56 protein-coding genes (2 of these 56 cut by a window edge) are annotated in these 57,671 nt (G+C 42.4%); 23 read left to right on the forward strand and 33 right to left on the reverse strand.

Annotation, left to right across the window (positions count from 1 at the left end; all coding sequences use genetic code 11):
• From mreC to panB, 8 genes are all read right to left on the reverse strand, one after another.
• Nucleotides 1–183, reverse strand: the beginning of a protein-coding gene (gene mreC, locus DJ568_RS13040) for a rod shape-determining protein MreC (RefSeq protein ID WP_114005730.1). 657 nt of this gene lie to the left of the window's left edge; 183 of the gene's 840 nt are visible here — the first part of the coding sequence; the start codon lies at nucleotides 181–183; its stop codon lies off the left edge, out of view.
• An 81-nt stretch (nucleotides 184–264) separates the two neighbouring features.
• Nucleotides 265–1,284 carry a rod shape-determining protein gene (locus DJ568_RS13045; RefSeq protein WP_114005731.1) on the reverse strand — a complete coding sequence of 340 codons (1,020 nt, stop codon included), beginning with the start codon at nucleotides 1,282–1,284 and terminating at the stop codon, nucleotides 265–267.
• A gap of 103 nt (nucleotides 1,285–1,387) precedes the next feature.
• The gene (purH, locus tag DJ568_RS13050; RefSeq protein WP_114005732.1) at nucleotides 1,388–2,914 is read right to left on the reverse strand and encodes a bifunctional phosphoribosylaminoimidazolecarboxamide formyltransferase/IMP cyclohydrolase; all 1,527 of its coding nucleotides are present in this window, start codon (nucleotides 2,912–2,914) and stop codon (nucleotides 1,388–1,390) included.
• 397 nt (nucleotides 2,915–3,311) lie between these two features.
• The gene (locus DJ568_RS13055; RefSeq protein ID WP_114005733.1) at nucleotides 3,312–4,463 is read right to left on the reverse strand and encodes a hypothetical protein; all 1,152 of its coding nucleotides are present in this window, start codon (nucleotides 4,461–4,463) and stop codon (nucleotides 3,312–3,314) included.
• A 75-nt stretch (nucleotides 4,464–4,538) separates the two neighbouring features.
• Nucleotides 4,539–5,117, reverse strand: a complete 579-nt coding sequence (purN, locus tag DJ568_RS13060; RefSeq protein WP_114005734.1) for a phosphoribosylglycinamide formyltransferase — start codon at nucleotides 5,115–5,117, stop codon at nucleotides 4,539–4,541.
• A 50-nt stretch (nucleotides 5,118–5,167) separates the two neighbouring features.
• Nucleotides 5,168–5,677, reverse strand: a complete 510-nt coding sequence (locus DJ568_RS13065) for a hypothetical protein (protein WP_114005735.1) — start codon at nucleotides 5,675–5,677, stop codon at nucleotides 5,168–5,170.
• A gap of 47 nt (nucleotides 5,678–5,724) precedes the next feature.
• Complete coding sequence (locus tag DJ568_RS13070) at nucleotides 5,725–6,417, reverse strand: RluA family pseudouridine synthase (RefSeq protein WP_114005736.1); 693 nt, start codon at nucleotides 6,415–6,417, stop codon at nucleotides 5,725–5,727.
• An 82-nt stretch (nucleotides 6,418–6,499) separates the two neighbouring features.
• A complete protein-coding gene (panB, locus tag DJ568_RS13075; protein WP_114005737.1) occupies nucleotides 6,500–7,315 on the reverse strand; it encodes a 3-methyl-2-oxobutanoate hydroxymethyltransferase in 816 nt (271 codons plus the stop codon).
• Between the two features lie 292 nt (nucleotides 7,316–7,607).
• On the opposite strand from panB, the gene carA reads away from it, so the two are divergent.
• Nucleotides 7,608–8,708, forward strand: a complete 1,101-nt coding sequence (carA, locus tag DJ568_RS13085; RefSeq protein WP_114005739.1) for a glutamine-hydrolyzing carbamoyl-phosphate synthase small subunit — start codon at nucleotides 7,608–7,610, stop codon at nucleotides 8,706–8,708.
• Nucleotides 8,709–8,806: 98 nt separating this feature from the next.
• On the opposite strand, the gene DJ568_RS13090 is transcribed toward carA, so the two are convergent.
• The 5 genes from DJ568_RS13090 to gcvH form a co-directional block, all read right to left on the reverse strand.
• Nucleotides 8,807–9,424, reverse strand: a complete 618-nt coding sequence (locus tag DJ568_RS13090) for a SprT-like domain-containing protein (protein WP_233496690.1) — start codon at nucleotides 9,422–9,424, stop codon at nucleotides 8,807–8,809.
• Between the two features lie 35 nt (nucleotides 9,425–9,459).
• Nucleotides 9,460–11,574 carry a ferrous iron transport protein B gene (feoB, locus tag DJ568_RS13095; RefSeq protein ID WP_114005740.1) on the reverse strand — a complete coding sequence of 705 codons (2,115 nt, stop codon included), beginning with the start codon at nucleotides 11,572–11,574 and terminating at the stop codon, nucleotides 9,460–9,462.
• 6 nt (nucleotides 11,575–11,580) lie between these two features.
• Nucleotides 11,581–11,796, reverse strand: coding sequence for a FeoA family protein (locus DJ568_RS13100; protein ID WP_114005741.1), 216 nt, complete (start codon nucleotides 11,794–11,796; stop codon nucleotides 11,581–11,583).
• 186 nt (nucleotides 11,797–11,982) lie between these two features.
• Nucleotides 11,983–12,309 (reverse strand): VanZ family protein, encoded by a 327-nt coding sequence (locus tag DJ568_RS13105; protein WP_147238758.1) that lies wholly within the window; start codon nucleotides 12,307–12,309, stop codon nucleotides 11,983–11,985.
• Between the two features lie 68 nt (nucleotides 12,310–12,377).
• The gene (gene gcvH, locus DJ568_RS13110) at nucleotides 12,378–12,758 is read right to left on the reverse strand and encodes a glycine cleavage system protein GcvH (protein ID WP_114005743.1); all 381 of its coding nucleotides are present in this window, start codon (nucleotides 12,756–12,758) and stop codon (nucleotides 12,378–12,380) included.
• A 145-nt stretch (nucleotides 12,759–12,903) separates the two neighbouring features.
• On the opposite strand from gcvH, the gene DJ568_RS13115 reads away from it, so the two are divergent.
• From DJ568_RS13115 to DJ568_RS13125, 3 genes are all read left to right on the forward strand, one after another.
• Nucleotides 12,904–13,494: a DUF4142 domain-containing protein gene (locus DJ568_RS13115; RefSeq protein WP_114005744.1), complete on the forward strand. Its 591-nt coding sequence runs from the start codon at nucleotides 12,904–12,906 to the stop codon at nucleotides 13,492–13,494.
• Nucleotides 13,495–13,633: 139 nt separating this feature from the next.
• Nucleotides 13,634–14,650 (forward strand): Gfo/Idh/MocA family oxidoreductase, encoded by a 1,017-nt coding sequence (locus tag DJ568_RS13120; protein ID WP_114005745.1) that lies wholly within the window; start codon nucleotides 13,634–13,636, stop codon nucleotides 14,648–14,650.
• A 4-nt stretch (nucleotides 14,651–14,654) separates the two neighbouring features.
• Nucleotides 14,655–15,221: a TlpA family protein disulfide reductase gene (locus DJ568_RS13125; protein WP_114005746.1), complete on the forward strand. Its 567-nt coding sequence runs from the start codon at nucleotides 14,655–14,657 to the stop codon at nucleotides 15,219–15,221.
• On the opposite strand, the gene DJ568_RS13130 is transcribed toward DJ568_RS13125, so the two are convergent.
• From DJ568_RS13130 to DJ568_RS13160, 7 genes are all read right to left on the reverse strand, one after another.
• The gene (locus DJ568_RS13130; RefSeq protein WP_114005747.1) at nucleotides 15,222–16,190 is read right to left on the reverse strand and encodes a transglutaminase family protein; all 969 of its coding nucleotides are present in this window, start codon (nucleotides 16,188–16,190) and stop codon (nucleotides 15,222–15,224) included.
• Between the two features lie 10 nt (nucleotides 16,191–16,200).
• Nucleotides 16,201–17,136: an alpha-E domain-containing protein gene (locus tag DJ568_RS13135; RefSeq protein ID WP_114005748.1), complete on the reverse strand. Its 936-nt coding sequence runs from the start codon at nucleotides 17,134–17,136 to the stop codon at nucleotides 16,201–16,203.
• Between the two features lie 60 nt (nucleotides 17,137–17,196).
• Entirely contained in the window at nucleotides 17,197–18,654 is a 1,458-nt protein-coding gene (locus DJ568_RS13140) for a circularly permuted type 2 ATP-grasp protein (RefSeq protein WP_114005749.1), read from the reverse strand.
• A 265-nt stretch (nucleotides 18,655–18,919) separates the two neighbouring features.
• Nucleotides 18,920–19,606, reverse strand: coding sequence for a DUF4397 domain-containing protein (locus DJ568_RS13145; RefSeq protein WP_114005750.1), 687 nt, complete (start codon nucleotides 19,604–19,606; stop codon nucleotides 18,920–18,922).
• Nucleotides 19,607–19,817: 211 nt separating this feature from the next.
• Nucleotides 19,818–20,603 (reverse strand): succinate dehydrogenase/fumarate reductase iron-sulfur subunit, encoded by a 786-nt coding sequence (locus tag DJ568_RS13150; RefSeq protein WP_114005751.1) that lies wholly within the window; start codon nucleotides 20,601–20,603, stop codon nucleotides 19,818–19,820.
• A 76-nt stretch (nucleotides 20,604–20,679) separates the two neighbouring features.
• Nucleotides 20,680–22,614, reverse strand: a complete 1,935-nt coding sequence (locus DJ568_RS13155; protein WP_114005752.1) for a fumarate reductase/succinate dehydrogenase flavoprotein subunit — start codon at nucleotides 22,612–22,614, stop codon at nucleotides 20,680–20,682.
• 53 nt (nucleotides 22,615–22,667) lie between these two features.
• A complete protein-coding gene (locus DJ568_RS13160; RefSeq protein ID WP_114005753.1) occupies nucleotides 22,668–23,462 on the reverse strand; it encodes a succinate dehydrogenase cytochrome b subunit in 795 nt (264 codons plus the stop codon).
• Nucleotides 23,463–23,622: 160 nt separating this feature from the next.
• Between DJ568_RS13160 and DJ568_RS13165 the strand changes: the two genes are divergently transcribed.
• Entirely contained in the window at nucleotides 23,623–24,768 is a 1,146-nt protein-coding gene (locus DJ568_RS13165; protein WP_114005754.1) for a TlpA family protein disulfide reductase, read from the forward strand.
• A gap of 66 nt (nucleotides 24,769–24,834) precedes the next feature.
• On the opposite strand, the gene pdeM is transcribed toward DJ568_RS13165, so the two are convergent.
• The gene (pdeM, locus tag DJ568_RS13170; protein ID WP_114005755.1) at nucleotides 24,835–25,500 is read right to left on the reverse strand and encodes a ligase-associated DNA damage response endonuclease PdeM; all 666 of its coding nucleotides are present in this window, start codon (nucleotides 25,498–25,500) and stop codon (nucleotides 24,835–24,837) included.
• A gap of 96 nt (nucleotides 25,501–25,596) precedes the next feature.
• Here pdeM and ftcD point away from each other — a divergent pair, with 96 nt between their 5' ends.
• The 5 genes from ftcD to DJ568_RS13195 all read left to right on the forward strand — a co-directional run bounded on the left by ftcD (nucleotide 25,597) and on the right by DJ568_RS13195 (nucleotide 30,889).
• Nucleotides 25,597–26,583, forward strand: coding sequence for a glutamate formimidoyltransferase (ftcD, locus tag DJ568_RS13175; RefSeq protein WP_114005756.1), 987 nt, complete (start codon nucleotides 25,597–25,599; stop codon nucleotides 26,581–26,583).
• A gap of 23 nt (nucleotides 26,584–26,606) precedes the next feature.
• Nucleotides 26,607–27,371 (forward strand): type I methionyl aminopeptidase, encoded by a 765-nt coding sequence (map, locus tag DJ568_RS13180; protein ID WP_114005757.1) that lies wholly within the window; start codon nucleotides 26,607–26,609, stop codon nucleotides 27,369–27,371.
• Nucleotides 27,372–27,517: 146 nt separating this feature from the next.
• Entirely contained in the window at nucleotides 27,518–28,201 is a 684-nt protein-coding gene (locus DJ568_RS13185) for a hypothetical protein (RefSeq protein ID WP_114005758.1), read from the forward strand.
• 78 nt (nucleotides 28,202–28,279) lie between these two features.
• Complete coding sequence (locus DJ568_RS13190; protein ID WP_114005759.1) at nucleotides 28,280–30,163, forward strand: DNA topoisomerase IV subunit B; 1,884 nt, start codon at nucleotides 28,280–28,282, stop codon at nucleotides 30,161–30,163.
• 66 nt (nucleotides 30,164–30,229) lie between these two features.
• Nucleotides 30,230–30,889, forward strand: coding sequence for a GDSL-type esterase/lipase family protein (locus DJ568_RS13195; protein WP_114005760.1), 660 nt, complete (start codon nucleotides 30,230–30,232; stop codon nucleotides 30,887–30,889).
• Between the two features lie 57 nt (nucleotides 30,890–30,946).
• Here the strand turns inward: DJ568_RS13195 and DJ568_RS13200 are convergent, their stop codons facing one another.
• Nucleotides 30,947–31,366: a nuclear transport factor 2 family protein gene (locus DJ568_RS13200; RefSeq protein WP_114005906.1), complete on the reverse strand. Its 420-nt coding sequence runs from the start codon at nucleotides 31,364–31,366 to the stop codon at nucleotides 30,947–30,949.
• A 156-nt stretch (nucleotides 31,367–31,522) separates the two neighbouring features.
• On the opposite strand from DJ568_RS13200, the gene DJ568_RS13205 reads away from it, so the two are divergent.
• Nucleotides 31,523–32,032, forward strand: a complete 510-nt coding sequence (locus DJ568_RS13205; RefSeq protein ID WP_114005907.1) for a YdeI/OmpD-associated family protein — start codon at nucleotides 31,523–31,525, stop codon at nucleotides 32,030–32,032.
• A gap of 159 nt (nucleotides 32,033–32,191) precedes the next feature.
• On the opposite strand, the gene DJ568_RS13210 is transcribed toward DJ568_RS13205, so the two are convergent.
• The gene (locus tag DJ568_RS13210) at nucleotides 32,192–32,617 is read right to left on the reverse strand and encodes a nuclear transport factor 2 family protein (RefSeq protein ID WP_114005761.1); all 426 of its coding nucleotides are present in this window, start codon (nucleotides 32,615–32,617) and stop codon (nucleotides 32,192–32,194) included.
• Between the two features lie 467 nt (nucleotides 32,618–33,084).
• On the opposite strand from DJ568_RS13210, the gene DJ568_RS13215 reads away from it, so the two are divergent.
• Nucleotides 33,085–35,952, forward strand: a complete 2,868-nt coding sequence (locus tag DJ568_RS13215) for a DNA gyrase/topoisomerase IV subunit A (RefSeq protein ID WP_114005762.1) — start codon at nucleotides 33,085–33,087, stop codon at nucleotides 35,950–35,952.
• 76 nt (nucleotides 35,953–36,028) lie between these two features.
• On the opposite strand, the gene DJ568_RS13220 is transcribed toward DJ568_RS13215, so the two are convergent.
• From DJ568_RS13220 to msrA, 3 genes are all read right to left on the reverse strand, one after another.
• The gene (locus tag DJ568_RS13220; protein WP_114005763.1) at nucleotides 36,029–36,373 is read right to left on the reverse strand and encodes a hypothetical protein; all 345 of its coding nucleotides are present in this window, start codon (nucleotides 36,371–36,373) and stop codon (nucleotides 36,029–36,031) included.
• An 87-nt stretch (nucleotides 36,374–36,460) separates the two neighbouring features.
• Entirely contained in the window at nucleotides 36,461–37,327 is an 867-nt protein-coding gene (locus DJ568_RS13225) for an aldose 1-epimerase family protein (protein ID WP_114005764.1), read from the reverse strand.
• Nucleotides 37,328–37,435: 108 nt separating this feature from the next.
• The gene (gene msrA, locus DJ568_RS13230) at nucleotides 37,436–37,981 is read right to left on the reverse strand and encodes a peptide-methionine (S)-S-oxide reductase MsrA (RefSeq protein WP_114005765.1); all 546 of its coding nucleotides are present in this window, start codon (nucleotides 37,979–37,981) and stop codon (nucleotides 37,436–37,438) included.
• Between the two features lie 351 nt (nucleotides 37,982–38,332).
• On the opposite strand from msrA, the gene DJ568_RS13235 reads away from it, so the two are divergent.
• From DJ568_RS13235 to DJ568_RS13260, 6 genes are all read left to right on the forward strand, one after another.
• Entirely contained in the window at nucleotides 38,333–39,334 is a 1,002-nt protein-coding gene (locus tag DJ568_RS13235) for a GntR family transcriptional regulator (RefSeq protein ID WP_114005766.1), read from the forward strand.
• 16 nt (nucleotides 39,335–39,350) lie between these two features.
• On the forward strand, nucleotides 39,351–39,938 hold the full coding sequence (locus DJ568_RS13240) for a glucose-6-phosphate isomerase family protein (RefSeq protein ID WP_199560973.1): 588 nt from the start codon (nucleotides 39,351–39,353) through the stop codon (nucleotides 39,936–39,938).
• Between the two features lies 1 nt (nucleotide 39,939).
• On the forward strand, nucleotides 39,940–40,722 hold the full coding sequence (locus tag DJ568_RS13245; protein WP_114005767.1) for a glucose-6-phosphate isomerase family protein: 783 nt from the start codon (nucleotides 39,940–39,942) through the stop codon (nucleotides 40,720–40,722).
• Between the two features lie 235 nt (nucleotides 40,723–40,957).
• A complete protein-coding gene (locus tag DJ568_RS13250; RefSeq protein ID WP_114005768.1) occupies nucleotides 40,958–42,706 on the forward strand; it encodes a class I mannose-6-phosphate isomerase in 1,749 nt (582 codons plus the stop codon).
• Between the two features lie 22 nt (nucleotides 42,707–42,728).
• Nucleotides 42,729–44,120: a sugar porter family MFS transporter gene (locus DJ568_RS13255; protein ID WP_114005769.1), complete on the forward strand. Its 1,392-nt coding sequence runs from the start codon at nucleotides 42,729–42,731 to the stop codon at nucleotides 44,118–44,120.
• Between the two features lie 271 nt (nucleotides 44,121–44,391).
• Entirely contained in the window at nucleotides 44,392–46,374 is a 1,983-nt protein-coding gene (locus tag DJ568_RS13260; RefSeq protein WP_114005770.1) for a beta-L-arabinofuranosidase domain-containing protein, read from the forward strand.
• A gap of 125 nt (nucleotides 46,375–46,499) precedes the next feature.
• On the opposite strand, the gene DJ568_RS13265 is transcribed toward DJ568_RS13260, so the two are convergent.
• From DJ568_RS13265 to DJ568_RS13290, 6 genes are all read right to left on the reverse strand, one after another.
• The gene (locus DJ568_RS13265; RefSeq protein ID WP_147238759.1) at nucleotides 46,500–47,444 is read right to left on the reverse strand and encodes a hypothetical protein; all 945 of its coding nucleotides are present in this window, start codon (nucleotides 47,442–47,444) and stop codon (nucleotides 46,500–46,502) included.
• Nucleotides 47,445–47,540: 96 nt separating this feature from the next.
• On the reverse strand, nucleotides 47,541–48,020 hold the full coding sequence (locus tag DJ568_RS13270; protein WP_114005772.1) for a nuclear transport factor 2 family protein: 480 nt from the start codon (nucleotides 48,018–48,020) through the stop codon (nucleotides 47,541–47,543).
• A gap of 50 nt (nucleotides 48,021–48,070) precedes the next feature.
• A complete protein-coding gene (locus DJ568_RS13275; RefSeq protein ID WP_114005773.1) occupies nucleotides 48,071–49,033 on the reverse strand; it encodes a LiaI-LiaF-like domain-containing protein in 963 nt (320 codons plus the stop codon).
• A gap of 2 nt (nucleotides 49,034–49,035) precedes the next feature.
• Nucleotides 49,036–49,626, reverse strand: a complete 591-nt coding sequence (locus tag DJ568_RS13280) for a PspC domain-containing protein (RefSeq protein ID WP_114005774.1) — start codon at nucleotides 49,624–49,626, stop codon at nucleotides 49,036–49,038.
• Between the two features lie 23 nt (nucleotides 49,627–49,649).
• Complete coding sequence (locus tag DJ568_RS13285; protein ID WP_114005775.1) at nucleotides 49,650–50,354, reverse strand: SDR family oxidoreductase; 705 nt, start codon at nucleotides 50,352–50,354, stop codon at nucleotides 49,650–49,652.
• A 204-nt stretch (nucleotides 50,355–50,558) separates the two neighbouring features.
• Entirely contained in the window at nucleotides 50,559–52,670 is a 2,112-nt protein-coding gene (locus DJ568_RS13290) for a glycoside hydrolase family 97 protein (protein WP_114005776.1), read from the reverse strand.
• Nucleotides 52,671–52,926: 256 nt separating this feature from the next.
• Here DJ568_RS13290 and DJ568_RS13295 point away from each other — a divergent pair, with 256 nt between their 5' ends.
• The 5 genes from DJ568_RS13295 to DJ568_RS13315 all read left to right on the forward strand — a co-directional run bounded on the left by DJ568_RS13295 (nucleotide 52,927) and on the right by DJ568_RS13315 (nucleotide 57,559).
• Nucleotides 52,927–53,805, forward strand: a complete 879-nt coding sequence (locus DJ568_RS13295; RefSeq protein WP_114005777.1) for a PfkB family carbohydrate kinase — start codon at nucleotides 52,927–52,929, stop codon at nucleotides 53,803–53,805.
• A 141-nt stretch (nucleotides 53,806–53,946) separates the two neighbouring features.
• A complete protein-coding gene (locus DJ568_RS13300) occupies nucleotides 53,947–54,681 on the forward strand; it encodes an MlaE family ABC transporter permease (RefSeq protein ID WP_114005778.1) in 735 nt (244 codons plus the stop codon).
• Nucleotides 54,678–55,430, forward strand: a complete 753-nt coding sequence (locus DJ568_RS13305) for an ABC transporter ATP-binding protein (RefSeq protein WP_114005779.1) — start codon at nucleotides 54,678–54,680, stop codon at nucleotides 55,428–55,430. The genes DJ568_RS13300 and DJ568_RS13305 overlap by 4 nt, the downstream gene beginning before the upstream one ends.
• Before the next feature lie 135 nt (nucleotides 55,431–55,565).
• On the forward strand, nucleotides 55,566–56,456 hold the full coding sequence (locus DJ568_RS13310) for a class I SAM-dependent methyltransferase (protein ID WP_114005780.1): 891 nt from the start codon (nucleotides 55,566–55,568) through the stop codon (nucleotides 56,454–56,456).
• A 59-nt stretch (nucleotides 56,457–56,515) separates the two neighbouring features.
• Nucleotides 56,516–57,559: a hypothetical protein gene (locus DJ568_RS13315; RefSeq protein ID WP_114005781.1), complete on the forward strand. Its 1,044-nt coding sequence runs from the start codon at nucleotides 56,516–56,518 to the stop codon at nucleotides 57,557–57,559.
• A gap of 108 nt (nucleotides 57,560–57,667) precedes the next feature.
• On the opposite strand, the gene DJ568_RS13320 is transcribed toward DJ568_RS13315, so the two are convergent.
• Nucleotides 57,668–57,671, reverse strand: partial view of an RDD family protein gene (locus DJ568_RS13320; RefSeq protein ID WP_158534934.1) — the end only. 323 nt of this gene lie beyond the right edge of the window; the window shows 4 of its 327 coding nt (coding positions 324–327); its start codon lies beyond the right edge, outside the window; its stop codon occupies nucleotides 57,668–57,670.

Genomic DNA, 57,671 nt, shown 5'->3' on the forward strand with positions numbered 1-57,671 from the left:
AAGGTAGTCATTCAAATTGTTAACGTGGTTGTATAAATTACCGGTTATTTCATTGCTGGTATTAATAAAAGAAGCCTTCTGAAAGTCGTTGTAATTAACAAAGATGTATAATGAGAAACCCTCAAATATGAGGAACAAAAAAAATGCGCTGTACTTTGTGATGAATATCAGTAGGTGACGCATGGTGGTGAGTGGTGGATAGTGAGCGGTAAATAGTGATAGAAGTTATTAACTTATCAGTCACTACCCACCATTCACTAAAAATTATTGCAGTAAAAATTTAAAATTGCCAATATTTTTTAAGGCAGTTCCAGTACCGCGTACTACGGCGCGCAGCGGGTCTTCGGCTACGTGCACGGGCAGCTTGGTTTTAGCGGCTACGCGTTTATCCAGCCCACGCAATAATGCGCCGCCGCCTGTTAAATATATACCTGTTTGATAAATATCAGCAGAAAGCTCAGGAGGTGTTATCTCCAGCGCCTTTAGTATCGCCTCCTCAATTTTTGAAATCGACTTATCAAGGCAATGCGCTATTTCCGTGTATGATACCATTATTTGTTTTGGCACACCGGTCATAAGGTCCCGGCCCTGTACAGCAAAGTCAGCTGGCGGGTCAGTCAATTCGGGCAAGGCAGCGCCAACTTCTATCTTTATTTTTTCTGCAGTACGCTCCCCAATCATAATGTTATGCTGGCGGCGGATGTACTGTACAATGTCAGCATCAAAATTGTCACCTGCAACGCGTATAGATTGATCGCAAACAATACCTGACAAGGCAATAACCGCTATCTCGGTAGTGCCACCACCAATATCAATTATCATGTTGCCCATCGGTTCTTCCACGTCTATGCCAATACCTACTGCAGCAGCCATAGGCTCATGTATAAGGTAAACCTCTTTGGCTCCTGCCCGTTCGGCCGACTGGTTTACAGCGCGTTTTTCTACTTCGGTAATGCCCGAAGGGATGCAAATAACCATACGTAGTGATGGGAAAAACCAACCCTTTGAGTTGATCATTTTTATCATCCCGCGTATCATATATTCAGCCGCTTCAAAATCAGCTATTACACCATCTTTAAGCGGGCGTATGGTGCGTATATTATCGTGGGTTTTTCCTTCCATTTGCATGGCCTGGCGCCCAATGGCGATAACTTTATTGGTTTTTCGATCAAAAGCCACTATGGAAGGCTCGTCAACAACCACTTTATCGTTATGTATTATTAGTGTATTTGCCGTCCCTAAATCGATGGCAATTTCCTGTGTGAAAAAGTTAAAAAGCCCCATGTGGTGTGTGTCGGATTATATGTAGATGCTAAAAATACACTTAATATTTAATTAGTTGTATGTTTAAAAGCGTCAAAATATAAGGATTATTGTGTTGGGTTAATTAATGTTTAAAATGACGAACTCCGGTTGTCACCATGGAGATATTTTTCTCGTTGCTTTTGTTTATTGAATCCTGATCCTTAATTGAGCCTCCGGGTTGCAAAACCGCGGTTATGCCCGCCTCGGCAGCCAGCTCAACGCAATCCGGAAACGGGAAGAAGGCATCCGAAGCCATCACTGCGCCGTTAAGGTCAAATCCAAAACTATGCGCCTTAATTACCGCTTGTTTTAATGAATCAACGCGTGAAGTTTGTCCGACGCCGCTGGCCATCAGCTGTTGATTTTTAGCAAAAACTATAGTATTTGATTTGGTGTGCTTTACCACTTTATTGGCAAAATGCAGATCTTTTAACTCAGCATCAGTAGGTTTACGATTGGTAACCGCAATCATTTGATCAGGTCCTTCAATTACTGAATCAAAATCCTGTTCAATTACGCCGTTCAGCAATGTTTTAAATTGTTTAACAGGCAGCTCGGTTTTTTGACGTACAAGTATAATGCGGTTCTTTTTTTCCTGCAGTATGCGTACCGCTTCGTCGGTAAATGCAGGGGCAATAAGTACCTCGTAAAATATTTTGCTTATTTCGGCAGCGGTTTCAGCATCTATCTCGTCATTGGCGATTATTACACCCCCAAAAGCCGAAACCGGATCACACGCTAAAGCATCTATCCACGCTTCTTTGATGAATGACCGCGTAGCAATGCCACAGGCATTGGTGTGTTTTAGTATAGCTATGGTAGGTTCAGCAAACTCATCAATCAGCGCAACTGCGGCATCAACGTCAACCAGGTTATTGTAAGATAACTCTTTACCATGCAGCTTTGTAAACATGTCGTCCAAATTGCCGTAGAAAATACCTTTCTGATGCGGGTTTTCACCGTAACGCAGTACCTGGCTTTTTTGTATGCTTTGTTTAAATACCGGCAATGGCTCTTCTGTGTTGAAATACTGGAAAATTGCCGAGTCATAGTGCGATGTAATATTAAAAGCTTTATGAGCAAATTTCTTGCGTTGATCTATGGTCGTTTCGCCATTTTGTGTCTTAAGGATGTCTTCAAGTGTACCGTAATCATCTTTTGAAGCTACAATTACCACATCCTTAAAGTTTTTTGCGCCGGCGCGTATCAACGAGATGCCGCCGATGTCAATTTTTTCAATCACGTCTTCCTGCCCTGCACCTGAGCGTACTGTTTCCTCAAAAGGATACAGGTCTACAATAACCAAATCAATTTCGGGTATTTCGTACTGTGCAAGCTGCTGCTCGTCGCTGTCAAAACTTCTGCGCGCCAAAATGCCGCCAAATACTTTTGGATGAAGTGTTTTTACACGTCCGCCCAGTATGGAAGGGTACGATGTAAGGTCTTCAACAGCCACTACATTTACGCCCAGGTTGCGGATAAAAGTTTCGGTGCCGCCGGTGGAATAAATGGTTACACCCAGGCGATTAAGTTCGTGGATGATTGGCTCAAGATTGTCTTTGTAATAAACAGAAATTAAAGCGTTTTTGATGCGAACGGGATTGCTCATGTACTTGCGAAATTTTAAGGCGCAAAGGTAGTGATTTTGAGGCGTGAAAATACTAAGTGATGGCAATAAAAATTCAACCGTTTTTTCTTTTTGTTATAACCCACCTGATTGAAAGATAGGCGAGCAGCCCACCTGCTAAGACAGTAAGAATAAAATTAAATATTGTAGGTTCAGGGTGCCCGTTTGATGCCGGAGTTGTACTACATAATAATCTAAATGACGGGTTCAAGGTATGCGAATGATGATAGCAAGGATCAGGCATTACTAATCGATCAACATTTATAATGTTGAATGTTAACATCGGAATTATTACGATTAGATATCAAATGAATTTAATTGCAGATATAGAAGTCACAAATCTTTTCATTGCCTTAGAGGGACAAAGTTGTTTTAGTTGTTAGTAGTTGTGCTTATCATTCCAATCCAATTTAGTTATCTTGTTGTCCTTTATTAAGATAATGGCTATTTCCCTATCAAGACCTGTTCCGTAATGGTCTAAATTTATCAGCGTATAATCACCGTATTTGCTGGTAACAGGGTTATGCGTATACAAATTATTAAAAAATAAAGGATGGACGATCTCAATGTTATCGCCTTTTATCTCTGCGATAAAAGTCAGTTCGGAAAAATGGACTAAATACAATACCTTGTCGTGATACTTGAAAGAAGAAAATACCTGCAAACCGTAAAAGTCCATCTCTTTTTTAAAAGCATTTGATTTATCTGTATAACCCAAAGCTTGTCCGTTAACGGTTTTACCAATTTGATTTGATTTTGCTAAAGTCAACTTTGTCGGATCTGCTATAACTTTTGCTTCAGTTGAACCAAAACCATGTCCTAAATTCGCTAACACGATATATCCTTTATTGGCCTTAATTACCGAGTTGGCGCAAGTTGATTCAGTAAAGAATGTTTTTGAAGTTGCTTTTTCAAAAAAATAAACTGTTCCACCCCACTCGCCGTGACAATCTCTGTAAACTAGAAATTTTTCGTCCTCAAATAATTTAGGATCATGTTTCAATGGAAATTTATTTGCTAATTTGATCCATTTCTCACCATTCCACAAGTGCACGACGCCGCCTGATAACCCCGCTAATCGATCGCCGCTTATCCAATGATAGTCAAATAGCTTTGTGTTTAATTTATTCTCAAGGCCTTTATCGCGTTCGAGATTATTGAGTTTAAAACATGCAAATTTGCCATTCTCAAAAAGTGAAACTAATGCGTTGTTGTATAATACAGAAAATGATCTGGGAAAATTTTTTTGATAAATTTTTTCGTCTTCTGATTCCTTAAATTTTTGAGAAAAATATGGATTTATAATCCAGGACTGAATAGTGTCAAAGTCGATAAGGCTTTCGCTGACAGAAATGTTGATGTTTTTGTTGACGCTACCGGCATTCAGTTTTTCTTTTGTTACTACGACGTGATTGCCTACCTTTTGCTGAAAATATTTAATAAGCCTTTTCTCAACTTCGGCGTGTTTGTTTTGAGCACCTGCCGAAATAGTAAGGATTGTGAGCAATAATGTATAAAGTGTATTTTGCATCAACGCTTACAGGCATCTTCAATGAATAAAAATTGATAATTATTTCTCAACCTCAGGTCGGCCAATATCAATCCCTTAACTCTTCATTTTCTTCAACAAACCCTCCACCACCCGCGGAAAATGGGTATGTTCTAACTGTTGGCCTTTAAATTTCACCATCTCCAGGTTATCTCCCGGCTCAATTTTAAAGCGTGACTGATGGATTATCTCTCCTTCGTCGAAATGTTCATTAACAAAGTGTATGGTTATGCCCGATTCTTCCTCGCCGGCTTCTAATATAGCTTTGTGAACGTTATCGCCATACATGCCTTTGCCACCGTATTTTGGCAACAGGGCAGGGTGGAGGTTAATTATTTTATTAGGGAAGGCTTGTAATAACGATTGGGGCACAAGCCATAAAAAACCTGCCAGTACTATAAGGTCGATATTAAGGTTTTTTAACAAGCGGATTACTTCATCGCCATCATAAAATTCTTTGCGGCCAAATATATGCGAGGGTATTTCAAAATTATCAGCCCGCTGTAACACGTAAGCCTGAGGGTTATTTGTTAAAATAATGGCAACTTCGGCATCGTTATGGCGTTTAAAATGCTCCATTATTTTTTGTGCATTTGAACCCGAACCTGAAGCAAAAATCGCTATTCGTTTTTTCAATGTGGCAGATCAATTATGGTTAATCACATCAAATATAAAATTTTGCTGATTTAATTACTACTTGGCGTCCTTTTTTGACGAATAAATCCATATTGGGTAATGCGCCGTCGTTGATTAGGGAAATAATTCGATTGCAGATCGCCCGTTTGAAGTACCATGGAGTACTGACCCAGGTTAACTATTTTGCTGTTTTCAAATGGTTTGGAGCTGCCGGTATCGCTGGTGTCTTTGCAAACTATGTCTGATATCAGAAATAACCGATCGCGGGATAAAGACCAACTTCCGTTAGCGGCCTGCTCTTCGCAATGGAAGTTGTTGTAAGTACAACTGCCGTCAGGCCTGAAGCTGAATAGCTGCTTTATATCGCAGTCGGTATTCAATGTATCGGTAGGGAGCTGAGTGTCGCCTACATAATTGAAAACGTAAATTGACGCTACCTCCCATGGTCCGCTTGACAGAAATTCCCGTATGGAATCCTGGTTGCCTTTTTTACAGGAATTAAACGTTGCAATTATAGCTAACGCTGATATGAATACAATGGCTGGTAATTTACGCCTCATCAATAGTAATTTATCAAATATACGATTCAATAACAGGGTTTATTATGTCAGTCCATTAAATGTGCGAACTTCTCCCAAAAACCATCTTTGGGCAAGGGCGCTTTTATCTCTACAGGCTCTTTTTTTATAGGATGTACGAACTGCAGTTTTCGTGCATGTAAGCTAATGCTTTTGTGCAGGCTACCACGCGGGTAACCATATTTGTTGTCGCCAACAATCGGGCAATTAAGGCTAGCAAGTTGTACCCTTATCTGGTGTGGTCTGCCCGTTACCGGGTTAACTTGTATCAGGTAGTACCCGTTTTGCTCACCTACCAGCCGGTAATGCAATTCGGCCCGCTGACTGCCGGGTACCTCGTGCCCATGGACTTTAGTTACATTTTTTTGGGGATTTTTCACCAGCCAGTGAATCATGTCGCCAAATTCGGGTTCCGGCTTATTGCGAACTACAGCGTAATAGGTTTTACGTATCTGGCGCGTTTTAAATAGTTCATTCATCCGCTCAAGCCCCTTGCTGGTTTTGGCAAAAAGAATAACGCCGCTCACAGGCCTGTCTAACCGGTGCACAACCCCTAAAAAAGCACCATTGGGCTTGTTGTATTTACGTGCCACATATTTTTTAACTTTCTCGTCAAGCGGTTCATCACCGGTGTCATCCACCTGCACAATGTCACCCGCGCGCTTATTTATTGCTATAAGATGATTGTCCTCGTAAAGTACATCGTTATCGGTAATATCCATGAGTAAGTAAATGGTTGATTGTGTTGAAGGAGTGAGCAGTTCAGGTTAAATACAATCAGCTACTCACGCCATTAACTGTTCACTAGTATTGTTCTGTATCATTCGGAAAATCCTGCGCCTTCACATCACTTACATAATTTTTAACAGCCCCATTTATCACGTCGTTCAAATTGGCGTATTGCCGTAAAAAACGCGGTTTAAAGCCCTTGTTTATGCCAAGCATATCATGTATCACTAAAACCTGACCATTGCAGTGCTGCCCTCCGCCTATGCCGATTGTTGGTATAGTAAGCATTTCTGAAACTTCTTTAGCCAATTGCGCGGGTATTTTTTCAAGCACAATGGCAAAGCACCCCAATTCCTGCAACTTCATCGCATCCTCGCGCAATTTTTCAGCTTCGGCTTGTTCCCTGGCTCTAACTGTATAGGTGCCAAATTTATATATGGACTGAGGTGTAAGGCCCAGGTGGCCCATAACAGGTATGCCAGCCGTTAAAATACGCGTTACAGATTCAGAGATTTCAATGCCGCCCTCTATTTTTACAGCATGTGCACCCGCTTCTTTCATTATGCGGATAGCTGAATTCAGCGCTTCTTTTGAATTACCCTGGTATGAACCAAACGGCAGATCGACGGTTACCAATGCACGCTTTGCCGCCCGTACTACTGATGATGCATGATAAATCATCTGGTCAAGCGTAATAGGCAGCGTAGTTTCGTGGCCCGCCATAACGTTTGATGCGGAGTCGCCAACAAGTATGATATCTATGCCGGCTTCATCTACAATCGCGGCCATTGAATAATCGTAGGCGGTAAGCATGGCTATTTTTTCGCCGCGATTTTTCATCTCCTGCAAAGTATGCGTGGTAACTCTTTTAATTTCTTTGTTTACTGACATCAGATGTTATAGTTTAAAGGCATACAAAGGTAGTTTTTTTGTTGATTGGCTGAGCAGTTGGATTAGTTGATAAAGTGCGTTGAGATAATTAGCCTGATTTATAGTTTTGCAACGCACACCGCCCGCCTAAATCCTCAGTTATTATTTAAAAATACATTCATAAAATACCAAATAAAGCCCTATCTTTGCGGCGTGAATAAGGCGTTGCTTTACTTCAATTCTACCAATAGTTTTTACGGTGCGCCGTATTCGGCAAACCGCTTCTTTCAATCATTTAAATTAATTTTCAGGAATGACTAACTACACCAAATTACCGGCTGTATTACTACTTGCTGACGGCACAGTTTTTCATGGCAAAGCAGCCGGAAAAATAGGAACCACTACAGGCGAAATATGTTTTAATACCGGGATGACGGGCTACCAGGAGATTTTTACCGACCCATCATACTACGGCCAAATCATGGTGACTACCAATTCGCACATTGGTAACTACGGTATCAGCAATGAAGAAGTGGAGTCGGGGCGCATACAAATAGCCGGCCTGGTTTGTAAAGATTACAATATAGCCTACAGCCGTAAACAGGCTGATGGTTCTATACAGGATTATTTTCAGCAACAAAATATTGTAGGTATATCTGATATTGATACGCGCCAGCTGGTTCGCCATATTCGCGACAAAGGAGCCATGAACGCTATTATATCTTCGGAGATATTGGACGTGGAGGAACTGAAAGCTAAATTGTCTGAAGTGCCGTCAATGGATGGACTTGAACTTTCATCTCAGGTATCAACTACTGAAACTTACACATTTGGCGATGAAAAAGCTCCATACCGCGTGGCTGTACTTGACCTGGGCGTAAAAAAGAATATCCTGCGTAATTTTGATGACCGCGAAGTATATGCCAAGGTTTACCCTGCAAAAACCACCTTTGAAGAAATGGAGCAGGATTTTAAACCCAACGGTTACTTTATATCTAATGGTCCCGGCGATCCGGCAGCCATGCCTTATGCCGTTAACACGGTGAAAGAGATATTAAATGCCGATAAACCGATGTTTGGAATCTGCCTCGGCCATCAGTTGTTGGCACTGGCTAATGATATCCCCACCAAAAAGATGTTTAACGGGCACCGTGGTCTTAATCATCCCGTAAAAAACGTGATAAAAGACCATTGCGAAGTAACGTCACAAAATCATGGGTTTGGTGTGGTACAGGAAGCAGTAAGGGCCTCTGATAAGGTTGAGATCACTCACGTAAACCTTAACGATCAGTCTATAGAGGGTATCCGCGTGAAAGGCAAAAAGGCATTTTCAGTACAGTACCACCCTGAGTCGTCTCCCGGTCCGCATGATTCAAGGTATTTGTTTGATGATTTTATAGATTTGATGAAGTAATTAAATCCTGATAAAAAAACAAAAAAGCAGGGGTTGCTACGGCAATCCCTGCTTTTTTGTTTTAGTTAGAAACATTGGTTCTATTGCGGCATCGGTATTTAGTTATTTTGGTTTAGTACCTCCACTTCGGCCACCGGGCTAAATAGATATACACGCCTGCTGCTAACTTCCACGCACTTATATCGCTTACGCAGTTTCTCCTCTTTTTGAAAAACCCGGCCGTCCTTGAGCTTAAATAATGCCTTGCCAGGTAGTTTTTCAACCGTAACCATACTTTCCTTCACCGGATCGTAAAGCCTTAACGAACGGTAAAGGTTCAAGTCAGAGCAACTGGACGCTGCAGGATTATTAAGATAGCGGGTGATGGCCTGCTTAACATCCGGCGGAAAAACGTTTTTCTCAAAAAAAGGCTGCATCATCTTTTTAAAGTTATTCTTCCATTCGGTACCATGCGGCTTAGCCCGGCCTTTATGCTCATTCCAGGTGTGCAGGTGCGCAAACTCGTGCACGGTTGTTACCAGGAAAGCATAAGGGTTTAAATCGAAGTTTACAGATATACGATGGCCCTTGCTATCATAAGGTGCACGATAGTCGCCAAACTTGCTGTTCCGATTACGCGAAATTTTAAATTCGCATTTAAAGTAGTCAATCCACTTGCCAATAAGGGGCGCCGCCTCGGCGGGCATGTACCGCTCCAGTATTTTTACTTTGTCCAATGTTACCTCTTACTCAAATATAGAAAATACAGCCTCTATTTAAGTAGATTGTAAGTAATAAAACTTGCTGCATACGCCAGCACTGTCATATAGGTAAGTTGTATCAGCGGCCATTTCCAAGCCTTTGTTTCGCGGTAAACTATGGCTACCGTGCTAACACACTGCATAGCAAAAGCGTAAAAAATCATCAATGAAAAGGCTACCGCCACAGTAAAAACAGGCTGCCCGGTTTCTGTATTGCGGGCGTTATCCATTTTTTCTTTTAATGATTCTGTTTCGTCAGTATCGCCGTCAACGCTGTAAATGGTCGCCATGGTGCCTACAAACACCTCGCGTGCGGCAAAGGACGTGATGAGTGCAATGCCTATTTTCCAATCGAATCCCAGTGGTTTTATTACCGGTTCAATAGCATGGCCCAAAACCCCGGCATAGGAGTTCTCTAATTTTTCAGACCCGATAAGACGGCTGAGTTCTTCGGGCGTAGTGGTTTGGATGTAACCAGGCTGATTATATTTTTGTTCAATTGCTGCAAACCTGTCGCCCGGGCCGTATGATGCCAGTACCCACAATATAATGGATACGGCAATTATCACCTTACCCGCTTCAAGCACAAATGTTTTTGAACGGTCGTACATTGAAAAAACAACATTCTTCCAGCGCGGCATGCGGTAAACAGGTAGTTCCATAATAAAATATCCCCGCTCCTTTGCCTTTAATATAAACTTAAAAACGAATGCTACTATAAAAGCCGACACCAGGCTGAATACGTACATCCCTGTTAGTACCAATCCTTGCAAATTAAATATCCACCACACATTACGGTCAGGTACAACCAGGGCTATAAGCAGAGTGTAAACAGGCAAACGTGCCGAACAAGCTACTAATGGCGTAACCATGATGGTTATCATGCGGTCCTTCCAGTTCTCAATTGTGCGTGTACCCATAATTGACGGTACGGCGCAGGCAAAGCCGCCAATTAGCGGTACCACCGATTTACCGCTGAGGCCAACCTTGCGCATTAGTTTATCCATCATAAAGGTAACACGGGCCATATACCCGGTATCTTCCAGTATAGAGATAAAGATGAACAGGATGGCTATCTGCGGTATAAACACCAAAACACCGCTCAATCCGGCCAATATACCGTCAATTAGCAAACTGGCCACAACTCCTTCAGGCAGTAATGTGCGTAAACTGTCTTCAGCCAATACAAACAAACTTTCAATGAGGTCCATCGGGTATGACGACCAGGCAAAAATAGATTGAAAGATAAATAACAATATTCCTAAGAATATCACAAAGCCGAACACTTTATGGGTAAGGATATGGTCTATCTTATTACTAAAAGATTCTTCATGTGCCGTGTCCGGTAAGTGTACGGCATCATACAATACATCATTTATAAAGTTATAACGTGCTACCGTTTCGGCTGCCTGCACTTTTTGCGACTGGAAGGAGTGCTCCTTTTCCAGGCTTTCGATACGATCGCTCTGCTCCGGCGTTAAAAAGGTGACAGTCTCGTGCTGATGTGCCAGCTGCAATGCGTAATAGGCATTATCTACCTCAATTTCTTCACTTATCCGCGCAATAAGTTGTGGCGCCAGGGCACCTGCGTCAATTGTGTCATGTTGCAAGGCAATACGGTTGGCAAATGCAATCGCAGATTTTAATTTATCAATACCACTGCCTTTACGCGCGCATATCGGTATTACTGGCACACCTAATCTTTTAGCCAGCAAGTCGATGTCAATTTTCATTCCCGCCTTATCAGCAAGGTCCATCATGTTAAGGGCAATGATAACGGGTATTTTTAAATCGGCCACCTGTGTATAAAGCAACAGGTTTCGTTTTAGGTTGGTGGCGTCTAAAATAACTACCAACAGATCTGGCCTTGAAGGATTCGCCTTATCTGCTAAAACTGAAAATACAATTGATTCATCCTTGCTTTTTGGGTATAAACTGTAAGTGCCCGGTAAATCTATTATTTCTGCCCGGCGATTATCAGGCAGGCTGGTGTAGCCTGTTTTTTTGTCGACTGTAACACCCGGAAAGTTGCCTATCTTTTGATTTAAACCAGTTAAAATATTGAAGAGGCTTGATTTGCCAGTGTTAGGATTCCCTATTAACGCTACTCTTATATCGGCTTTCAATTGTACTTATTGTAATATAATGGTCGATGCCTCAAACTTACGCAGGCTGAGTTGATAACCGGAAACCTTAATCGCTATTGGATCACCGAGCGGTGCGATGCGGGTAACCTGTACTGTTTCGCCGGGCAAACAACCCATTTCCATTAGCTTTACCGACATCTCAAGGTCGGTAAATTCTTTTACCACACCGCTTTGTCCTACTTTTAGTTGCGACAGATCCATGTAACCCAATATTTCACACAAATATAAGCTTATTTATACCGAATCCAAATAACGACTGGAAGCTAGGCAGCATAAATATGCTCCGATGCGGGTGCCGCCGAGCTTACTTTGGGGCAATCGCAACCTTTTTTAAATATACCGCAGGCCGAAAGGCTAAGTACTAGGGCTAATGCAGCTATATATAGTTTATACTTCAACATTTTGAGCAGAAAAAAGAGTTAATACAACAGCAAACATACCCATACATGTACCTACTGCATCAGCAAACAAGTCCCACCAGTCGCCGCTGCGCCAGGTAAATATGTACTGCTGCAACAGCTCTATAACGCCGCCATATAATATTATTGCGATGGTTATAAAAACAAGTGTTGTAAACGGTAGGGCAACGGTGCGCTGATGTCTTAAATAGCCATTGCAGCAAAATACAGCAAGCACAAAAAATAGCCCGCAATGCGTAAGTTTATCAAACCCTTCGAAAAAACGGGGCGGTTGTCCGATTTTTTCAACAGACATGTTGCAGATAATCAAAATAAAAAAGGCCCACAATATAGCAGGCCTGAAATATTTTACCACACCGGTCATTATGCGCCAACCAAAGCTTTGTAGTCATCAGCCGATAACAGGCCGTTTAAGTCACTTGTATCTTTAGGGGTAATTTTTACTATCCAGCCCTCGCCGTAAGGATCGCTGTTAACCAACTCCGGACGGCTGTCAAGTGCCGGATTAACTTCCAGCACGGTGCCTGCCACGGGGATAAACAAATCAGATACGGTTTTTACAGCTTCTATAGTTCCAAAAACCTGTTCGCTTGCAACTTCCTGGTTTACTGTGTTGATGTCAACATATACAATATCGCCCAACTCACCCTGTGCAAATTCAGTGATGCCAATGTATGCATCATTGCCTTCAAGTCTTATCCACTCGTGGTCTTTTGTATACTTTAATTCAGCAGGGAATTCCATGTTATTTAGTTTTATGTGTTTCAAAAATAGCAAAAGTTTAGCTAACGTAAACAGCAAAAAGGGGCGTATTCCAAATTAATTACACAATTGTAAAAACTGAAAATAAGCGGGTTTGTTAACTATTAATATAAAAAAGATTTTTACCATGAAAAAATTAACATTAATCACTACTATGGCGCTTGCAGCATTTACGTTCCAGGCGTGTAACAACACAGGTAATAAAGACACTGTTGAAACTGCTGACAGTGTAAACGCAGAAATGGACACCACCACAAGTGCGGTTGAAGAAACCGGCGCAGGTGTAGCCGAATTTGACGCTAAATTTGCTGTGGATGCAGCTAACGGCGGTATGGCTGAGGTAGCTTTGGGTAATTTAGCCCAGCAAAAAGCAAGCAATGCCGAAGTAAAGAAGTTTGCCGAAATGATGGTGAAAGATCACACCAAAGCAAATGAAGAGTTAAAGGCACTGGCAACTGCTAAAAACATAACCTTGCCTGCAGCCCCCGGCGACGAACAACAAAAAAAGGCCGCCGAACTTGGTGAAAAAGCAGGTGCAGAGTTTGATAAAGCATATGCAGAAGCAATGGTGAAAGATCATGACAAAACTGTATCTATGTTTGAAGACGCAGCCAACAACGCGGTTGATGCCGATATAAAGGCATTTGCAACCAAAACACTGCCGGTGTTAAAGGCCCACCAGCAACATGCCAAAGCGTTAAATGATAAATTGAAATAAGCGCTATAAAGCTTAATATCCACAAAGCCGGCAATTAGTGAGACGATTTGATTTTACTGGTTGCCGGCTTTGTCTTTGTATATAATTGATAAAATTGCAGTTGGTTGTTCGTTATTTCCTAAAATCCGTATAATTGCATATGTCATCACCTATAGTAGCCGGTTTAATGGCTTTCGGAATGTCGGGCAGGGTATTTCATGCCCCTTTTTTATCAACCAGCCCTGATTTTAAGTTAAAGGCGGTTGTGGAACGAAACCAAAAAAAAGCTCATGAGATATATCCTGATATCGTTAGCTATACATCTATAGATGAATTGCTACAGGATGATGAGATAGAACTTGTTGTAGTAAACACGCCGAGCTATACGCATTACGATTACACCAAACAAGCCCTTAACGCGGGTAAGCACGTACTGCTTGAAAAACCCGCAGCGGCTACCAGTGCCGAAGCTAAGGAGTTATTTGATTTGGCGGCAAAGCTGGGCCTGAAACTGATGGTGTATCAAAACAGGCGGTGGGACAGCGGCTTTTTATCAGTGAAGGAAGTGGTGGAAAGCGGCAGGTTAGGCGACCTGATAGAAGTGCACTTACGGTTTGACAGATATAAGCCTGCCATAGGGCCTAAGTTATTTAAGGAAACAGCCGGTTTCGCCGCAAATGGGGTAGCCTATGATTTAGGCCCGCACCTGATAGACAACGCCATTGCGTTATTTGGCAGGCCGCTCAGCTTTCATAAAACTGAAGGTAAATACCGCGAAAACTCCCAGGTAACAGATTATTTTCATCTTCATATGGTTTACCCTAAGGGCTTAAATGTTTATTTAACTTCCGGGCTGCTTATAGCCGAAGCGTTACCGGCTTTTGTAATACATGGTAAACTGGGCAGTTTTATAAAAAATCGTACCGATGTGCAGGAGGATCAGCTGATAGGTGGCATGATGCCTACCAATGCTGCTTACGGGCTTGAGCCTGAGCACAGCGAAGGTAAACTGGTAACCTTTGATGCCGAAGGACAGAAGGTAGTTGAATGGCTGCCATCTAAAAAAGGGGATTACAGTGATCTGTTTAAAGCTGTGTATCACACTATAAAAGATGGCGCATTATTCCCGGTTTCGGAAGAGCATATCGCCTGGCAATTGGAAATGTTAGAAAATTGAGACAATGATGATTATAAAAAAAGTGGTTTACCTGTTGGGCATTGCTGCAACATTGGGCTGCGCTCAAAGTAATAAAAGTGGTGATAAGTTAAGCGACACGACGGCTATATCACAGGTAGAACAGGGGCAGCCAACCAATACAGTGCAGCCAAAACTTATTGAAAATATACCGGCTTTCAGGATATTAACAACAGATAGTGTGTTTATTACCCAGGCTAACCTGAAAAAGAACCAGCCGGTAATAATTATTTATTTTGCTCCCGATTGCGATCACTGCGTGAAATTCATGAATGAGGTAAAGCCTCATTTGAACGAGTTTAAAAAATTGCAGGTAGTGATGATCACCTGGACGAAATATGAAACGCTTGAGCCCTTCCGCAAAAAGATGGGATTAGATGCTTATAAAAACATTACTATTGGCACCGAAGGCGACGATTTACTCATACAACAATATTTCCAGATAAAAGATACGCCTTATATAGCTATTTATAATCAAAACGGCAAATTGGTAAAAACTTTTGCAAAACCGCCTAAAGCAAACACCTTGGTAGCCTTGGTTAAGGGAATGTAATTATTGTTGCTGTTGTTGCTGTTGCTGCATCATTTCCATATATCGCTGATAACTGTTTTTTGAAAACTCCGTTACCTGGTCGGCTATGGGTACCTCAATAACCTGGTGCGGATTCATCAATGCGTTTTCCTCGTCAACCGAAACAGCAACCACCAATTTGTGATTTGATGAGCCTTTGTATACGCCTTTTACAGGGGAGCAGTCAGAGAAATTGCGCCCAACTGCCAGTCGTACATGTGTTTCGTTGGCTATGCAATTATTTGTAGGATCGATGCCAAGCCAGCCGTAGTCAGGAATATATGCTTCAACCCAGGCGTGTGTTGCACCCTCGCCCCGCATCCCGTTGCTATGTGTGCAAATATACCCGCTTACATAGCGTGCAGGTATATGCACCAGCCGTAGCATTTCTGTCATAATGTGCGCGAAATCCTGACATACACCTGCTTTAAGTTTCCAAATTTCATCAAGTGTGGTATCAACGGTAGTTACGCCCTTTATATATTCAAAATTATCAAATACATATTGGCAAAAGCGCAGTACTATCTGGTATGGGGTGTCGTCGGCCTTACGCTCGTTTTCTACAATTTGCTGCAATTCGGCCAGGCCTTCAAAATACTCCTGCCTTAAAAAATCGATGTAAGGCACCATGTATTGCAGTCGCTTAAGGTCATCCCACTGATGCGATGGAAAAATATCATTCACCGGTAGCACCCTGTGTTTTGTGCTTACCACCATTTTGGAGTTAATAACCAGTATGTTATGTGGCTCGCTATAGGTAAAGCTGCCAACCTTATTCCCAAAATAGTCTGTATGGGTGTCTACAATCGGGTTGCCGGTAATACTTACCTCATGTTGCAGCACTTCCTGGTATTCATCCTGAAGCGGGTATAATATAATTTGATTGGCACTATCACGAACAGAGCCGGCGTAAATATATTTGGTGATGTGCTGAATTTCAAATTCGGGCATGGTGTGATTTTTAAGAATTTGCAAAATAATACTCGTTCAATGCGTTGCCTATCCCGTATAATTCGCTTTTAATTTGTGTTAAAAACAAATGCAGGCCTTCCTGCCTGATGCTGCGTACCGAACTATACTTAATGCGGCTTTGCAACCTGCCGATTTGAAACGACATTTCGCGATAATTTTCAAGGTTATTATCATTCTTAAGCCTATCAAAATATCGCTGTATATTGTTCACTGAGTATATAACCGAGCGGGGAAAGTCGTTATTGAGCACTACCTGTTCTAACACATTCTCAGCCTCAAACCCCTCCCGGTATGTTTTCAGGTATAGCTCATAGCCTCCTAATGATAGCAGCAAGTGCTTCCAATACGTAGTATCTGTTAGTAAGTCGGGGTTATCGCTTATCGACCCAAATTTAAGGTCAAGTATATCTACCGACTGAATAGCGCGCTCAAGATATTTGCCAATGTTCATAAAACTGCGGCCTTCGCCCCGTTCCATGGTTATCTCTACAGTGCCATAATATAACATTACCTGTTTTATCAAAACATCAAGTATTCCAATCGGATCCTCGCGCAGCAGCGCTTTGTCAAGTTTAGGATCCTTAACTACATGGTAATATTCGTTAAGGCACTGCCAAAGGTCTTTGGTTATATGCTCCTGTACACTGCGGGCATTTTCGCGTGCCAGGGTTATGATATTTAAAATAGAGTTTGAGTTAGTTTTGCCTGTTACCATATATTTCAATACGGCGCGGCTGTCGTTTTCAAGCTTGTGTGATTCTGCATCGTCCAGGCCGGCAAATATTCGTATAACCGGCTCCCAGGTAAACTCTTGTATCGTATCCTGCGATGAGGCGTAGTTAATTTTTAGCATTCGCAAAATACCGTCGCTGCGTTCAATGTACCTGCTTAACCAATAAAAGCTTGATGCTACCCTGCTTAACATATTATCCCTTTAACCCTCTTTAGTTGTTATTTAATGCATTGTTAATTTTTTAACAGTTGATTACGTCGACGGGCTGAGTACCCACGTATCCTTACTGCCGCCTCCCTGCGAACTGTTTACCACCAAAGAACCTTCTTTAAGCGCTACACGTGTTAGCCCTCCGGGCACTATTTCAATACCGTCAGGACCAAACAAGGCATAGGGGCGCAAGTCTATACGGCGGGGTTGCAGTTCGCCCTGTATATAACACGGCGCAGCAGACAGATTAATGGTAGGCTGAGCGATAAAATCCCGCGGATTCTTCATGATCTCAATTTTATACTCATTAATCTCTTCATCCGACGCTGCATGCCCCATAAGCATTCCGTAACCGCCGCTGCCGTTGGTACGTTTAATTACCATGGTATCAATCTTGTCAAAAACCTGCTCCCGCTCATCGGGGTTACCCAGTTGGTAGGTGGGCACGTTTTTAAGTATCGGCTCCTCATTTAAATAGTATTTTATCATTTGCGGCACGTAGGCATAAACGGCTTTATCGTCGGCAACCCCGTTTCCTATCGCATTTACTATAGCCACGTTACCTTTTCTGTAGGCACCCATAATGCCTGCTACCCCCAGCATGCTTGATGGATTGAACACCAGCGGGTCGAGGTAATCATCATCAACGCGCCGGTATATTACGTCTACTTGTTGCAGCCCGGTGGTAGTTTTCATGTATACTTTATGGTTGTTTACCACCAGGTCGCGTCCCTCAACCAATTCAACACCCATAAGGCGGGCAAGTGTGGTATGTTCAAAATAGGCAGAATTGTAGATGCCCGGGCTTAATAATACTATGGTTGGGTTATGGATTTGCCTTGGCGATAATGCCAGCAAATTTTTATATAAAATAGTTGGATATTCGGTAACGCTACGCACACCGCATTGCGGCAGCAGATCAGGAAAAAGCCGTTTGGTGATCTCGCGGTTTTCCAACATGTAACTCACGCCCGAGGGGGTGCGTAAATTATCTTCAAGCACATAAAAAGTTCCGTCATGATCCCTTATCAGATCTATTCCGGATATATGTACATAAATATCGTGCGGCACCTGCAAATTGTACATCTCCCTCAAAAAATGCGGGCACGAATAAATGATCTCTATCGGTATCAACCCGTCTTTAATTATAAACTGGTTGCTGTAAACATCCTTTAAAAATAAATTAAGGGCAGTAAGGCGCTGTTTAATTCCTTTTTCAACAAATGCCCATTCTTCAGCAGTAATAATGCGTGGTATAATGTCAAAGGGGAAAATCTTTTCAATCCCTTCGCCGCTGTTATAAACGGTGAAGGTAATACCCTGGCTCATGAATAATCTTTTGGCTAATTCTTCTTTTTTATTCAGGTCATCAGCCGATTCTTGCGAAATGTAGTCGATAACCTTCCTATAATGTTCGCGAACATTGGTATTTTCGCCATACATCTCGTCCCATACCCCGTTTATTGGGTTGTATTTATTAAAATAAGTGGATTCTTGCATAAATTATGAACCGAAAATTGACTTTTATTAAACCTACTTATTTATAATGATCGTAATTTATGAATAAAAACCGTATAATTTTCTACGAAATTTTATTTTTAATAATTTTCGTACCGAAATTTGTTAATTTTTATAGTTTGGATACGTGGTTTATTCGGATTTAATAATATTAAAGTAATTAATGCAAAATTGTTTGATTAGCATTAATAAAAAAACTGGTCGAGGCAATACCCCGACCAGCGTAGCAATCCCCTGTGCAAATACCTTAGCTTCTTATAATTATCCGGTATTTTATGGTTAAAGGTGTTGAGCCGGTTACATATATTGTATAGATCTTACCTTCGTCGATCGGGGTGGGTATTGTAAGCAGCGCGGTAGTTGAGCCTGTTGCGAATAACGCGAACGCTGAGTTGGCATCTACATTTGAAAAAGCTGAAGCTGTTTTAAATTTAAGATTGTTTACGAATTTTGAAGCGCCTACAACGCCTACGTCAATTCCTGTTTCAAATGCGGTCGCCAAGTGCACAAACCTAATTTTGGCCTTCCCTGCAGGAGGCGGCGTGATATCATCTTCAGTTACCATGTACGTTGCGGACGACGTAGGGCCGGCATAGAAAATACTGTAATTTTTATTAGCCACCAGTGGTAAATCAAAGGATACATTGGCTGTTGATGAACTTTCAGATCTGAATTCAGCTTTCCGCGTGCCGGCAGTAGTGCTAAGGTATGAGGTGCTCTCCCCATATGCTAAGGCCGAACTGTTAAGCTTGTTATTATCAAGGTAAAAATTTTGTTCTGCTGAGCCCTCAACGGCGTTAACAATCATTACCCTTGCATCACCACGTTTGTTATCGTCCTTATCTTTGCTGCATGATGTTATAGCCAGAGCGACAAAGAGAACCATTAATAGCGACACCAGTTTAAGCAGGCGTACTTGAACATATGTTTTCATAAAAAATAGATTAAGATATTCCTGATAATTAAAAATATATCAAAAATTAAGCCAGCCAGGTTCCGTTTCAGAGATACTGGTTGTATTGGTAGTGCTGATTATTGGCGCATTTAAAGATTCCGTGCTTGTTACCAATTGCCCCGGGAAAAAAAAGCAGGATTCCGTTGGTAGAAATCCTGCTAATATACTGGGTGATAAACCGTCTGTTTACCTATTCGGCTATATCATTAGCATGTGCTTCCCTGAAAAATTTCGCACTAAAGAAGTCGTTATTCATCCGGGCTATATTCGTTAGCGTGATTTCTTTAGGGCATTCAGCCTCGCAGGCTCCGGTGTTGGTACAGTTACCAAAGCCTTCTTCGTCCATTTGAGCTACCATTGACTGTACGCGGCTGTAGCGCTCTGTTTGGCCTTGCGGAAGCATACCTAATTGCGACACCTTAGCTGATACGAACAACATGGCTGAAGCGTTTTTACATGCTGCTACACATGCGCCGCAGCCTATACAGGTGGCAGAGTTAAAGGCCTCATCGGCAATCACTTTAGGGATAGGTATCTCGTTGGCATCAGGCACACCACCGGTGTTGATGGAAATGTAGCCGCCAGCCTGTTGTATACGGTCAAATGCCGAACGGTCAACCGCCAGATCCTTTATCACAGGGAAAGCCGCAGCACGCCATGGCTCAATTGTTATCGTTTGTCCGTCCTTAAATGAACGCATATGCAACTGGCAGGTAGTGATGGCGCGTTTTGGGCCGTGCGGTCGGCCATTGATGTATAACGAACACATGCCGCAAATGCCTTCCCGGCAGTCATGGTCAAAGTATATCGGTTCTTCGCCCTTAAGCATAATGCTTTCGTTCACCACATCAAGCATTTCCAGGAATGACATATCCGGCGAAATGTGCTCAGCCTTGTAGGTAACAAATTTACCCGCGGTTTTCGAATCTTGCTGGCGCCATACTTTCAGCGTCAGGTTCATATTTCCGTTACTCATTTCTATTATGTTGTGAGCTGTAAGTTTTAAGTTGTATGTAAAGCCATTCTTGCAACACACAACCTACAACCTGCAACTATTTATAATTTCTTTGTGCTAACTTAACGTTCTCAAATATTAACTCTTCTTTATGAAGCTCTTCTTCTATGTTCTCACCTTTGAACTCCCAGGCCGCAGCAAAAGCAAAGTTCTCGTCATCGCGAAGGGCTTCCCCTTCTTCCGTTTGCGACTCGAGGCGGAAGTGGCCACCGCATGATTCGCGGCGCATTAAAGCGTCTGTTACCATCAACTCGCCTAACTCAATAAAGTCTGCCACCCGGCCTGCTCTCTCTAATGCATTGTTTATTTCTTCGTTTTCACCGGTTACTATCGCATTTCTCCAAAAGTCGGCTTTCAGATCCTTAATTAACTGCTTGGCTTTGGTTAAACCTTCTTCGGTACGGGCCATACCGCAGTATTCCCACATAATATGGCCAAGATCACGGTGATACTCGTTAACAGTTTTAGTGCCTTTAAGGGCCAACAGTTTGTTTACGTAGTTGATAACGTCCTGCTTAGTTTCGGCAAAAGCCGGATGATTTTTATCAACAGGTTTAGGTCCTATAGTGGCCAGGTAATCGCCTAAAGTATACGGGATAACGAAGTAACCATCAGCTAAACCTTGCATTAGCGCCGATGCGCCCAGGCGGTTTGCACCATGATCGCTAAAGTTACATTCGCCCAAGGCGTATAAGCCGGGTACATTGGTGCTCAGGTTATAGTCAACCCATAGCCCGCCCATGGTGTAGTGCACCGCAGGGTAAATGCGCATAGGTTGTTTGTACGGGTTTTCGTCCGTAATCTGTATGTACATGTCAAACAGGTTGCCGTATTTAGCACGCACTGTATCCTCGCCCATACGCTTAATTGCGTCGGCAAAGTCAAGAAATACCGCAAAGCCCGAACCACCCACACCTTTGCCCTCGTCAACCATTTCTTTCGCGTTACGTGAAGCCACGTCACGCGGAACAAGGTTACCAAACGCCGGATACTTCCTTTCAAGGAAGTAGTCGCGGTCATCTTCGGCTACTTCAGCTGCGGTGATTTCTTTTTTGCGCAATTTCTCAGCTATCTCAACCGTTTTGGGCGCCCAAACACGGCCATCGTTGCGCAGCGACTCTGACATCAGCGTCAGTTTTGACTGGTGATCGCCGGTTACCGGTATACAGGTAGGATGTATCTGGGTATAACAAGGATTGGCAAAGTATGCGCCGCGTTTGTGCGCGCGCCATGCAGCAGTTACGTTTGAGCCAATGGCATTGGTTGACAGGTAGAAAACATTGCTGTAACCCCCGGTGCACAAAAGCACCGCGTGGCCCGCATGCGTGTCAATCTCGCCATTAATAAGGTTACGTGTAACAATACCCCTGGCATGGCCGTCAATTTTAACCACATCAAGCATCTCATGGCGGGTATACATTTTAACCTTGCCCTTGTGTATTTGACGATTAAGGGCTGAATAAGCACCTAATAGTAACTGTTGCCCGGTTTGGCCCCGTGCATAAAATGTACGTGATACCTGGGCGCCGCCAAATGAACGGTTATCCAGTAAGCCGCCATATTCGCGGGCAAAAGGCACGCCTTGTGCTACGCACTGGTCAATAATATTTACTGATACTTCAGCCAGGCGGTAAACGTTGGCTTCGCGGGCGCGGTAGTCACCGCCTTTAATAGTATCATAAAACAAACGGTAAACGCTGTCGCCGTCGTTCTGGTAGTTTTTTGCTGCGTTTATACCACCTTGTGCTGCAATAGAGTGCGCACGGCGGGGGCTATCCTGGAAGCAGAATGCTTTAACATTGTACCCCAGCTCGGCTAATGTAGCTGCCGCCGAAGCACCTGCAAGGCCTGTACCCACAACAATGATATCGTATTTACGCTTGTTGGCAGGGTTAACCAGTTTCAGGTTAAACTTATGCTTGGTCCATTTTTCGGCCAGCGGGCCCTGGGGGATATTAGCATTTAAACTCATTGTATATAATTTGTAAATTCTAATCTCTTAATTTTTAATTCAGCTGCGCTTAACTATCTCGTTAAGTAGTAAACCACCGGCATAGCCGCAAAACCCAACGGTATAATAATGGCAAACAGCCAAACACCTATTTGATAAATAATACCATTGTACCTGCGGTGTACCCAACCCAGCGTGCGGAAAGAGCTTTGAAAGCCATGCAGCAGGTGAAATGATAGCGCGCCTAATGCTACTACATAAAATAACACATACCACCACTGTTTAAAAGCAATTTCAACCGTCTGGTATAAATCTTTGGCTATCATTGTTTCAACGTTACCCTCGGTAAATACGGCGTAATTATATTTCCCGGGCGGCAGGTCGCGTGCAGATAGCAATTCGCCGCTTACCAGGTCCTTTTTGTATTCTTTATATGGTATAACATACTCAGCGTTCTCGCTAAAATCTTCCTGGTGGTATTTAAACCAAAAGTCCTTCATGTGTATTACGATAAATACCAGCAATATTGAACCCAGAATGCCCATGTTTTTTGCCGACCATGATTGCGGCGAGTCGTTACCCGATGCGTAACTCACAGGCCGTGCCTTACGATTATTAATGGTTAATATTAAAGCGTAAACCGAGTGTACTATAATTGACAGGTACAGCAGGTATGACACAACCCTTATAGGCGGAAAGTGAGTCATGAAATTGGCATATGCATTAAAAGCATACCCATGGTCATGGTTAAACAATGATAGGTTGCCACTTAGGTGTACAATTAAAAAGGTACACAAAAACAAGCCTGTTAAAGCCATTATCAGCTTCTTTCCCAACGATGAGTTAAAGGTTTGTTTAAATTCGCTCATTATATTGAAATTATTTCGGCAAAAGTATTTATTAAATGTCAAAACAGCACGGATGGTTGCGACATTTCCAAGCTAAAAGGTTATTTAGAAACAATCTAAGCATTAATAATTTTGGTGGTGAAGCAACACGAGGTATATTCGTTTTGTTAATTTGTACTACATGAGATTTTTAGTTTTTGTTTTAATCGCTTTTATTTCAGTTAGCTGTAATCAGCCCGATCGGATTGTTATTGATGGTAGCGCACCCGGAATTAAAAGTGGTGTTTTTGGCGTAGTTGATGTTTTAAATAAACCGGTTTACGGAGACAATATTGTTGATGGCAAATTTAAGATAAATGAACTGCTGGAGTACCCGGGCTATTATAATGTTAAAGTAACCAATATGTTGGATAGTAAATCTACCCACATACCATACGAAGTTTATCTTGAAAATGGAGAATATATTATTGAACTTAACAACGACATTACTAAATATCCTAAAATTACTACCTCCTCGCAAACTCAGAATGAAGTTTCGGCGTACTATGTCCTTGCCGACGAATTACTTGCTGATATTAAGAAACAGGTAAGTGAGTTAACTTTGTTTTTGAAAAGCGACCGTGCAAAAGGCCTTCCGGCTAACAACTACCTGGCACAGGTAGAGCAGTTAAAGGCTTTACGAGTTAAAGAGAAAAATATAGAAGCGACAGTGATTGAAAAGTTTATCGAGAAATATCCGCAAAGTGCAATCGCGGCACATTTTATTTATAATCTTGATTACAAGAGTGATCCGCCACGGTACAACGCACTTTTTAATAAGTTAAGCGATGCCGCTAAGAACACTGAAGAAGGTAAAGAACTTAGCGCTAAATTAGGGCAATTGGTAAAACTGGTGCCCGGGTGGAAAGGGCCGGCTATTAACGGAACAACACCTGACGGGAAAAAATTTGATCCGAAAGAGGTAAGCCATAAAAAAATTATACTTGTTGATTTTTGGCGTGCAGGTAACCAGGTAAGCCGTATCAACCACGACAAAATTATCAAAGACGTGTTTTTCCAGGTAAATTACAGTAAGGATTTTGGTGTGATAAGTATAAACCTCGATGAACGCAAAGATTGGTGGGAAAATGCCATCAAAGAAGACAAGATGAAATGGCCCCAATATTCAGACCTCAAGGGCAACGATTCTAAAGACGCCGAAGCCTGGGGTATAACACGTGTACCTACATATTACCTGATGGATGGCAACTGGAAAATAATCAGGCGTGATGTGCCATTTGATGATGTAGCCTATGAGGTGACACAGTATCTGGAGCGCTCCCGCTAAGTGGCCAAAAGGGAGGAGATCAATTTGTCAAGCCGCCGTGTCACGTTATAAAGGGGGAGGGTGGCTTTAAGCTATAGCTATTACCTTGTCCTTTAAAACACCGAATACCCTGTCGGTTTTTTGATTGTAGATGGCAACCTTGCCGGTAAATCTGCCAAAAGATGGTAGAACAGCTTGTTTTTTACTGAAGGCGAAACAGGGCAAGGTAATGCGTTGCCTGCCTTTTCCTACAAGCTCTACGCCGGGGTGGATGTGTCCGCAAAAGATATACCCATCAGCGCCGGCCAGTTTTTGACCTACCAGCGGATGGTGCAACATCAGGAATGGGCCAACTTTCAATTCAGCGTGAAGGGTAACGTTTAGCTCAAGATAATGCTTGTCATGAATAATATCATGGTTGCCGCGAATAAGTATGATTTCAATTTTAGCATTGCGCTGCCGCCACATGGCAAACCAATCCCAATCTGCATTCATGTCGCTGTGAAAAAGATCGCCTAAAAAGATGATTTTTTCGGGGCGGTACTCTTCAATAAGGTCAGACAGTGCCCCCAGGTCATTTTGTTCCATATCGCGCGGTACCGCGATCCCTGCTTTGCGAAAATGCCCAACTTTACCCAAATGCACGTCGGCGGCTATAAGGGTTTTTTGCTGCTGCCAGTAAATGGCTTTTTGAGGTAGAAGTAAAAGGTCCTGTTCTAAAAAATTAAAGGCCAAACCGGCGCAAGTCGTCATGCTGCAAATGTAATTATTTTGAATTTTACGAATGAGATGTTATGCTCTTTTTAGGGTTTGATTGATCTGTTTTTGGTATTTTTACGGTCGCCGTATATGAAAAGAATAATAGAATGTGTACCCAACTTTAGCGAAGGTGTTAACAGCAATGTTGTTGCTGCCATTGCTACTTCAATTAGTGCCGTTGCGGGCGTAAAGTTGCTTAATGTGGACCCCGGGCGGGATGCTAACCGTACGGTAGTTACATTCGCCGGTGATCCCGATGCAGTGGTAGAGGCGGCTTTTTTAGCAATAAAAACGGCCGGCGAACTGATAGATATGCGTGTGCAAAAAGGAGAACACCCGCGCATGGGCGCTACTGATGTTTGCCCCCTTGTACCGGTACGCGGGGTTACCATGAGCGAAACGGTTGGCTATGCCGGTAAATTAGCCAAACGCGTGGGCGACGAACTGGAAATCCCTGTGTATTTATATGAATATTCGCAGCCTAACAAACAGCGGAGCGACCTTGCCATAATAAGGGCCGGCGAATATGAAGGCTTTTTTGATAAAATTAAACTGCCTGGCTGGATACCTGATTACGGCCCCAATAAAATGAATGCAAAATGCGGCGCCACTGTTATAGGTGCCCGAAATTATTTGGTAGCTTATAACATTACACTTAACACTAAGCTGGTAAGCATAGCCAGGCAAATAGCTTACGCGGTACGGGAGAGGGGCTTGCACGGCGTACCGGGCAAACTAAAATATGTTAAGGCTATAGGTTGGTATATGCAGGAGTACAGCGCAGCGCAAGTATCAATGAATTTAACCAATATTGAAGAAACGCCTGTACATGTGGTTTTTGAAGAGGTAAGCGCTTTGGCGACTCAATTTGGTGTGACCGTAAGCGGTAGCGAACTTATAGGATTGATACCGCTTATAGCCTTACTGCAAGCGGGGAAGTTTCATTATGAAAAGTTTGGACTAACGGCGGATGCTACCGAACAGCAATTGGTTGATGGAGCCGTTGAATACCTTAAACTGGATTCTTTAGGTAAATTTGAGGCACGTGAGCGGGTTATTGAATACCTGCTTCAGTAATAACGTACAATAAAGCAAATTATATGTCAATATCAACAGCGGCTGAACTGGCCGGTATGCAAAAAGCGGCGGAGGCTGTGGCTATCACCCTTAAGGAAATGACACAGTACGTCCGGCCCGGCATTACCACCAAACAGCTTGATGAATATGGAGCAACTATATTGGCTAACCTGGGCGCTAAATCAGCACCTTATCTTGCCTATGGTTTTCCGGGCTGTACCTGCATCAGTGTCGACAATGAGTTTTGCCACGGTGTACCTTCTGCAAGGCGAATATTAAAAGAAGGCGATTTGATTAATATTGATGTTTCGGCGGAGTTAGATGGTTTTTGGGCCGACAACGGCGGCTCGTTTGTAATCGGCGATGACCTGTACCAGCATCACAAGTTGGTTAACGCCTCAAAAGAAATACTTGCTAAAACTATAGCTAATATAAAAGGCGGGGTGCGCATAGCTGATATCGGCCATTTAATGGAAACGGAAGCAAAAAAACGCGGTTACAAGGTTATTAAAAACCTGGGTGGCCACGGCGTAGGCCGCGGCCTGCATGAGCAGCCCGATGAACTCCTTAATTACCGTAACAAGTTTGATCGGCGCCGTTTCAGAAAAAATACGGTAGTGGCTATAGAAACTTTCATATCAACCACCTCAAACTATGCTGAAACAACAGCCGATGGATGGACGATGGTTGGCGATAAAGGCGGATACATGGCACAGCACGAACATACCATATTGATAACTGATGGTGCACCCGTTATTTTAACCGAAATGAACGGAATTTACAATTGATGATCGCTTCAGGCGATTATTCGGTTGCTTTGCGCCAGGAACAATCGCTTAATGTTGCCTTATTGTTTAATTTTTAAATTCATATTAAAATTTTGAATTGCTATATCTTCTTATTAAATTCGGTTGATTAAGCCTCCGTGATAAGAATGTCTGTATCAAAGCTAGTTAAGCAGGTGTTGCTGTTAAAGCTGTTACTACTATGTGCAATCACTGTTTTTGCGCAGAATAAGCCATCCAACACGGGCAAGGTTAAGGCTAAAATCGTCAGCGCCCAACTGTCGCATTTCAGGTACCTTTCTAACCAGGCTAACGTTATTTTCGCCCCTCAGGCCGGTTTTAGGGAAATCAAAGCTTTAAATAACGAAGATTTTACATTTGATTATGCTATGGATTTGCCTGGCCGCGAATTTGAGGTTTGGTATGTAGTAAGATCACAGAAAGAAAACTGGGCCAGCTATGAACGCGTAATAGGCGACGAAAAGCTGAAACTGGAAAACCCCGACTCTATTTATATGGATATGGGGAGGGCTCATGCCATCGCCTTAACCGGCGAAAGAAATTTTTTTATACGGACATTGCCCGCCTCGGTACTTAACAGGTATAATGCCGACGCCGGGCGTTCGTACCTTTTAAATTTGTTAGACATGCCTGAAACAAAACGATACAGGTATGCTTTGCTACTCTCGCTGCAAAAATTCCGTACCGGCACCATCATGATGGTTTGTTTTACAAACAGCAAAACGCCTGAGTTTTATAAAAATGTTGAACGTGCGGGCAGCTGCGTAAAATTCAGGCACAACGTTCAAAATGTTAGTAAGTTGACAGATTAAGTCGTTTGGGTTATATTCAAAATTTTATTTTTGCCACATTGAGGCAGTATTTGTCCTTTATTAAATATCCCGGCTATTATGGCAGAATCAAATTATAGTGAAGACAGCATCCGGTCGTTAGACTGGAAAGAGCATATACGTTTACGCCCGGGTATGTACATCGGAAAACTTGGAGATGGCTCGGCTTATGATGATGGTGTATATGTATTGCTTAAAGAGATTATTGATAACTCAATAGATGAGTTTGTGATGGGCAGTGGGCGCACTATTGAAGTTAACATGAGCGACCACAAAGTGAGCGTCCGCGATTATGGACGTGGCATCCCCTTGGGTAAAGTTATTGATTGTGTCTCCAAAATCAATACAGGCGGCAAGTATGATAGTAAAGCTTTTCAAAAATCAGTGGGATTAAACGGGGTGGGCACTAAAGCGGTAAATGCGTTATCAAGCTCTTTTACCGTGCAATCCTACCGCGACGGCCGAACCAAGCTGGCAGAATTTGAAAAAGGTGAGCTGATACGCGACGAGGCTGAAAAGGATACTACTCAGCGTAACGGGACGGCTATTAATTTTATTCCTGACGACACTATATTCAGGCATTACCGCTTTATTCCTGAGTTTGTTGAGAATATGATATGGAATTATGTATTTCTTAACGCCGGGCTCACCATCAACTTTAATAATCAAAAATATTTTTCAGAACGTGGTTTATATGACCTTTTGAACCGCAATAGCGACACTGAGAATATACGCTATCCTATTATCCACCTTAAAGGCGAAGATATAGAGATAGCGATGACACATGGTCAGCAGTACGGCGAAGAGTATTACTCGTTTGTAAACGGGCAGCATACAACGCAGGGCGGTACCCACCAGGCAGCCTTTCGCGAAGCGGTGGTAAAAACCATTCGTGAACATTATAAAAAGGAGTTTGATGCTTCGGATGTCCGGGCGTCTATCGTGGCAGCCATTGCTGTAAAAGTGCAGGAGCCTGTATTTGAATCGCAAACTAAAACCAAATTAGGATCGCAAAATGTTGGGCCTGACGGGCCATCAGTGCGTAGTTTTATTAACGACTTTGTTAAAAAGGAGCTTGATGATTACCTGCATGAAAATCCGGCTACGGCTGACGCCTTGTTAAAGCGCATAATGCAATCTGAACGTGAGCGTAAGGATATAGCCGGCATAAAAAAACTGGCGAATGAGCGCGCAAAAAAAGCATCGCTACATAACAGGAAATTGCGCGATTGTAAGCTGCACTTTGATGATAACCACGAACGCAGGCAGGAAACTACCTTGTTTATCACGGAGGGCGATTCGGCCAGCGGTTCAATTACAAAATCGCGTGATGTGCTTACACAGGCTGTATTTAGCCTGAAAGGTAAGCCGCTTAATTGTTACGGCCTCACAAAAAAAGTGGTTTACGAAAATGAGGAATTCAACTTGCTGCAGCATGCGCTGAACATTGAAGATGGTATAGATGGCTTACGCTATAACAATATTGTAATAGCCACCGATGCCGATGTAGATGGTATGCACATACGCTTACTGCTAATGACTTTTTTCTTGCAGTTCTTCCCGGACCTGGTGAAAGCCGGCCACGTTTCTATTTTGCAAACCCCGCTGTTCAGGGTGCGAAATAAAAAAGAGACTATATACTGTTACAGCGACGAAGAGCGGCGTAACGCGATAGCCAAACTTGGTAACAAGCCCGAAATAACACGCTTTAAGGGGCTGGGTGAGATATCGCCTGAAGAGTTTGGTCTATTTATCGGCAAAGATATTCGGCTTGATCCTGTATTTTTAAAAGACGCTAATATCAAAGGGCTGTTAGAGTATTTTATGGGTAAAAATACGCCTACAAGACAACAGCACATTGTGCAAAACCTAAGGGTTGAAAAGGATGATGCCGCCATCAGCCCGCTTTTAGCGCAGGATGGCCCCGAATTGGCTGTGGCTTAAAAAAAATAAAAACGTTCACGATAAATAAAAGCTGACTGGCTTTATTATAACTGTTAAATCAAACAAATGAAATTTAAATATTTAATCATACTCGTTCTCTCTGCGTTTTTACTGCCCGCAAAAGCACAAACCGGTTTCCCTTTTGACAAAGACGTACGACACTTTAAGAGGCTGGATAGCCTAAACTCCCCTAAACCGGGAGGGATATTGTTTATTGGCAGCTCATCTATTACTTTATGGGATGATCTTGAAGAACGGTTTAAAGACAAGCCCATTATCAAACGGGGCCTGGGAGGCTCGCAGCTTACGCATTGGGTACAATATTATATGCCATATGTGGTGTATCCTTACCAGCCAAAGAAAATATTTATTTACGCCGGCGAAAATGATTTAGGCATGGGCCGCACGCCCCAGCAGGTTGCAGACGATTTTAAGAAGTTTTGGGAGATGGTTAACGCCAAACTACCGAATACTAAAATTTACTATTTAACCATGAAGCCAAGCCCTTTACGCCACAAACTTATAAATGACGTTAATTTGGGCAACAGTTTAATAAAGGCATTTATTGATACTAAACCCAACACTAAATATATTGATGTTGCTTCGATTTTATTAAAAAAGGAAACTATGTTTCCGGATTCGTCGCTTTTTAAACCTGATTATTTGCACCTGAACAGCAAAGGGTATGACAGGTGGCAAAAGGTGCTGAAAAAACATGTTAAATAAAAAAAACCTGTTGGCCGAAAAGCTAACAGGTTTAACATTAAACAGGTAAACTAAAATTTATTTAAATACCGAATGCACGTTGGTTATTTTCCACCCGTTGCCGGTGTTTGATACGGTTACCAGGTTACTGCGGGTAAAACCTGAATATTGCAGATCCACTTTTACAATGGCAACTTCGCCATTGCTTTCAATAGTAGTGGTGTTAACCGTGCAGTCTTGCTCGGTATTTTTGCTGGCTTTTAACGAGTTCAGCATATCTGATTTATTAAACGTAATTACTTCTTTACCGCGCATCATGCTGAATTTTACGTTATTGTCAAGCACTTTGTTAAGTCCTTCAAATTTACCATGGGTAACAGCATCAATGTAAGTTGTTATTGCATAGTCTTTGGTAAGCATTTCGCCATCGTCGGCTTTTACAATGTTAGTGGTTATTAATAAGGCTAAGCCCAGGAGGATTGATTTTAGTGTTTTCATTTTATTGTATTTAAGGTTATTATTTATTTTTATACCCATAAGACATTGTTGTTTTACAAACGTTACAGTCTTTTTTTTCAAAAGGTGATTTTAACATATTTTTAACAAGCTAACTTAAATTTACAACAGCGGCGAGGTATGGCCGCTTTAATTTTTATGATAGACTTTACAACTGTTATTCACCGCTTTGGTGATATGGGCGAAAAAACCGGTTGGACATACGTAGAGATTCCTCCCGATATAGCACAGGAGCTTAAGCCCGGTAACCGCCGGTCGTTTAGGGTACGGGGCAAACTGGATGCGTATAACATAGGTGGTGTGGCTTTAATGCCAATGGGCGAAGGAAAATTTATACTGGTGCTGAATGCCGACATGCGAAAGGGGATTCGTAAAAGTAAAGGCGCTATGCTGCGTTTGCAGTTAGAAGAAGATGTAGATTTTAAAGTTATAGCGCCCGCAGACCTTTTGGAGTGCTTTGAATTTGAACCCGAGGCAGGTGAGTTTTTTAACAGCTTGGCTTTATCACACCGAAATTACTTCATTAAATGGATTGAGAGCGCTAAAACCCAGCCCACTCGAGACAAGCGTATAGCGCTTACCATTGATGCCATGATAAAGCGCTGGGATTACGGACAAATGATAAGGGCCTCGAAAAAGAATGTATAAACTAAACGTTCAATGATGATGGGTGTGCTCCACCAATGATATTACGGATAACCGTTATTACAAGCCGGTTTTGAGAATTCGATTTGCATCGGAATATTACCCAAAAAGTAAGGCCCGGTAACCAGCCGGGCCTCTCACAATTGTTATATACACCAATATTTACTTAAAAACCGAGCAAACATTAGTTATCTTCCAACCATCGCCGGTTTTAGCAATAGTTACATAGTTGCTGCGTACAAAATTTGCATATTGCATATCAACTTTTAATACAGTTACTTCTGAGTTATCTTCTACCAGCGTGGTAGTGGTAGTGCAGGCTTGCTTTATATTTTTCAACCCGGCTAAATGATTAAGCATCTCGGTTCTTCCGTAGTTTGTCACCTTTTTGCCTTGCAGTACGCAAAATTTGGTATCGTTGTCAAGAATCTCACTCAGGCCATCTACTTTCCCAAGTGTTATAGCATCAACGTAAGTGCTTATAGCGTAATTTTTTGTAAGTTTCCCGTTGTCGTTATCTTCCGCTTTTGCAAATGTAAAAGTTAGCATTAAAGCCAGTGCTGGTATAATTGTTTTTAGAGTTTTCATTGTTTTTTGTTATTTAATTGTTGTTGATTTTGATTTCTGTTTATAAGACAACATGAAAAATGAAAGGGTTACACTTTAGTTATACTTTATTATTAAGTGCCATTATTATATCCATTTATGCGTTGTCTATTTCTTTTGTTTTAGTTAAAGTTAAGCGGCCTGCCTTTCTTATTACGATGTAAAAGTATAGCTAAGCTTAAGCGTGCACAATCTAAAAATGGTCAGCGGTTATAAGAAGTCGGTAAACAAGTCCTTTTAAGCGGTGAACCATTTAATTATATCTACGAATATCTTCGTACAAAGATGTACGATTTATTTCGTATATGCAAGTGATCGTGAAAAAAAATGATAAATATCCTTTCATAGCTCCCGGGGCTAACACAATAATGCCGGATGTGAATAAAATCTATCCGCATAATAGTTGTGTATCCGTTATATTTACCCATCCATATTATTTTTAGCTACTGATGAGCGACGATTTGACTGCAAATGACACACCGGTTAATGGTGACGATACTTTACATAATGTTACCTCTCTTGACGGCCTGTATGAAAATTGGTTTCTTGACTATGCATCATATGTAATACTTGACCGCGCCGTTCCGCATCTTAATGATGGTTTAAAGCCGGTGCAGCGCCGGATATTACACTCGTTAAAAGAGATGGACGATGGGCGGTTTAACAAAGCCGCCAATGTGATAGGAAATACCATGAAGTACCACCCGCACGGCGATGCATCAATTGGCGATGCCATGGTACAAATAGGGCAAAAGAATTTACTGATAGACTGCCAGGGCAACTGGGGTGATCCTGTAACAGGCGACTCGGCTGCCGCGCCGCGATATATAGAGGCGCGGTTATCAAAATTTGCCAACGAAGTAGTTTTTAACCCAGATACCACAGTTTGGCAAGCCAGCTATGACGGCCGTAATAAAGAGCCTATTACCTTGCCCGTAAAATTTCCGTTGTTGCTTGCACAGGGTGCAGAAGGCATAGCGGTTGGGTTAGCTACAAAGATATTACCACATAATTTTATTGAACTACTTGATGCATCTGTAGAAGTATTGCGCGGCAACAGGCCCAACCTTGTTCCGGATTTCCCTACCGGTGGTATGGCGGATTGTGCTGCGTATAATGAAGGGCAGCGTGGGGGAAGAATAAGGGTGCGTGCTAAGATAGTTGAACGGGACAAAAAGACGTTGGCTATTACCGAAATACCGTTCACTACCACTACCGGTAGTTTAATAGACAGTGTTATTGCAGCAAATGATAAGGGTAAGATAAAAATAAAGAAGATTGAGGATAACACCGCGCAGGACGTAGAGATCATTATACACCTGGCTCCTGGTATATCACCCGATGTTACCATTGATGCTTTATACGCTTTTACCGACTGTGAGGTATCTATATCACCCAACACCTGCGTGATACAGGATGATAAGCCGCGCTTTATGAGCGTAAATGATATGCTTACCGAAAGCACGCATACCACCAAAGGCCTGCTGAAGCAGGAGCTGGAGATAAGGCTGCGTGAATTAATGGAGAAAATATTCTTTAGTTCACTGCTTAAAATTTTTATCCAGGAGGGGATGTATAAGCACCCTGACTATGAAGGGTCATCAACCTTTGAAACGGTTGTAGAAGTGCTGAACAGGTTATTTGAGCCTTTCTTTTCGCTGTTTTACCGCGAGATTTTGCCGGAAGATTATAAGCGACTGATAGACAAGCCAATGAGCAGTATCACCCGTTTTGACTTTAAGAAAACCGATGAACAGATAAAAAATCTGCAGGACGAGATCAAACAGGTAAAACATCATCTTAAACACCTCACGGAGTATACTATTGCCTGGTTTGAAAAACTAAAAGAGAAATATGGTAAAGGACGTGAGCGGAAAACTGAACTGCGGACCTTTGACAAGGTAGAAGCCACGCAGGTTGCGCTGGCCAACATTAAGTTATATGTAAACAGGGTTGACGGATTTATTGGCAGCGGCCTTAAAAAGGATGAATTTGTATGCGACTGTTCGGATATAGACGAAATTATAGTGTTCCGTGCAGATGGGCGCTTTGTTGTAACCAAGGTGCAGGACAAGGTATTTGTAGGTAAGGATATACTACATGTAGCCGTATTTAAAAAGAATGATGAACGCACGGTATACAATATGATATACCGCGATGGCCAGAGCGGGGTTAGCTACATTAAGCGTTTTGCCGTAACCGGTGTAACCCGTGATAAAGAATATGACCTTACCAAAGGCTCAAAGGGATCAAAAGTATTATATTTTAGCGCTAACCCTAACGGCGAGGCCGAGGTTATTAACATACAGCTTAAACCGCACTCCAAGCTTAAAAAGCTGCAGTTTGATGAAGATTTTGCCAACCTGGCTATAAAAGGCCGTGGTTCTATGGGTAACATCATTACCAAATATCCTGTAAAAAAGATTACCCTTAAAACAAAAGGCGTATCAACGCTTGCCGGCCGGAAAATATGGTATGATGATATATTAAAACGCCTGAATGCCGACGGCAGGGGCAAATACCTCGGCGAGTTTGACGGCGAGGATCGTATACTGACGGTGATGGCAAATGGTACCTATGAATTAACCAGCTTTGACCTGAATAACCATTTTGACGACAAGATGATTGTAATTGAAAAGCATGAACCTGAAAAGGTTTATGCTGTTGTACATTATGAGGGTAAGTCAAAAAATTACATGGTGAAGCGGTTTGTTTTTGAAAACATAGCCACAGGGAAGCAAGTAAGTTTTATAAGCGACGAGAATGGCTCAAAGCTGGTGCTTATTTCGGGGGCGATGCAACCCGTTGTAAAAGTGGAACAGTTGAAAGGTAAAACGGCGATACCTGAAACGGTTGAGCTTAACCTTACCGATTTGATAGATGTTAAGGGAATAAAAGCCATGGGCAACAAACTATCAGCCCATGTAGTGCAAAAAATAGAGTTAATAGCCGAGCATGACGATGCGGAGGATGTGCCGGATCCGGCACCTGAAACGGTTGAGGATGTGGAGATAACCGTTACGCCTGCTGATAAAAAGCAGCAGGATGTGCCGCCGGGTAAAGAGACGGCAGTGGAGGTTGGGGAGGATGCCCTTGAGCCGGTAAATCATGATGCCGGAGATGTAATTGAAACTCCAGTTACTAAAAAAGAAGAGCCTGCGCAAACCCAACCGCCTGTTGCAGCGGAGGGCGATGTGCCGGCAGCCGAAACTCCACGCGAGTCCGCCGGCAACAAACCTGTGAAAAAAGTTGATTTTGAGATCACCAATCCCAATGACATCGAGATAGATGATAAGGGCCAAACCAGGATGTTTTAACTAGCCATGGAACTGCAAAAAAAAGCAGCCCTGCATTGCGCCGGGCTGCTTAATTATATGAGGTAGTTAAAGTGATTTACAGAATTAAGATCAATACTAATATGATGATGATAATTGCACCTACTGAAAGGTAAACACCGCCTGAACCCATGGCCTGAGCTTCTTTATTCAGGTTTTTAAGTTCCTGCTTTAACTCTTTACGCTCAGACTTGGTCATGTTTGACCTGTCCATTGCTTTAATTTCGGCAACACGTAATTTAATTTCTTCAATACGTGCAACTTTTTGTTCCTCTGTTAGTTTGGCAGCGGCTTCTGTATATGCAGCCTTACTTCCGTCATTGTCATTGGCAACGGCGTTGTTGCTAAAAGCCGTAACAGACAACAGCATAGCGATAGCGATCAGATAAATCTTTGTTTTCATAGTTTTAATGTTTGGTGAATTTATCTGATAAGATTTAAAAGAATGAAAATGTTTTAACAATTTTCAAAAATTTAACAATCAGGTATTCTAAATACTAATAAAGTACGCTGCTTCAAATGTATGGCCGTGCTTTAGATGATGGATAGCTTCTTTTTGGCTGATATCTGTGGGCTTCCCTTCGGTATCTGTGTAGCCTAACCACGGCTCAATACATACAAATGGAGCGCCGGCTTTTGACCAAATGCCCAAATGCTCAAAATGCGGAAACTCTACAGACAACGACTGCGCATGATTTTCGCTTTTTATAGTAATCATTTTTGATTTAACATGTTTAAAAACCAGGGCATCGTTATTGAACAAATCGGCGGTGAGCCTTAATTTACCGCCATCCAGAATTATAGGTGCTGTTTCGCCGGTAAAAAATCCCTTGGATGATATAAGATGAGTGGTTAACTGGTCTTCATTTTCAAATTCAAGATAGTAGTCCTCGTATTTTTCGCCGGGGTAAAACGGTACGTTAAAAGCCGGGTGTCCGCCTACCGAAAAGTGTATCGTCTTATTGTCGAGGTTGATTACTTTATAAATAATCCGCAGAGCATTATCTATAAGCGTATATAAAATCTGGAAATCGAATTTGTAGGGATACACATTTAATGTGTTATTGCTGTAAGGTAATGAAAACAGCGCATGCGTTTCCCCATGGTCAACTAATATGAAGTCGCTGTGTCGTGCAAAGCCATGCCTGTTCAGCTTAAATGTTCCGGCTTCAGCCAATAATTCATTGTTAATAACTCCACCAACTATCGGAAAAAGATTGGGCGCGTGCCATGCCCAGATAGCAGGGTCGCCCTGCCAGAGTTGTTCAAGTCCGCTTGCTTTATTGTGTATTGAGGCAAGTTCGGCGCCTTTTTGTTTAATGGAAACCTTTAAAAATTCATTTTCAATGCTGGTCATTTGTCGGTTGATTTAACACGATAAAGGTATCGTTTCCGTCCAAATCAATGCTAATCATTTTTAATTTACATCAGTTACAAATACAGCCAAGTGGAGTATATCAAGGATCTACAGCATTTCGGGCTTAATTTGCTCTTTAAATTCCTTAGCGAACTTGTTTAATTTGGGCTGTATCACAAAGGCGCAGTAAGGCTTATCGCGGTTGCCCGAAAAATAGTCCTGGTGGTAACCCTCGGCATCATAAAATTCACTGGCGGGTGTTACCTCGGTCACTATCTTATGGTCAAATACTTGTTCATCAGTAAGTCTTTTTATCATTAGCTCGGCCTGCTGTTTTTGCTCTTCCGTAGTGTAAAATATGGCCGACCGGTATTGCGTGCCAACGTCGTTGCCCTGCCTGTTTAATGTAGTAGGATCATGCGTTTTAAAGAATATCAGCAAAAGCTCTTCCAACGACACTTCATCCGCATCATATTCTACTTCAATAGCTTCGGCATGCCCGGTGCTGCCACTGCATACTTCTTCATATGTAGGGTGAGCCACATGGCCGCCTATATAGCCGGAGGTAGCTTTTTTTACGCCCTTAATAGTTTTAAATATAGCCTCGGTGCACCAAAAGCAACCGCTACCTAATGTTATTTTTTGCAAATTCATAAATTGATAAACGAAGTTAAGCGTGATTTGGTTTACAATAACAATGTCACTGTATTATTATATTAAAATGACTGACGCAGTTATATGCGTTAACATTGCCGTAGCGCCGGGAGGTGTAAGTGCAGATATGATTCTATAAATAGCATATTAAATTAAAAAAATCATAAAAACCTTTTGTAAAATAGAATTTAAGAATGCTGATACCGTTTTGAGTGGTTTTTTAATATAATGTAATCAGCTCATTATTAATAATTTGTATCTAAATTAACAAATAAGAGGCTTATATTAAAATATCTTATTAACTTTGCTTAAAATTACATAACAGTGCAGCACAGTTTGTGTTAATTTACGATGGATTACATTAAAATTGAAACCGATTCTCCGATACCTAAATACAAGCAGGTAATTAACTCGTTTCATGAAGCGCTGGAGAACAACCGGCTGAAAAAAGATGAGAAAATCCCGTCAATCAACCAAATATCGCAAAAGTTTCAACTTTCGCGTGATACAGTGCTAACTGCATTTAATGATTTGCAGGCACGTGGTATCATTATATCAAGGCCGGGCAAAGGGTATTACATCACCAAGTCAGACGTAACGCGCCAGCATAAAATTTTTCTGCTTTTTGATAAATTTACCGCCTATAAAGAGGAGTTATACGCATCATTCAAAGACCAACTAAAGCGCAAGGCGTCTGTTGAAATTTTCTTTCATAATTTTAACACCAAAGCTTTTGAAACATTAATACGCGAAAGCATAGGTAATTATACTGCTTACGTAATAATGCCTATTCCAACAAAAAGCGTTTCGGGTATTATCGAGATGATACCACGGGATAAACTCTATATACTTGACCGGGGGCGCCGGATTTACGGGCAGGATTATCCCTCTGTTTGCCAATCGTTTAAAAAGGATATCTACAATGCGCTAAGCACCGGTGCCGAGTTATTGAAAAAATATAGTAAGTTGATATTGTTGTTCCCCGAGGACAGCCATGCGCCGATGGACCTTAAACGCGGATTCGTACAGTTTTGTACAGAGTACAATATCGATCACATTGTAACATCACACCAGCCTGCCGGTGTAAACAAAGACGAAGCCTATATTGTACTTGACGATAAAACATTGGTAACGTTGGTGCAGAACGCACAGGCAAAAAAGCTAAAGCTGGGTAAAGATGTGGGAATAATCTCTTATAACGACACCCCGCTTAAATCTATAGTAGCCAATGGCATAACAACCATATCAACCGACTTTGACGCCATGGGCCGAAGTATAGCCGATCTGGTTATCAATAAACGCAAGGGGCATTTAGAGAATCCTTGTAATCTGATTATTCGCAACTCTTTGTGACAATTTTTTGATTAAGATGGACATGAACCAACTGGAAACGATAAAAGAAAATGTACAAACATATGGTCTTACTGATGGTATTTGCCGGGGTGAAAACCTCATCTACAGTGAAAAGACCTTAGCCGGGCTTGAAAACATTTTTGTTGACGAAGATAAGCGCAAAGCCATGAACCAATCAGAGGTAGTATACCGGGTGGAAGCTTATTTTCCGGTTGCAGAAGGTACCGAAGCAGGCTTGTTTTTTGGCACCAGCCGTATAAACCCCGGCCAGGTAGGCGATGAGTATTTCATGACGCAAGGTCATTTTCATCAGAAGGCCAACCGTGGAGAATTTTATTGGGGCATAAAAGGCGAGGGTGTACTATTGTTAATGGATATGGAGAGAAATACACGTGCCGAAAAAGTATTCCCCGGTAGTTTACACTATATACCAGGGTTTACGGGGCACAGGTTGGTAAATACCGGCAAAGAGGAGTTAACCGTTGGCGCATGCTGGCCTTCAGACGCCGGACACAATTACGGCGATATACGGGAACAAGGATTTTCAAAGGGCGTTTTTAACAGGAATGGCGTGCCTGTACTGGAAGATATAGAAAAGAGATAAAATGAATTTTGACCCTGGATTTGACATAAGAATTGTTGCCCAGCCTTTGGGGTTTACCTATGGCAATGATTGCTTTGGGCCTGAAGTGGAAACACGCCGACTAAATGATATACGTAAAAGTTTGCGCAACCCCGACTGTAATGGCCCTGAAGTGGTTTATGCCATTGCAATGGATGTTGGTAAAACCAGGCACAAGGCTATACTTGAAGAAAAAATGTTGCTATATGGTGCGGTAACATATGCGGCGGGTAAGCTTGGCGACGAGCCGGTGCGCAGCCAGGGGCATATACATAAAAAATCATCACATAGCGGATGGTCGCCGCCTGAAGTATACGAGATATGGAGCGGTGCTGCTATTATTTATATGCAGGAGTATGCCGCAGATAACCCGGGCCGATGCTTCGCTGTATATGCCGGTCCGGGCGATGTAGTGGTTGTGCCGCCTGAATGGGCGCATGCTACTATAAGCGCCGATCCGGCCACACCACTTACTTTTGGAGCATGGTGCGATCGTGAATACGGATTTTTGTACGACGAGGTTAGAAAGCGAAACGGATTGGCCTGGTTTCCGTTAGTGGATGAAGACGGAGAAATAGTTTGGCAGGCAAACCCAAATTACATGCCTACTGAGCTGGTGAAAAAATCACCGGCAGATTATAGTGAAACATTGCAAATAGGAAGGGTAGTACCCATCTACGAGCAGTTTGAGCAGGATCCGGACAAATTTCAGTTTGTTTCGCAGCCTGCATTAAAACAGGAAGTATGGCTTAATTTCACGCCATAATACATATCCGGGCGAACAAATTACTGCTTTGTTTGCTATTGGGACAGATAAAATTGATTGGGTTTATTTTGCAGGGAATTCGTTTTTTATTTATTTCTTTGCTGTTAGATAAACCCGGTACTTAAACAAAAAACAAGCTTTTAATTCATTTTTAAATATCAAGGTGAATTAAAATAACCGTCAATATGTATCAACATACATACCTATTGACGCTTTATTTACAAAATCATACATAATGAAAACTGCTAATTATCAAAAATTTCCTTTCGTACAGGTTGAAAAAGAGAACAAATCATGTGTTACAGGCTGGGAAGCGATAGCCACGAAAATAAACGATGACATCGCCTCAGGAAAAAAACTTATAGCAATTGAAACCTACCAGGGTGTGCTTAACGATGAGATTATAGCCGGCTTAAAAGACGCTGTAAAGCATGACTTATGGATAGACGCAGCGGAAGCTTTTAAAAGCGAAGACGAGATACTAAAAATGACGTATCCGGATGTTACAGATGACAGAATATTTGGCTACATCACCCGCTTAAATATCAGCGATTATTTAGATAATGCTAAGGTTGAGGCAGCGCAGCAAAAAGCTAAAACTGCGGGTAGCGGGGTAGTGGTTGTTTACGGTGTAGGTGCAAGCCTGGTACTTCCAAATTTCGATCTGTTGGTTTATGCTGACATGGCCCGCTGGGAGATACAATTGCGTATGCGCAAAAAGCTGGTGAACAATATAGGTATTACCAACAACCACGAAGAGTTTTCGATACAATACAAAAGAGGCTTTTTTGTTGACTGGCGTGCCGCCGACCGCTTGAAAAAGCAGTTGTTTAAAAAAATTGACTATATACTTGACACTAACGCAGCAGGCAGCCCGAAGATGATTACAGGTGCCGCTGCACAAAAGGGTTATCAGATCAGCGTAAGCAGACCGTTCCGTGTAGTACCTTTCTTTGATCCCGGGCCATGGGGTGGACAATGGATGAAAGAAGTAATGGATCTTGACCGCTCGGCGGTTAATTTCGCATGGGGGTTTGATTGCGTGCCTGAAGAGAACAGCCTTTTGCTAAGGTTTGGCGACGTAGATGTAGAGTTGCCTTCAATTAACCTGGTGTTTTTTGAGACGAATAACCTGTTAGGCCCAAAAGTTCATTCGCGTTTCGGCGACGAGTTCCCTATCCGCTTTGATTTCCTGGATACCGTTGAAGGCGGTAACCTAAGTTTCCAGGTGCATCCGCTTACTGAATACATCCAGGAAAAATTTGGTATGCACTACACACAGGACGAGAGCTACTATTACCTCGATATTGATGGTTCGGCTGATGTTTACCTGGGCTTACAGGAAAACGTAGATCCGGAAGAGATGATCGCTGACCTTAGGGCGGCTCAAAACGGAGAAAAACACTTTGATGACGAAAAGTATGTTAAAAGGTGGCCGATGAAGAAGCACGATCATATATCAATACCTGCCGGCACAGTGCATTGCTCAGGTACAGGCGGCATGGTGTTGGAAATTAGTGCCACCCCGTATATATTTACGTTTAAGCTATGGGATTGGGGACGTTTGGGCCTTGATGGCAAACCTCGTCCTATAAACATTGAACATGGTAAAAATGTAATCCAATGGGATCGCACTGCATCATGGGTTGAAAAACACGCCCTTAACCTGGTAGAGCCTTTGGGTGAGGGAGACGGTTGGCGTGAAGAACGTACCGGTTTAAATGAATTGCAATTTATTGAAACGCGCAGGCACTGGTTTACAGGTAAAGTTAGCCACAATACCAATGGTGGCGTTAACGTGCTTAACCTGGTTGAAGGCCGCGAGGCTATTGTTGAAAGCCCCACCAACGCGTTTGAGCCATTTGTAGTGCACTATGCCGAAACGTTCATTGTTCCGGCAGCAGTTGGCGAATACACCATCCGTCCGTACGGCGAAAGTGAAGGCCAGGAATGCGGTACATTGAAAGCATACGTTAGAATTTAAACTATTATATACCTAAAAAATCATGAGTAGAGAAGCAATCGCACAGAAGTCCGGCTCAACGGGTTTTGTGATCAAGTTGACCATAGTAGCCGCTTTAGGCGGTTTACTATTTGGTTATGACACGGCGGTAATTGCCGGGGTTATCGACCTGATAAAAATAAAATTCGATCTATCACCTGCAATGGAGGGCTGGGCAGCCAGCTGTGCTATTTGGGGATGTATAGTTGGCAGCAGTACAGCAGGCTATTTAAGCGACAGATTTGGCCGTAAAACCATTTTGATCGTTACTGCATTGCTGTTTGGAATTTCGTCAATTGGGGCCGCGGTACCTTCGTCACTTACAGAGTTTGTTATCTTCCGTATCATCGGTGGTGTAGGTATTGGAGCGGCGTCAATGCTGTCGCCTTTGTATATTTCTGAGATAGCGCCGGCCAATATAAGAGGCAAGCTGGTTAGTGTTTATCAGTTGGCTATTGTTATCGGCATCAACCTGATTTACTTTGTAAATCTTAAAATTGCCGCGCTCGGTGAACTGGAATGGAAGGTAGAAACCGGCTGGCGTTATATGATAGCGTCGGGTTTACTACCATCATTACTTTTCCTGGTGCTGTTATTTATAGTACCTGAAAGCCCGCGTTGGTTAATTAAAAAGAACCGTAGCGACGAGGCTATCGATACGCTGGAGCGTGTGAATGGAAAAGATGAGGCCCAGGCCGTGGTACAGGAGGTGAAGGAAAGCCTTGGCCATGAAGAGGGTACGGTAGGCGAATTGTTTAAGCCGGGATTGCGCAAAGCCATGATTGTTGGAGCTGTGCTTGCACTGTTCTCGCAGATAACGGGTATTAACGCCATTATTTACTATGGGCCTAAAATATTTGCCAGCGCTGGTGCAACTGGCGACGGTCCGTTGCTTTTCACCGTAATAATTGGCTGTATCAATACTGTATTTACATTTATAGCAATCGGCTTTATTGATAAGCTGGGCCGTAAAACGTTGTTGCTATGGGGTGTTGCCGGTATGATAATAAGCTTGATAGGTACCGCATACTGTTTCCTTACAGGTGCGGGGGCGGTGTGGCTGATGGCATTTATATTTATATATATTGCCTCGTTTGCCGCGTCACTGGGGCCTATTCCATGGGTTATTATTTCGGAGATATTCCCTACCAAAACCCGCGGTATAGCCATGTCGTTCGCTACTACTATATTGTGGTTAGGTGTGGTTTTAATAACCCAGTTTACGCCTATAATGCTTGATGAAACCACTTGGGGTGGTACATCAGCAAGGGCGGCAGCCTTCACATTTATATTGTTTGCCGTGAATGGTGTAATATTATGGTTATTTACCAAAATACGTATTCCTGAAACTAAGCAGAAAACGCTGGAAGAAATAGAGGCAAGCTGGACTAAGTAATATTAGCAAGCGTTGAATAAAGGCCGGATGAGTATTCATCCGGCCTTTTGTTTTATATACTCCGGATTATAAGCAATAGTTGTTTAGTTGCCTGGTTATATATAACCGACTTTAATACCGTTTGTGTACAACGAAACAGTGATTGTAACATTTGTTAACCAGTAGGTACTGTTATGTATAAAATTGCAACTTAAATGATATAAAATTTTATTTTTTATTATTTGTTTATACTTTTATAAGCCATTTAAACGTATATCTATTTTATAAGATAATGAGAAGAAGTTTATCCATAGCATTTATCGCCGCGTGTATGTTTATCCCGGCGTGGAGCATAGCACAGCAAAAAAAGTATAAAGCTGCAGCGCATCCGGCCTATAGTCGGTACAGTATGTTCAGTCCTGTAAAAATAACACCGCAAGGATGGTTGCGTACTTTTTTAAACTACCAGAAAAGCGGCCTCACCGGCCACATCGAAAATGCAGGCTACCCGTTCAACACAGTAATGTGGACAGGTGTGGTGAACGACAAAATGGAGGATAGGTTTTGGTGGCCGTACGAGCAGTCCGGTTATTACATTGACGGAGCCATAAAAGCAGGGTACTTATTACGTGATACGTTTTTGCTTAACAAAGCAAAAAAGCAGGTTGATTTCGTTCTGAATAAAAAGAACCCGGACGGTAGACTCGGTCCGCAAGACCTCAAAGGCCGCTGGAATCGCTGGCCTTACGCCGGTTTTTTACGCTCGTTTATGACTGAATATGCTGTGACCGGTAATCCGCAGATTATAGAGGTAATGCAGAAGCATTATGCTACTTACAAAGGCGAAGATTTTGCCGACGAACTCGACCTGGCTAATGCCGAGGAACTTTGCTGGCTGTATGGTATTACAGGCGATGTTTCGTTATTAAAAATGGCTGAAACGGCTTACGCAACCTTTAAATCAGACCATAAATACCGTGACCGTGATGGCCGTGATATAATATTTGGGTCTGACCGGGTGCCTGATTATCATGGCGTAGTATATATCGAATTGGTTAAAATACCTGCTATATTGTACAGTTACACCGGGAAAAAATCGTACCTGGATGAAGCGCTTAATGGCATCGCCAAAATGGAGAAGAATGATATGCTTGCATCAGGTATACCCAGTTCAAACGAGCATTTTAACGGAATAAATGAAATGGCCGGGCACGAAACCTGCAACCTGGCAACCATTCCCTACACCTACGGTCACATGCTGCAGATAACAGGTGATGCCAGATGGGCAGATAAAATTGAAAAGGCCGTGTTTAATGGCGGCATAGGTGCAATCACCAAAGATTTTAAACAGCAGCAATATTTCTCGGCCCCTAATCAGTTCATCGCTAATTTTGATTCAAACCATTTAGGTTATAATAACGCCCGTATGGCATTTTTGCCGGGTCATGATACTGAATGCTGTACCGGAAATGTAAACAGGTTTATGCCTTACTATATACAGCAAATGTGGTTGAAAACAAAAAACGGGGGTATAGCTGCGTCATTGTACGGTGCAAGTGAAATTAATGCCGTTGTTGGTACGGCTAATGTACCGGTTAAAATAGTTGAAACAACTAAATACCCGTTTGAAGAAGCTGTTACGTTTGAGGTTCAAACAAAAAAGTCTGTTAAGTTCCCGTTCAGTATGCGCATACCGGCCTGGTGTACCGGAGCTTCGGTAACAGTAAATGGTAAACAAGTTGCCGGCACAGTAGTTGCCGGTGAGTTCTTTGAAATCAACCGGATGTTTGCAAACGGCGATAAAATAGCGATTAATTTACCAATGAGCGTGAAGCTAACCAACTGGCCCAACAACGGCGTTGGCATTGAGCGCGGGCCTATAGTGTATAGCTACCCTATAACGGCTAAGATTGATACAATAAGTACGGATTATAAAAAGGCTACAAAAGATTTTCCGGGCCTTGGGTTAAATCCCGCAGCCGATTGGAATTATGCGCTGGCAATCAACAACGTCAACAATGTACAGGTAATAAAAAACAGCAATTACACGTATCCATGGGCAGAAGGTGCTGCCCCGGTAAAACTTAAAGTGCCGGCACAACAGCTAAAAAACTGGAAACTGCACAGCTACGTGGATACCGCTGCGAATAAAACTATCTATCAAACTTCCCCATTCCCATCCAACAGGGAAACAGATGGTGATAGTAAGGATATTGAACTGGTGCCTTATGGAAGTACGCTTTTAAGGGTGACGGTTTTTCCGAAAGTGCAATAAAATTTAGCGGAATTGCTATTTAGCCTTGTTGGGTGGGTAGTCACCCGGCATTTGCTAATATCAATCGTCGCGGAAGCAAGGATTCGGCGGATAACTCTTAGTTGCCTTTTGAGATAGATTTAGAGTTAATCGCCTTTTTGTAGCCTTATCTTCCAAGCAAAATCCAAACTTATCACATGCTCATATCGGGATGAGATACCCGGGGTTAAACTGATAAATGTGGGTTTATAAATAATCCCCATTTGAAAAGATCTGCCAAACCTGTAGTAAGCCGGAAAAGCTAAGCCCAGGGCGGTGCTTGACTTTGTTATTGGCTGGCGCGTGGCCAAGGAGTCGCGGAGGCCGAAATATCGGTTATCCCAGGTGTTTTTAGTAAATGCCAGCCCATAACCAATCGAGAAACGGTTAATATTATAGTTGTTGGATGCTGTAAGATAAAGTGAGTATATAAATTCGCGCTCACCTGCATAACGTACAGGAGCGGGGAATGGTATAAAAATGTCAGCCGCTGCTCCCGCCGACAGATTTAAAAAGTGATCCTGCCGGTGGTAATAATCCAGTCCAAGAGACAGCCCGAAAAAACCTGTATTGCTTTTTTTGCCTTCGCCGACCGGTTGTAGAAAAAAAGAGTTAACATGCGGCAATGAAGTGTGCAGATATAGTGCGCCTTTGTTTTGCGAACGAATGTATTTAATACTTCGGTTATTTGTATCAGAAGGGTTAATGTAAATATTGGTTGGATAAGTATATCGCTTCGGGTTATTTTTATCGATAAGCATACCTATACCGTAATTGCTTACTATATTAAAGTAATATCCAAAGGAGTTATGGGGCGTAATCGAAATTTCTTTTTTTGTACTATCAGTAACCACGGCTAAGCTTAAAGGCTCCTTACTGCGTAGTACCGTTAATGTAACCTTGTCGCTATTAATGCCAAGAGGGGCTCCTTGATAAATTATTTTAGCCGGGTTGGTTAAATGTATTGTCACGTTTTTGTGCCGCCGGTTTAGTACTGATGCGCACGAGGTTAACAATATGCTTATAACTACCAATACAAAAATATTCCGCATGATAAGGTTGGTTATAATGGTTGCGAACAAGATCTAAAATAGTTCACACTGCATCTAAGTTACAAATACTCCGTTATAATTCACCAAATCGCAATCCTAATGGTCGTAACTTACCACCCGGGTCAGCTTCCAAAGGCCGTTAGCGCTTTTCCATATGTGCATAAATCTGAATACGCCGCAATCCTCGCGCCCGTTTTCGGGGTGGCAAAAGCGATGCTGCCCGGTTTGTATCGCGCCATAGCCTTTAATGGGATATACTTCGATGCTGCCGGTAACGAGTGTTCTTTTTACGCCATTGTCTTTATCAATCATGCCTTTGAACTTTTGCATCGTAACCTCATAATTATCTAAACCACCTTTATCATGATAAAATTCAAGGTCAGTATCAAATATGTTTTTCAACGTTTCCAGATCGCGGCTGTTAAAAGCATTGAACAATAGGCTGTCCATACGGGCAATACTGTCATACAAAGCTTTTGATTGCGTTACATGAGGCTTTGCGCCCGGCTTGTTTTGAGCGTTTACACTTAAGCAGACACAAAAAAATAATAGCAGGGTTATCAAAAGCTTTATCATAACTATAAAAAATAAACACCGGCAATGGGTAAGCCGGTGTTTGATTAAAATTAGTATCGTTTTACATTAAAATCCGACAGTCCGCCGTTGATTTTGATATACATTTTGTTGGCAGCGTTAGCAAATCCGAGGGTTTCGTACCGGTGATCACCCGCTTTAGTGAAGCCATCAAAATCAGTTGATGACAGGCCCGACGATGTAGTGATGCTGCATGCAGTGTTTTGCGGTATATACAGGTTTATTTCAGAAACACCTGTTAATACGTCAATGTTGGTTACTGTTAATGGCTGCCCGAGTTTTACTTTAAAGGATGCCGCCCCGCCATTTAGCTTAAGCGACCGTACCTTGAATTTTGTCAGGTCGAAATCGATTTCGCTGGCACCGGTTTTTACACTGATGTCCCATTCTGGCCTAGCGTTCAGCTTTATGGTAGCCGAGTTATCTTTATCTGTATCCCATTTAAATTTAGAACTTTTACCATCAAGCATTTTAAAGTCCAGTACGGCAAGTGAGTCTGTTGTAGTGTTTGAGAGGCCGTAGCGTCCAACAAATTCCTGTGTTTGTGCATTAAATAACTGATCGGTTGTATCACTCAATTTGTAAGTAGTGGCCCCGCCCGCTATATTCAGTTGTGCTACTTTAATGCTATCAGTAAAAGGTTCGTTAAATATACTGGTGCCCTGCTTTTTTACTACGCCGCCGTGGTAATCACCGTTGTTGCCGGCGTCATCGTCTTCATACTTAAAATTTACCGCGGGCGACCATGAACGGTGGCTCAGATCGGCAAATAAGATTAAGCTAAAGCCGCCCAGCACTACTATAATCTTAATTGCAGTAGCCCAAGCCGAATTTTTATTAGACAACGCCAGGTTTACACCTGCAATTAGCAGGAACACCGGCCACAAACGGAATATATTGCCCCAGCGAAAATCAATGTAGCCAAAGTTATGCAGCAGGAAGGTTACGCCTATTAAAACCAGCACAAGGCCTGTTATCAGTCTGTCGCTTTTCATAATTATTCAATTGGATGGTTAGGATTCGTATTTGTTTCGTCTTTCTTTTCAACTGTATCCGCTGTGTTGTCAGCCTTGTACCAGTCGTTCCTTTCCCAGGGTTGTTTTTTTGCTCCGGATAAAATGAATGATATACCAATAGCTACCAAAACCAGTGGCCATACCACGTGGAAATCGATGTGGGGTAACAAGCCAAAGTTTTTGAGCAGGAACGCCGCACCTAATAGTATGAGTATCACCCCGGCAATAACACCTGCGTTGGTCGTTTTTTTCGGCGGTACGCCCGTAAAGGTTTCGTTAGCATCATTGTAGTTGGGCATAGTGAAATTAGGCTGTGAGGTTTCCCTAAAGGGATTATAGGCATCTTGTTCAGGCATTCTGTAATCAACGCCGGGGTTGCCGTAAAACAGGTTTTTTGCTGGTAATACAACCCAAAGTACCACGTATACCAGGCCACCTGTACCATGTAAAAATGCGGTAACTAAAAATATTACCCTTACAATTGATACATCCACGCCGAAATAGTCGGCCAATCCTGCGCAAACGCCGCCTATTTTTTTGCGTTGCTCATCACGATAAAGTTTCTTTTCCATTATACTGTTAATTTAAAATGTTATTACAATTGGCCGCCAGCCGGTTTTATTATGATTTGATCCACATTGGCGCCTTTGCTCATGTTATAAATTGTAATAATGGCTGATGCAACATCCTCGGGCAAAACCATGTCATTTTTATTTACATCCATCCCTTTCCATGAATCCGTTAACGTCGATCCGGGAATGATGGCTGTAACTTTTATACCGTGTGGTTGCATCTCAAGCCTCATTACGTTATTAAGACCTAACAGGGCATATTTTGTTACGCTGTACACACCGGCTTCCATTACCGGGTTAAGCGCTGCTACCGAGCATACATTAAAGATGTGCCCTTCACCGGCGGAAACCAGCCTTTTACCGAAAAAACGGTATAGTTCATAGGCAGGAAACAGGTTTGTGCCCAACTGTTTTTCCATTGAATTTTCGTCGTCTTCAAGTATGGGTACGTGCTTGTACATACCCACATTATTGACAATAATCCCGATGAACCCAAGCTTTTTCTCGGTGAATTCGGCAAATTTTTTTAACTGGTGCCTGTCGCTTACATCGGCAACGGTGGCTGCCACCCGTATCCCGGGTGCCATTTCAAGCAATTCAGCTTCAAAGGCAGCCAGTTCTTTGGCGTTGCGGGCACATATGCCAACATTAATACCTTGTTTAACCAATGCAATGGTTATTGCGCGGCCCATGCCTTTTGTTGCGCCGGTGATGATTGCGTTTTTCATGTGTTTCTAACAGTATATAGATAGTTTCAAATATATATTGTTTAACCCTTGATTTATCCGTTTACCTGCTATGGAATTTGATATATACGGGCACGGTTTGCCTGTAAAGCATCGCAGGTTGATGAAATAAAAGCCAGGAACCGTATAAAACAACAAAAGCCGCCCGGAGGCAGCTCTGTTGATATTCAAAAACAACTCTATTATTTATTTTACTTCTTCTTTTATACTTATTGCTGCACCGCCGCTTGAGGCCAGTTGCTGCTTTAGCACTGTTTTACTGTTTACCTTTATTTTACGAATTGCGTAACTCTGCGGGTTTTTATCGTAGCTGGCGTCCTTCCCATCGGCGTATAACGTTGCTATAAAGTTTTTACCTTTGGGCAGGTAGTTAAAAGTTATGGTTGCTACGCGCGGATTTTCATCAGTAATAGCCCCTACATACCACTCGTTTTTGCCTTTTGCCTTACGGGCCATAGTGATGTAATCGCCCGGCTCAGCCTCAATCACCCAGGTATCGTCCCAGTCAACGGCTACGTCTTTTATAAACTGGAAAGCATCCAGGTGCTTGTTGTAGGTCTCAGGCAGATCGGCGGCCATTTGCAGCGGGCTGTACATGGTTACATATAAGGCCAGTTGCTTAACCAACGTAGTATGCACAAACGATGTGTTATCCGGATTATACGCGCTTATTTTGGTTTGGAAAATGCCGGGCGTATAATCCATTGGCCCCCCTATCTGCCGTGTAAAGGGTAATATGGTGGTATGATCTGGATTGTTGCCACCAAATGATTCGTACTCCGTGCCCCGCGCCGACTCATTGGCCATTAAGTTAGGATAAGTACGGTTAAGCCCTGTTGGCCTGATTGCCTCATGCGCATTCACCATAATTTTGTAATCGGCTGCTTTTTGTACGGCGTACAGGTAGTGATTAACCAGCCATTGTCCGTAGTGGTGCTCGCCCCGGGGTATGATATTACCTACATAACCGCTTTTAACTGCGTTGTATCCATTTTCAACCATAAACTTGTAAGCGGTATCAAGATGGCGCTCATAATTGCGTACAGATCCGGATGTTTCATGGTGCATGATGATCTTTACATTTTTTGATGCGGCGTAACGTTGTAGTTCCTTTACGTCAAAGTCGGGGTACGGAGTCACAAAGTCAAATACATAATCTTTTGTTTTACCAAACCAGTCTTCCCAGCCTACATTCCAACCTTCAACCAATACGGCGTCAAAACCATGCTTAGCGGCAAAGTCGATATATTCTTTAACATGAGCCGTGGTAGCCCCATGTTTACCGTTGGGTTTTAATTTTGAATAATCAGTTACCCCAAGCTGAATGTTTTCGGTGTCGGTATATGCCCATGTGCTTTTACCGGTTATCATCTCCCACCACACGCCAATATATTTTACCGGTTTTATCCATGAAAGATCTTTGTATTTTGCAGGTTCATTTAAGTTATAAACCAATTTTGAGGTTAATATATCGCCTGCTTTATCGCTGGCGATAACAGTACGCCACGGCGATTGCGTGGGCGCCTGCATATAGCCCTTGTCACCCACGGCATCAGGGGTTAAAAATGACTTAAGCACAAAATTCTTGTCGTCAAGATCCAGGTGCATGCAGGAATAATCCACCAAAGCTGCTTCATGGATGTTTATATACAGGCCATCGCTGCTCTTCATCATCAAAGGCGTTTGTACGCCTGTTGGCGAAAATGTTTTTTGAGATACGTTAGGTGTTATGGCATTTTTCATTTTGCCACGAACCTCAGATAATTTTGACGTTGTGGTGTGGTATTCCTGGGTGTCAAAATCGCCCGGTAGCCAAAACGTTTTATGATCACCTGCTAAGGCAAACTCTGTATGCTCTTCTTTTATCACAAAGTAATTCAGATTTTTTTGTGATGGAAATTCATATCTGAAACCCAGGCCATCGTTAAATATCCTGAAACGTATCCGGATAAAACGGTTATCAACCGCTGGTTGGCTTAAGGTTACCAGTAGTTCATTATACTGATTGCGTATGGTTTTTTGTTCGCCCATCGGCGGGTTCCACGATTCGTCGAAAGTCGACTGTCTGGTATCGGTAACCGTAAAGCCTCTTAAGAAAGAAGGGACATCTTTAGTTTCGATGCCTAACTTGCTTGGCTTAATAATGGCCTTTTGTTTATAGGATAGTTCGTAAACCGGCTCCCCATCGGCGTTTACCGAAAATTTCATTGTGAAGTTTTTGTCGGGGGATGTAATTACCTGAGCCTTCATTGTGGCTGCATACAGCAATACAAGGGCCAGCACGTAAATTTTGCGCATAAAAGGTTGTTTTAAGTTTAATTAAATTTCGGCCGTAAGGCACGTTATTATATAAGTGGCTTATATCAGTGCAACAAATTTTATAAAATATTAAAGCAATGCATTGCACATTAAAAATTATTTAAAAACATAACATTGATTATCAGTAGATTAAATGTGATTATAGCGTGTTTTTTTTAAATGTTTTTTAAGTAACATTACAATAATAGCCCTGTAGGGCGATAGCGTTATTGCACAGTTTTAATATGTTTGTGTTATGCCTCAAACCAACACTACCATATGCTGTATAGGCCATATCACTCATGATATAAATTTAAATGCAGGTAAAGTGGTAAACATGCCGGGCGGTACCGCGCTGTATTTCTCACACGCACTTGCCCATATGCCTGTAAATTACAAGTTGGTTACTGCAGTAGCCAGTCGTGAGCGTATTTACGCCGAACAGTTACACGGTTTAGGGGTAGATGTATTGATATTACCAAGTGCAGGTACTGTATTTTTCGAAAACACTTATGGCACTAATCCTGATGAGCGCATGCAAAGGGTTTTGCAAACCGCCGATAGCTTTACAACCGCACAATTAAGGGGTATCGACGCTGATTTGTACCACCTTGGCCCATTGCTAGCTGATGATTTTGACGAAGATGTTATACCGTTTTTGGCATCAAAGGGCAGAGTATCTTTGGATGTGCAAGGCCTGTTACGTAAAGTTGTGGATACCAGGGTGGTGCCGGTTGACTGGCCCGAAAAGTATGCCTTGCTGCCATATATTCATACACTGAAAGTTAACGAGATGGAATTATCCGTATTAACAGGCATGAATGATATAAGGCAGGCAGCAAAAAAACTTGGTGATTTGGGTGTAAAAGAAGTGGTGATTACATTGGGTAGCAACGGCTCGCTTATATATGCCGATGAAAAGTATTGTGCTATAGTGGCTTTTAAGCCTGCTGTTTTTATGGATGCCACCGGCTGTGGTGACACGTATATGGCAGGGTATCTGTACCAGCGTGCTTCAGGCGCAACGGTACGCGAAGCCGGCCGCTTCGCATCAGCCATGGCCGGCTTAAAGGCAGGTTGTATCGGGCCATTTTCAGGTACTGAGGATGAGGTAAAAGATCAGTACACACTTTAAAAAAGCATAGCTGACGTAAACAATTACGCTGCCTGACCATTATAATCAAGCAATGGCTGTTTGTAGTTGCTTCGTTGTTATTTATCTAACTTGACGGCGGGTATTGTTAAAAAATGTATTTTTAACCGATTTTACACATAAATAATGTTTTATAGTTTAGGCAGGTATATACTTTTACTGCGGTTAAGTTTTAAAAAACCCGAAAAGTTTGATGTTTATTGGAAAGAGATCATGCGCGAGATGGTTTCGGTAGGCATCGGCTCGCTGGGTATTATCGCTATTATCTCCGTATTTATTGGCGCCGCCACTACCATACAGGTAGCATTTCAGCTAAGCAGCCCGCTGGTGCCCTTAAGCATAGCGGGTAAAATTGCACGCGATTCGACGATACTTGAGTTTAGCCCAACCATTTCATCCCTGGTGCTGGCGGGTCGTGTTGGTTCAAGCATTGCGTCGCAGATTGGCACTATGCGTGTTACTGAACAGATAGATGCGCTTGAAATAATGGGTGTAAATGCACCCGGTTATCTGATAGCGCCTAAAATAATGGCTGGTATAACTATGGTGCCCCTATTGGTAATCATATCCATTGTGCTTGGCATATCAGGTGGTTACATAGCTTGTGTCGTATCAGGCGATATTACTCCTGCCGATTACCTTGCTGGTGTGCGTGACGGGTTTGATGGACTTACAATAAGGGTTGCGCTGGTAAAAGCCTTTGTATTTGGATTTTTGATATGCTCTATATGTTCTTATCAGGGATTTTATACAACAGGAGGTGCCCTTGAAGTAGGGCAATCCGCTACCCGGGGTGTAGTATACAGTTGCGTTATGATATTATTTGCTGACCTTGTGATTACCAGCCTGATGTTATGATTGAAGTTAAAGACATACACAAAACATTTGGTGACAATGAGGTGCTTAAAGGCATTAGTGCCAAGTTTGAGGCAGGTAAAAATAACCTCATAATTGGTGGCTCCGGTTCAGGTAAAACTACCTTACTTAAATGTATTGTAGGCCTGCATAAGCCTACCAAAGGCGAGGTATTTTTCAGCGGTCAGAATTTCAGCGAACTGAGCTTTGAAGAACGTGTGCCCATCCGTACAGAGATAGGTATGCTGTTTCAAAATTCCGCGTTATTTGATTCGATGACGGTTGAGGAGAATATTATATTTCCATTGAACCTGTTTACAAATCAATCCAAATCTGAGAAACTAGACCGGGCAAACTTTTGCCTGGAACGGGTAAACCTTAAAGGCAAGAATAAACTATACCCGGCTGAACTTTCCGGCGGTATGAAAAAACGGGTGGGCATCGCCCGAGCTATCTCTATGCAGCCTAAATATCTTTTTGTGGATGAACCTAACTCGGGCCTTGATCCTAAAACCTCTATATTAATTGATGAGCTTATAAACGAGCTAACCGATGAGTATAACATTACCACTGTTGTTGTTACCCACGATATGAACTCGGTAATGGGAATAGGTGAGCATATTGTGTTTTTACACCAGGGACAAAAGTGGTGGGAGGGAAGTAACAAAGAGATAGCACACACCGATAACAAAGAACTGAACGACTTTGTATTCGCGAGTAAATTTATGCAGGCAGCGAAGGAAAAATTGTAGTTTAGTGATTAGAGATTAGTGACTGAGATTAGTTGAGGCTACCTTTGCAACACTTCTAAATGACTATCTTTGCAGCTTGTTTCAAAAAATTAACAGGCACTACTCACTAATCACCACTCACTAATCGCTAACACCATGATCCAATTACTCACACCTACTCACTGGAACGATTATGAGCTCATAGATTGCGGCGATTTTGAGAAGCTGGAGCGATTTGGTAATGTAATACTGGTACGCCCTGAGCCACAGGCAGTGTGGAGCAAAGCGCTGCCTGAAAGCGAGTGGCAAAAGCAGTATCATATCAAATTTAAAGGCCGTTCGGCCACCAATGGCGATTGGCTTAAGAAGAATCCTAAAACACCTGATCGCTGGCATATTGAGTATAAAAACCCCGAAGCGGCAATAAAATTCCGCCTGGGGCTAACCTCTTTTAAACATGTGGGCATTTTTCCGGAGCAAGCAGTAAATTGGGATTACATCAGCAGTAATATAAAAAAATTTAAAACGCCTGATCCGAAAGTATTAAACCTTTTTGCCTATACTGGTGCCGCATCGCTTATAGCAAGGGCGGCCGGTGCAGATACTACACACGTTGATTCGATAAAGCAGGTAGTTACCTGGGCTAATGAGAACCAGGAGCTATCAGGTTTAAAAGATATACGGTGGGTGGTTGAGGATGCGCTGAAATTTGTTAAACGCGAACTGAAGCGCGGCAAAAAGTACAATGGCATTATACTTGATCCGCCCGCCTATGGGCACGGACCCAATGGCGAAAAGTGGAAGCTTGAGGATCATATAAACGAAATGATGAGGGATGTGATCCAGTTGCTTGATCCTGAGGAGCATTTTCTAATACTTAATACATATTCACTTGGCTTTTCATCGGTTATAATTAATAACCTGATTCGCAGTGCTTACCCCAAAGTGAAAAACCTTGAGGTTGGCGAATTGTATTTGCAGGCCACTGCTGGTCCGCAGTTGCCGCTGGGCGTATTCGGAAAGTTTTGTAAAATAAAAGGTGAATAGCTCAACCATTGGCTTATATTTACATCAATTTGATATTTTAACACCCGCGCCTCTACGCTATGAAAATGAAAAACTTTTTTCTTTTAATCCTGCTTTCATTAACCACGTTAACTTTATTTACTAATTGCACCGAAAGTGGCAAAGCCGGTAAGGCAGATAGTACAAATAAGGCTGCTAAAAACGGCGGCGATACTATTACCGCTGCACCAGGCGGTGCCCCGCTTGATACTGCCCTGTACGACTCATTGATGGTGCGTATGGCCAATGGAGATACTACAGGCAGATGGCCTGTAAAAAAAGCTCCCTACCCATTACCGGGCGCTATATTGCCATTTAAACGGGTTGTAGCATTTTATGGTAACCTGTTTTCGAAAAAGATGGGTATACTCGGCGAGATACCTTCAGACCAAATGCTTGCCAAGCTAAAAGGCGAGGCAAAAGCCTGGGAACGTGCCGACCCTAAAACACCGGTACAACCGGCGCTGCATTACATAGCTGTTGTTGCGCAGGGCGATGGCGGTAAGGACGGAAAATACCGTTACCGTATGCCATTTAAACAAATTGATACTATTTTATATATGGCGAAAAAGATTGATGCCATTGTGTTTTTAGATATACAGGTAGCTTTGAGCACTATACAGGCAGAGTTGCCGTTGCTTGAAAAATACCTGAGCATGCCAAATGTGCACTTAGGTATTGACCCTGAATTTTCGATGAAAGACGGCACCAAGCCTGGTAAAAAAATAGGCACTTATGATGCAGCCGATATTAATTACGTGAGCGGTTACCTTGCCGACCTGGTAAAAAAGAACGGCTTACCACCCAAGATTTTTGTAGTGCACCGTTTTACACATAAAATGGTAACCAACTACAAAAACATAAAAACCCGTCCTGAGGTGCAGTTTGTTATGCATATGGACGGCTGGGGCGAACCAGAGCTTAAGTTGGGTACTTACCGTAACCACATCTTCCCTGAGCCGGTTCAGTTTACCGGTTTTAAGCTGTTTTACAAAAATGACTTAAAGAAAGCGCCGCACCGTATGCTTACACCTCCTGAATTGGTTAAGTATAAACCGGCACCAATGTATATACAATATCAGTAATGCTATAAAGTAAAAAGGATGTTATGAAAATAGCATCCTTTTTACTTTATAGCAAAATGTGTAACAACTACAAGTCCGTTAAATTTATCAGGCTCTTCGCTCCGGGACTTAT

Source organism: Mucilaginibacter hurinus, assembly GCF_003324525.1.
Lineage (GTDB): Bacteria > Bacteroidota > Bacteroidia > Sphingobacteriales > Sphingobacteriaceae > Mucilaginibacter > Mucilaginibacter hurinus.

Bases quoted from the DNA above. Each gene is read 5' to 3' on its own strand.
- DJ568_RS13045 (WP_114005731.1), bottom strand. From the start codon at position 1,284: ATGGGGCTTTTTAACTTTTTCACACAGGAAATTGCCATCGATTTAGGG.
- purH (WP_114005732.1), bottom strand. From the start codon at position 2,914: ATGAGCAATCCCGTTCGCATCAAAAACGCTTTAATTTCTGTTTATTAC.
- DJ568_RS13055 (WP_114005733.1), bottom strand. From the start codon at position 4,463: ATGCAAAATACACTTTATACATTATTGCTCACAATCCTTACTATTTCG.
- DJ568_RS13065 (WP_114005735.1), bottom strand. From the start codon at position 5,677: ATGAGGCGTAAATTACCAGCCATTGTATTCATATCAGCGTTAGCTATA.
- DJ568_RS13070 (WP_114005736.1), bottom strand. From the start codon at position 6,417: ATGGATATTACCGATAACGATGTACTTTACGAGGACAATCATCTTATA.
- panB (WP_114005737.1), bottom strand. From the start codon at position 7,315: ATGTCAGTAAACAAAGAAATTAAAAGAGTTACCACGCATACTTTGCAG.
- carA (WP_114005739.1), top strand. From the start codon at position 7,608: ATGACTAACTACACCAAATTACCGGCTGTATTACTACTTGCTGACGGC.
- DJ568_RS13100 (WP_114005741.1), bottom strand. From the start codon at position 11,796: ATGGATCTGTCGCAACTAAAAGTAGGACAAAGCGGTGTGGTAAAAGAA.
- DJ568_RS13105 (WP_147238758.1), bottom strand. From the start codon at position 12,309: ATGTCTGTTGAAAAAATCGGACAACCGCCCCGTTTTTTCGAAGGGTTT.
- gcvH (WP_114005743.1), bottom strand. From the start codon at position 12,758: ATGGAATTCCCTGCTGAATTAAAGTATACAAAAGACCACGAGTGGATA.
- DJ568_RS13115 (WP_114005744.1), top strand. From the start codon at position 12,904: ATGAAAAAATTAACATTAATCACTACTATGGCGCTTGCAGCATTTACG.
- DJ568_RS13120 (WP_114005745.1), top strand. From the start codon at position 13,634: ATGTCATCACCTATAGTAGCCGGTTTAATGGCTTTCGGAATGTCGGGC.
- DJ568_RS13125 (WP_114005746.1), top strand. From the start codon at position 14,655: ATGATGATTATAAAAAAAGTGGTTTACCTGTTGGGCATTGCTGCAACA.
- DJ568_RS13130 (WP_114005747.1), bottom strand. From the start codon at position 16,190: ATGCCCGAATTTGAAATTCAGCACATCACCAAATATATTTACGCCGGC.
- DJ568_RS13135 (WP_114005748.1), bottom strand. From the start codon at position 17,136: ATGTTAAGCAGGGTAGCATCAAGCTTTTATTGGTTAAGCAGGTACATT.
- DJ568_RS13140 (WP_114005749.1), bottom strand. From the start codon at position 18,654: ATGCAAGAATCCACTTATTTTAATAAATACAACCCAATAAACGGGGTA.
- DJ568_RS13145 (WP_114005750.1), bottom strand. From the start codon at position 19,606: ATGAAAACATATGTTCAAGTACGCCTGCTTAAACTGGTGTCGCTATTA.
- DJ568_RS13150 (WP_114005751.1), bottom strand. From the start codon at position 20,603: ATGAGTAACGGAAATATGAACCTGACGCTGAAAGTATGGCGCCAGCAA.
- DJ568_RS13155 (WP_114005752.1), bottom strand. From the start codon at position 22,614: ATGAGTTTAAATGCTAATATCCCCCAGGGCCCGCTGGCCGAAAAATGG.
- DJ568_RS13160 (WP_114005753.1), bottom strand. From the start codon at position 23,462: ATGAGCGAATTTAAACAAACCTTTAACTCATCGTTGGGAAAGAAGCTG.
- DJ568_RS13165 (WP_114005754.1), top strand. From the start codon at position 23,623: ATGAGATTTTTAGTTTTTGTTTTAATCGCTTTTATTTCAGTTAGCTGT.
- pdeM (WP_114005755.1), bottom strand. From the start codon at position 25,500: ATGACGACTTGCGCCGGTTTGGCCTTTAATTTTTTAGAACAGGACCTT.
- ftcD (WP_114005756.1), top strand. From the start codon at position 25,597: ATGAAAAGAATAATAGAATGTGTACCCAACTTTAGCGAAGGTGTTAAC.
- map (WP_114005757.1), top strand. From the start codon at position 26,607: ATGTCAATATCAACAGCGGCTGAACTGGCCGGTATGCAAAAAGCGGCG.
- DJ568_RS13185 (WP_114005758.1), top strand. From the start codon at position 27,518: ATGTCTGTATCAAAGCTAGTTAAGCAGGTGTTGCTGTTAAAGCTGTTA.
- DJ568_RS13190 (WP_114005759.1), top strand. From the start codon at position 28,280: ATGGCAGAATCAAATTATAGTGAAGACAGCATCCGGTCGTTAGACTGG.
- DJ568_RS13195 (WP_114005760.1), top strand. From the start codon at position 30,230: ATGAAATTTAAATATTTAATCATACTCGTTCTCTCTGCGTTTTTACTG.
- DJ568_RS13200 (WP_114005906.1), bottom strand. From the start codon at position 31,366: ATGAAAACACTAAAATCAATCCTCCTGGGCTTAGCCTTATTAATAACC.
- DJ568_RS13205 (WP_114005907.1), top strand. From the start codon at position 31,523: ATGATAGACTTTACAACTGTTATTCACCGCTTTGGTGATATGGGCGAA.
- DJ568_RS13210 (WP_114005761.1), bottom strand. From the start codon at position 32,617: ATGAAAACTCTAAAAACAATTATACCAGCACTGGCTTTAATGCTAACT.
- DJ568_RS13215 (WP_114005762.1), top strand. From the start codon at position 33,085: ATGAGCGACGATTTGACTGCAAATGACACACCGGTTAATGGTGACGAT.
- DJ568_RS13220 (WP_114005763.1), bottom strand. From the start codon at position 36,373: ATGAAAACAAAGATTTATCTGATCGCTATCGCTATGCTGTTGTCTGTT.
- DJ568_RS13225 (WP_114005764.1), bottom strand. From the start codon at position 37,327: ATGACCAGCATTGAAAATGAATTTTTAAAGGTTTCCATTAAACAAAAA.
- msrA (WP_114005765.1), bottom strand. From the start codon at position 37,981: ATGAATTTGCAAAAAATAACATTAGGTAGCGGTTGCTTTTGGTGCACC.
- DJ568_RS13235 (WP_114005766.1), top strand. From the start codon at position 38,333: ATGGATTACATTAAAATTGAAACCGATTCTCCGATACCTAAATACAAG.
- DJ568_RS13240 (WP_199560973.1), top strand. From the start codon at position 39,351: ATGGACATGAACCAACTGGAAACGATAAAAGAAAATGTACAAACATAT.
- DJ568_RS13245 (WP_114005767.1), top strand. From the start codon at position 39,940: ATGAATTTTGACCCTGGATTTGACATAAGAATTGTTGCCCAGCCTTTG.
- DJ568_RS13250 (WP_114005768.1), top strand. From the start codon at position 40,958: ATGAAAACTGCTAATTATCAAAAATTTCCTTTCGTACAGGTTGAAAAA.
- DJ568_RS13255 (WP_114005769.1), top strand. From the start codon at position 42,729: ATGAGTAGAGAAGCAATCGCACAGAAGTCCGGCTCAACGGGTTTTGTG.
- DJ568_RS13260 (WP_114005770.1), top strand. From the start codon at position 44,392: ATGAGAAGAAGTTTATCCATAGCATTTATCGCCGCGTGTATGTTTATC.
- DJ568_RS13265 (WP_147238759.1), bottom strand. From the start codon at position 47,444: ATGCGGAATATTTTTGTATTGGTAGTTATAAGCATATTGTTAACCTCG.
- DJ568_RS13270 (WP_114005772.1), bottom strand. From the start codon at position 48,020: ATGATAAAGCTTTTGATAACCCTGCTATTATTTTTTTGTGTCTGCTTA.
- DJ568_RS13275 (WP_114005773.1), bottom strand. From the start codon at position 49,033: ATGAAAAGCGACAGACTGATAACAGGCCTTGTGCTGGTTTTAATAGGC.
- DJ568_RS13280 (WP_114005774.1), bottom strand. From the start codon at position 49,626: ATGGAAAAGAAACTTTATCGTGATGAGCAACGCAAAAAAATAGGCGGC.
- DJ568_RS13285 (WP_114005775.1), bottom strand. From the start codon at position 50,354: ATGAAAAACGCAATCATCACCGGCGCAACAAAAGGCATGGGCCGCGCA.
- DJ568_RS13290 (WP_114005776.1), bottom strand. From the start codon at position 52,670: ATGCGCAAAATTTACGTGCTGGCCCTTGTATTGCTGTATGCAGCCACA.
- DJ568_RS13295 (WP_114005777.1), top strand. From the start codon at position 52,927: ATGCCTCAAACCAACACTACCATATGCTGTATAGGCCATATCACTCAT.
- DJ568_RS13305 (WP_114005779.1), top strand. From the start codon at position 54,678: ATGATTGAAGTTAAAGACATACACAAAACATTTGGTGACAATGAGGTG.
- DJ568_RS13310 (WP_114005780.1), top strand. From the start codon at position 55,566: ATGATCCAATTACTCACACCTACTCACTGGAACGATTATGAGCTCATA.
- DJ568_RS13315 (WP_114005781.1), top strand. From the start codon at position 56,516: ATGAAAATGAAAAACTTTTTTCTTTTAATCCTGCTTTCATTAACCACG.